This is a genomic window from Testudinibacter sp. 'clade 2' (assembly GCF_006227735.1).
In the GTDB taxonomy this organism is placed as follows: Bacteria; Pseudomonadota; Gammaproteobacteria; order Enterobacterales; family Pasteurellaceae; genus Chelonobacter.
Window position 1 is genome coordinate 1 of record NZ_VDHB01000004.1, and the last position, 48,323, is coordinate 48,323.

The window sequence follows — 48,323 nt, forward strand, 5'->3', positions numbered from 1 at the left end:
GTTTAAAATGAGCACACTCATCGTTGTAATCCTCATCAATAGTCCCACTATTGATTTCGGCTTACGCCTAGATTGTGCTCATTTTAAACGACAACTCAAAATATAAACAAAGATCAACAGACCCTAGTTGCACTCAATTTTCAACAAATGCGAGAAGTGATCGGTTTGGAAACCACGGCTTAACATAAAGCGCCAAGCCTTCTGTTTCAGTACCGACGTCCACTCTGTTGGCGTATGATCGCCATATTTTTTAGTAAACACCTGCTCGGCAAGCGCAAACCAGTCAATCTCATCCGTTGCCAGTTGTTGCGCAATCAGCGCTGTTTCAATCCCTTTTTGCTGCAACTCCTGCCGAATCCGCAACGGACCGTAACCTTTGCGGCTGCGTACCAGCACAAAGTGTTGGCAAAAGCGCTGATCGCTTTGCCAGCCTTTGTGCTGGCAGTGTTCGATCACTGTTTCAATTTCGGCTTCACTGAATGCCTTTGCACGCATTTTCTGTTGAATTTCATACACACTGTAATCACGGCGCGCCAGCAAATTAAGAAGGTAAGATAAGGCGATATTATTCATAGCACAAAGAGCGGTTGTGAGGTTCGGTAATTTGTCTATTAAAGCATATTTTTGCGCAAAGTGCAGTGGGATACCGCACTTTGTTCTTAACGAGCGCCCACATTTTTATTATCCAGCTAGTTATCCAGCGCCATCGCCAACAGGGTAATCGGGTGCAAGCATTGGCGGCTGGTGGACATATCAATTTGCCATTTGCAGGTTTCACAATCGGAAACAATATAGTCAAACCCGCCTTGATCAATCTGTTGAAACAGGCCATTGCCAATCGCTTGTGCCGTGTCATAATTTTCCGCTTTGAAACCGTAAGTACCGGCAATGCCACAGCATTGTGAATTGAGCATCACAATCTCCAATTGCGGAATTTTTCGCAATACTTCAATGGTATACGGCACCCAACCGCTCTTTTCCATATGGCAGGCGGTATGATATGCCACTCGCAGCGGCAGTGGTTTCAGCGGCAACGTTTTGCCTTGCTGCAACAGGGTGTATAAATGGCGTGTCACCAATTGGATATGCGACCGCACTTTGTGATTGTCCAAGCCTAAAATATGTTGATACTCATCACGCAGGGTCAAGGTGCAGGTGGAAGAGGTGCCGACAATATCCAATTTGCGTTCGCTAATGGCTTTCTCCAATTGCAGAAGATTAAACTCACCTTGTTTTTTCGCCCGTTCTGGAAAACCATTGACCATCAATGGCACGCCACAGCATTTCTCTTTTTCCAACAACAGTACGCCGATATTCATTGCATTAAACACCTCAATCAGCTCTTTGCCCAAGGTAGGATTGTTGTAATTGACATAGCAGCCATGATAGTAACCCACTTTTTCTGCATACTGCTGCTGCCTTTCAGCTACCTTGGCATACCACTGGCGGAAAGTACCGAATGAATATTTTGGCAGGCTGCGCTGTTTGGCCACTTTCAGGGTTTTATCCAACAAGAAACGAGTGGCTTTCAAACCGGTCAGTGCGTTGACCACCGGTGCAAACGGCGTGGAAAGCGATCCCATGATATCAGTGTTGCTTAACACCGCATCACGCAGTTTTTGAATTGCCGGTTTATCCTGTTTTTTGCTGTAACGATTTCTGGCACGCACAATAATATCGCCGATTTTGACATCGGACGGGCAGGCGACTTCGCAACGTTTGCAGTTGGTGCAATACTTCAACGCTTCATCATAAAATTCGGCACTTTTCAAACGCAAGCGCTCGCCGTCAGGACCAGACTGTTTCGGCCCCGGATAGAACGGATTATTGCGTGAAACCGGACAAACGGCAGTACAAGCAGTGCATTTGATGCAGCTTTCAAAACTGTTGTCTTGATGAATTTGGGTTTGCGTACGCTCTGCCTGTTGAATCAATTCCTGTAAATTCATACGCTTTTCTCCTGCAAAATTCGGTCTGCCACTGCCAACGCCGTCACCACCGCCACGCCGGAACCACAACCTTGGTGAATCGCATCATAACCACCAACCACCGCGCCGATCGCATACAAATTATCGATCACCGTCTGTTGTTTCATCGCTTGGCAATGGGCATTAATTTTAGCGCCAAACTGTTGATAAGGCTGAGCCGCGGCAAAACGACGATGAGTCCACTGGCTGCGCTGTTGCCGGCTAAACAGATCGAGCCCGAAAATCGGTTCGACAATCTGATCGAATTCAGCAACCAAACCGTTACTGAAAAAACTGCCGCTTGCCAGCACATAATGATCGGCACTCAGCGCCACCTCTTCGTTCAAGCGGGTATAAAGTGCGGTCACGCGGTTTTCGTGCATCTCAGCACGCAGCACACTGTCGCCTTTCATCATAATCCCACCGGCCTGTTCAAAGGCTTGTTGCAATAAACGGTGTTGGCGAATGCCCAGCAGTGAAGGTGGCAAGGTTGGCAGTTCAAACAGTTTGATGCCGCAAGCTTGTTGTAACTGTTGTAAAAAGTCATCATTATCCAAACCGAAACACGCCGGCAAAAACGCCATGGTTGCCCCTTGCGCTGCTTTTTTCAGTTCAGCCACCAACTGCTGAAAATTCAGTTTGTGCTCTAACGCCTGTGAAATATTGATGCTGCGAAATTCACGGGCATCGTTGCGCAGGTGATCCAGCTCCGGGATATGCAGATAATCAAAATGAATCTGCCACTGTTGAAAGTGCGGTAGCTGCTGCATATTGTCGCACAGCAGTTGCGGCTGAAAATCGTTAAAGCCTTCGATGCCCAATACCGCGACTTTTTGTGGCGACAAAATTTTATCAGCCCAGTCAAAGGTCGGCACACTGGCAGGCGAAAGCCAGGTCGGACGCAGCGCACCCAACGGTGTCAGGCGCAAATGATTGTGCTGTCCACCATGAATCAGGTTTAAATTCAGCGCTGCGGCAAGCTGTTCAAATTGTGCCGCTTTCGCCAGCACGGTCTCCGCCCCTAACAAACTGTAAGGATGCTGCGGCTGTTGCTGTGCCAGTTGCACTAATCCTTGCGCTGCATATTGTACGTTTTCACCATTGGGCAGTTGGTTTAACAAATCCAGTGAACCGGAAGAAAAATCCAGTGCGCTCTGTCCATTGCTGACGATGGCACAGCGCTGGCCACTTTGTTGCAGGCGGATGCCACAAATCAGCCCAGCCAAGCCGCCACCGATAATTAAGCTATCAAACTTCATTGTTGTCGGTTCCTTGTAATTGTTGTGGTGTCGGCAGCGGCACATCATTCAGCCCCAGTAAGCCGTAATAAACCCATGAGGTAAATTCCGCTTCACGCAGCGCGTCGCCCCAAGCAATTGGTTCAATCCCGCGCCAGCGCTCTTCCATAAAAGAGGCCAGTTGCTGGGTGGATTGCTGCGGATTGGCGACTTTAAAGCGTGCCATCAGCCCGGCAGCACGGCAGGCACAGAGTTCACCTTGGCAAGTTCCCATGCCGACTCGGGTGCGGCGGCGCAAGTCAACCAAATTATTGACTTTCAATTCATCAACCGCATAGCGTACTTCGCCGGCAGTCACCGCCTCACATTCACAAATCAGGCTGCGATCCAGCCGCTCTTTTTCCAACAATGCACTGGCACGAGAACCGTGACGATACACCGCTGAAACGCGCAACGGCGTCGGCAGTGAAAAGATTTTTTGGTGGGTTTCGACCGCACTTTCATTCGAACCGGGCAATGCAAGCTGTGCGGTGCTGCAAAGTGCGGTTTTGTTGAGTTTTTTACAGGCGAGATCGGTCGCCCATTCTGCCATCAAACGGTAGGTGATCAATTTTCCGCCGGTAATGGTGATAAAGCCGTCTAAACCGTCGCGTTCAGCATGATCGAGCAACACAATGCCACGGCTGACATTACGCCCCGACGGATCATCGTCGGTTGCCACCAGCGGACGCACCCCGGCATAAGCGCGCAACACCCGGGTATGCCGTAGGCTAGGCGCCAATTTCTCGCCCTCACGGATCAAAATATCCACCTCTTCCGGTGTCACCTGCATATTATCAATTTGATCGTAAGGAATACGGCTAGAAGTAGTGCCGATCACGCTGATGGTATCGCCCGGCACCAGAATATCGGCATCTGCAGGCTTGCGACAACGGTTGATCACCATGCTGTTTAAACGGTGTCCCATCACTAACAAGGCGCCTTTTGCCGGGAACATTTTGATTTTCAGATCGGCATATTCGGCAATCCCTTGTCCCCAAATCCCTGCGGCATTGATCACCACCGGTGCAAAAAATTCTCGCTCGATTTTATTTTTATGATCAAAGGCTTTCACACCGATTACCCGACTGCCTTCACGGATCAACTGTCGCACTTCGCAATAACTGAACACTTGGGCGCCACGCTCTTTGGCATCAAGCATATTGGCAGAAGTTAAACGGAAGGGGTCGATGCTGCCGTCCGGCACCACAATCGCACCGATTAAATTCGGGTTGACCGACGGCTCCAAGCGACGCGCCAATGCAGGCTCAATTTGCAAAGCATCAATCCCGGCTTGTTCACAGGCTTGCAAAAACGGCTGTTGAAAGCTTAAATCATCTTCCGGCAGGGTGATAAACAGCCCTTTGCAATCGTCAATACAGTGTCTGGCGATTCGTTTTAGAATATTATTTTCGTCAATACACTCTTTTGCCGATTCCGGATCATTCACCGCATAACGACCACCACTGTGCAGCAAACCGTGGTTACGCCCGGTCGCTCCGGTGGCAATATCACGCCGTTCCAACAGCACCGCACTCAATCCGCGCAAGCTGCAATCACGGGCAATTCCCGCACCGGTCGCGCCGCCACCGATGATGATCACATCGCTATGTGAACGACAAGTAGACGTTGCGTTCATAAAAATCCCCACTATAAAAATTCGAATACGAAATTTGTTATTGAGAATTTTAACCCAGAGTGTCACTTTTTGCTATTCAATGTTCGAAAACAAACATTAAAATTAGGCTTTGATCACAATTTATTCGTTAAACCACCACTTTTTGCGCTATTTTAGTAACGTTGTTGTAGGGTCTTTCAATCAGCAGTTTGATACAAACGAAAACAGACTTCACCGCCGATTTTTTGTTTTAACAAGCGCCACGTCACCGGAACTTTCAGCGTTGCCAACTGCTTTTCAGTTTCGACATAAACCAAAGCCCCCGCAGCCAGCCAACCGTTATTTTGCAGCCGTTCAATCGTCGGTTCAATCAATTGCTGTTGAAATGGCGGATCCAAAAACACAATATCAAACGGCAGCTGAGAATTGCCTTGCGCCAACAGCTGCAAAGTATCGCCCTGAGTAATCAAGCCACGCTGAGACTCCAAACGCTGTAAATTCTGCTGCAACTGTTTGACCGCACTTTTATCCTGCTCAAAAAACTGCACTGCACTTGCCTGACGCGAAAGTGCTTCAAACCCCAAGCTGCCACTGCCGGCAAAACAGTCCAGACAACGAGCGCCGACAATATACGGCATCAGCCAGTTAAACAGGGTTTCTTTGATCCGATCGGTAGTCGGACGCAAACCTTGATGAGACAATACCGGCAGTTTACGCCCACGCCAGCGACCTGCGATGATCCGCACTTCGCCCTTGTTTTTGCTCGGAGAGTGAGCGCTTGCTTTGTTTTGCACCGACTGTGGATAACGGTGTGGTTTTTTCATGGAACAATTCCTGTTAGCAGAATAGGGGCTGTTGATCTTAGGGATAGTGTAGGTTATTTCACAGCAAAAAGGGATATTTCCTGCTGGAATCGATAACTTTATCTGTCAAATAACTAGGGTCTGCATCAAAAAAATCGTATTTTTTGTAAAGCCATTTGCGCTTCGTAATAAATATAATAATAATTCGCAATGTGCATCTATTTTTATTCGCTCGGATCCTATCGACTATGCAACCTATATCATTACTTGAACTCAAAAAAGGGCAGTCCGCTGTCATCAACTCCATTTTACACAATCCTGAATTTGGTAGTCTGGACTCAACCGTCACTCGTCGCCTACGTGATCTGGGCTTTTGCGAAAAAACCGCCATTACGGTGATCGCACACGGCTTTTTGGGTTCCCCGTTGGCAGTGCGACTGGCAAACGGTGCCCAATTTTCGCTGCGTGCGCAAGAAGCCGCCAAAATTCAATGTTGTCGCGGTTAACCCATAAAACGGAGTATGAAGTATGGCTGTTTTACGTGTTGCGCTGGTGGGGGCGCCCAATTGCGGTAAAACCGTATTATTCAATGCCTTAACCGGCGCCAGAGCCAAAGTGGCCAACTACCCGGGCGTCACCGTTGATCGCCGCAGTGGTGTATTCACCGCCGATAAAGACATTGAAATATTGGATCTACCCGGTACTTACAGCTTGCACACCACCAGCCCAGACGAAGAGGTGACACGCCAAGTCTTGCTGGGACAACGAGATTCGACAGCACGCCCCAACGTCATTTTAGCGGTTGCCGACGCCACCAATTTACGCATGAGTTTGCGTATGCTGTTGGAGTTGAAACAACTGGGGCTACCCATGCTGACATCGCTCAATTTGAGTGACGTAGCACGGCGACGCGGTCTGCAAATTGATATTCCTCAACTTTCACGCCTGTTGGGCATGCCGGTGGTCGAAACTACCGCCATCAGCCATAAAGGCACGCAAGCGCTTAAACAGGCGTTATTGGATTTTCCAAAATCCACTCATTCCACACCGTCAACCGCTCCTGATATTGAAAATCTGGACAGCGAAGCCCTCTACCGCCAAGCGGATCAGATTATTCAAGCAGTGGTGATCAAACAAACCCGACTGCCCGTATGGCACCAACGGCTGGATCAGGTGGTGTTGCATCCGATACTGGGCCTATTGTTACTATCAACCGTTTTGCTGCTGACCTTTCAGGCAGTCTACAGTTGGTCAGCGCCATTAATGGACGGAATAGAGAGCCTGATCGGACAGTTTGCCAACTGGGTGGGAACACGACTGCCTGAAGGCATTTTGCACAGTTTACTGGTAGACGGCATTATTGCCGGGGTGGGCAGTGTCGTTGTTTTTTTACCGCAAATTACAATTTTATTCTTATTTATCTTGTTACTGGAAGATTCCGGTTATCTGCCACGGGCTGCCTTTTTGCTGGATAATCTGTTTGATAAAATCGGGCTGTCGGGCAGAACTTTTATACCACTGCTGTCCAGCTTCGCTTGTGCAGTGCCATCGATTATGTCAGCACGCACGATTTCCAATCCTCGTGAACGCTTGGTCACGATTGCAATAGCACCACTAATGACTTGTTCTGCCCGTCTGCCGGTCTATGCGCTATTGATTGGGGCATTTATTCCGCAACGCACCGTTGGCGGGGTGTTTAATCTACAAGGATTAACGCTCTTCATCCTCTATCTGATTGGCATTTTATCGGCAGTCTTGGTCGCATGGTTTATGAAACGACTGGCGAAGCGTCGCGGTGGTATGCGCCAATTTCCGCTGCTGATGGAGTTGCCAACCTACCGTATGCCGAATTTCAAGCATATTGCACTCAGCTTATGGGAACGCATCAGTGCCTTTTTGAAGAAAGCCGGTAGTATTATTTTTGCCTTAAGCGTGATTTTATGGGCGCTGGTCTCTTTTCCTGCGGCCCCGGCGGATGCCACCTTACCGTCGATTGAATACAGTTTTGCCGGAATCTTAGGACAGTGGATTGAACCGTTGTTTGCCCCTCTAAGATTCAACTGGCAAATTTGTATTGCGATGATCACCGGGCTAGCCGCAAGAGAGGTGGTGGTCGCCTCGTTAGGCACTATCTATGCTGTGGCAGCCACCTCAGACGAACTATTACAGCAAAGTTTAGTACCTATTTTGCACGACAGTTGGGATTTGCCGACAGCCTTCGCACTATTGACTTGGTATATCTATGCACCGATGTGTGCAGCTACCCTGGTGGTCATCAAGCGAGAAACGAACTCTACGGGTAAAACCCTGTTAATCATCGGCTATTTGACGGCGCTAGCTTATTTTGGCGCATGGGTCGTGTATCACCTTACCACAAGGATCTTAACATAATGCAAGTTGTTATTGTTGCACTCATCGTCATTGCCGCTGCGGCTTATTTGGGAAAAAAATGGTTCGGCAAAAAACCATCCTCCGCCTGTGAAAAGTGCTGTGGCTGCGGACGTGGCAAAAATTGTCAATAAACAGCACTTTTTTATCTAACCCGGTGCGGTCTACGCTTTCCAGACCGTACTTCTGCTTTTAGCGCTGTTCCTTAGCACTTTTTCAGTTATAATCTAGCTTTGTTCAATCGGCTGAAAAATACCATGTTACCCAATTTTTCCTCCCTGCTGCGTAAAGTGCGGTTTTATCTACGACATAAAAGCCATCAAACTTGGCGCTTGTCGCGTAAAAGCGTGGAGTTTGTCTGCCTGCTGATCGGTGCGGGCTGGGTGGCGTTGTTCTCACTCGGCTTTGCATTATTGGCAGAATCCGGACTGGAATGGAACGCCCGATGGACGGCAGAATATCCGTTATTGGTCTGGCTGGTGCTGCCGCTCGGTTTGGTTGCGCTGGCTTGGTTCACCGGCAAATACACACCCTATGTCTCCGGCAGCGGTATTCCGCAAGTGATCGCCAGCATTTCCCTGCCTCACGGCAGCAATAAAACCCGTTTAGTCGCCTTCGGACAAACCTTATGGAAAATTCCGCTTACCTTTTTTGCCATGCTGATCGGCGCTTCGGTCGGACGCGAAGGTCCGTCGGTGCAAGTGGGCGCAGCGGTGATGTTGGCATGGGGCAATTTCTGCCGTAAACGCAACATAGCATTCAAAGGCTTAAGCAGTAATGAGTTAATGGCAACCGGTGCCGCCGGTGGTTTAGCCGCTGCGTTTAACGCGCCGCTAGCCGGTGTGATCTTTGCAATCGAAGAGCTGGGGCGCGGGGTGATGTTGCGCTGGGAACGGCGTGTGCTGCTCGGTGTGCTGGCGGCAGGATTCATCCAAGTGGCGATTATGGGCAACAATCCCTATTTTCCGCATTACAACGGCGCCACCGATATACCGCACTTATCTCTCTGGGTCTTACTCTGCGCCGCTGTGTGTGGCTTTTTCGGCGGCATCTTTGCCCGCTTATTGGCAAAAGGCTTGGCTGCTTATTCCCCGGCACGTTGGCGCGGTTGGATTCGGCGCCATCCGTTATGGATCGCTGCCCTGCTCGGACTGGTTTTGGCGGCATTGGGCAGTTACTCGAAAGGCGCCACCTACGGCACCGGTTACGATGTAGTCACGCATTTGCTACATGATGCGCCGCTGCCGGCAGAAGGTTTGGGCATTGCCAAGTTATTCGCCACCGTAGCAACTTATTGGGCGGGCATCGCTGGCGGGATCTTCACCCCGGCATTGACCACCGGTGCTGCCTTGGGCGCACAAATCTGGGAAGCCACCGGCGGTGTGGTTGATCAGCGTCTGCTGGTATTGTTATCTATGGCAGCATTTTTGGCGGCAGCCACCCAATCCCCGGTCACCGCCAGTGTGGTAGTGATGGAAATGACCGGCAGCCAACCGGTGCTGTTCTGGTTACTGGCGTGCTGTTTGTTGGCATCGTTGGTTTCGCGCCAATTCTGCCCGAAACCGTTTTACCACCTAGCTGCCAGCCGTTTCCGGCAACGTATTCAAGAAGAGAGTAATAAAGCCGCAGCCGTCACGCAAAGTAATCAACCGACTTAAAAAACAAGGATACTAATTTATTTTATGCACACTCATTACCGTGGTCGTTTTTCTGTTGCACCGATGCTGGACTGGACTACGCGCCACTGCCGCTATTTTCACCGTCAGTTTAGCCGACACGCCTTGCTTTACACCGAGATGATCACCACCGGCGCGATTATCCACGCCAAATATGATCATCTACGCTACGATCAAGGTGAACATCCGCTGGCGCTGCAACTGGGCGGCAGCGATCCGGCACAGTTGCGGCTGTGTGCGCAAAAAGCCGAACAATACGGCTATGACGAGATTAACTTGAATGTCGGCTGCCCGTCAGATCGGGTGCAAAACGGCTTTTTCGGTGCTTGTTTGATGGCAAAAGCCGATTTGGTCGCAGAATGTGTCGCTAAAATGCAAAGTGCGGTTTCAATTCCGGTGACGGTGAAAACCCGAATCGGGATTGATGAGTTTGACAGTTATGAATTTCTGTATGATTTTGTGCAAACGCTGGCTAATGCCGGTTGTCAAGAGTTTATCATTCATGCGCGCAAAGCCTGGCTGTCCGGCTTAAGCCCGAAGCAAAACCGTGAGATTCCTCCGTTGGATTACCAACGGGTTTATCAATTGAAACGCGATTTTCCGCAACTCTCTATCGTGATTAACGGTGGCATTAAAACCCTTGATGAGATGCAACAACATTTGCAGTTTGTCGATGGGGTGATGGTCGGACGCGAAGCCTACCAAAACCCCAGCCTGCTTGGTTACGTTGACCAAGTGTTGTTTGATCCGCAAAGTGCGGTCGTCACGCCACGGCAAGCGGTGGAAAAAATGTTGCCTTATATCGAAAAAGAATTGCAGGCAGGCACCCATTTAAACCATATCAGTCGCCATATGGTGGGCGCATTTCAGGGCTGTAAAGGCGCAAAACAGTGGCGGCGTTATTTAAGCGAAAATGCACATAAACCAAATGCCGGGACAGAAGTGGTGCAAACCGCACTTTCATTTATCGATTGAGCCTGACCTATGCCGAGTATTTGTGATTAAGATCACAAAAAAATTTTGAAAGTTAAACGCTTGAGATGATCTCTCAGCATTTATTCTCGGATTGGTGTAAACTCATACCACTATTTTTTAGCAAATAATTATTTCTATTTTGAACAGGAGAATCACATGGCTTCACGCAAAGAATTGGCAAATGCGATCCGCTTTTTAAGTATGGATGCGGTACAAAAAGCAAAATCCGGACACCCGGGTGCCCCGATGGGCATGGCAGATATTGCCGAAGTGTTATGGCGCGATTTTTTAGTACATAACCCAACCAACCCGAGCTGGGCAAACCGCGATCGCTTCGTACTGTCTAACGGACACGGCTCAATGTTGATTTATAGCTTGCTGCATTTAAGCGGCTACGATTTGTCCATCGAAGATTTAAAACAGTTCCGCCAGCTGCATTCCAAAACCCCGGGACACCCAGAATACGGCTATGCGCCGGGCGTAGAAACCACCACCGGTCCGCTGGGACAAGGCATCACCAATGCGGTTGGGATGGCCATTGCGGAAAAAACCTTAGCCGGTCAATTTAACCGTGCAGGACATGAGATTGTTGATCACCATACCTATGTATTCTTAGGCGACGGCTGTTTGATGGAAGGAATTTCGCACGAAGCCTGCTCTTTGGCAGGAACCTTGGGCTTAGGCAAACTGATTGCGTTTTATGACGACAACAACATCTCGATTGACGGTCATGTTGACGGCTGGTTCACCGACGACACCCAAAAACGCTTCGAAGCCTACGGCTGGCAAGTAATCCCGGCAATCGACGGACACGATGCGGCACAAGTTAAAAGTGCGGTTGAACAAGCCAAAGCGGAAAGCGGAAAACCGACATTGATTATTTGCAAAACCATTATCGGTTACGGCTCTCCGAACAAATCCAACTCCCACGACAGCCACGGCGCACCGCTGGGCGACGACGAAATTGCTTTAACCCGTAAAGCGTTAAATTGGGCACATGCGGCATTCGAAATTCCGACTGATATCTACGCTGAATGGGACGCAAAAGCCAAAGGTCAAGCTGCTGAAAAAGCCTGGGATGAAAAATTTGCTGCTTACCAAGCGGCTTATCCTGAATTAGCCGCCGAATTCAAGCGCCGTGTCAACGGCGACTTGCCGGCAAACTGGGCGGCACAATCACAAGCCTTTATCGAAAAATTACAAGCTAATCCGGCGGCAATTGCCAGCCGTAAAGCCTCACAAAACGCCATCGAAGCCTATGCACCGTTACTGCCTGAATTTTTGGGTGGCTCTGCCGACTTGGCAAGCTCGAATTTAACCTTGTGGTCTGGTTCAAAACCGATTCGTGCCAATATCGTCGACGGCAACTACATCAACTACGGCGTACGCGAATTCGGTATGTCGGCGATCATGAACGGGATTGCCCTGCATGGCGGCTTTATTCCTTACGGTGCTACTTTCCTGATGTTTATGGAGTATGCCCACAATGCTATTCGCATGGCAGCATTGATGAAACAGCGTGTGCTGTTTGTTTACACCCACGACTCCATCGGTTTAGGCGAAGACGGCCCGACCCACCAACCGGTTGAACAGACTGCTGCATTGCGTTTGATTCCGAACCTGCAAACTTGGCGACCTTGTGACCAAGTGGAATCTGCCATTGCCTGGAAAGCAGCGGTTGAGCGCAAAGACGGTCCGAGTGCAATGATTTTCACCCGCCAAAATCTGACGCAAATGGATCGCAGTGCACAGCAGTTGGCAGATGTTGCCCGTGGCGGCTATGTGCTGAAAGATTGTGATGGTACGCCGGACTTAATTTTGATTGCTACCGGTTCAGAAGTGGAATTGGCAGTGAAAGCCGCTGAACAGTTGAATGCGGAAGGTAAAAAAGTACGCGTTGTCTCAATGCCGTCAACCAATGTATTTGACGCTCAAGATCAAGCTTACCATGAATCCGTATTACCAAGTGCGGTCAGCAAACGTGTGGCAATCGAAGCCGGAATCAGCGATTTCTGGTACAAATACGTCGGCTTTAACGGTCGTGTTGTCGGCATGAACAGCTTTGGCGAATCTGCCCCGGCAGATCAACTGTTCAAACTATTCGGCTTCACCGTTGAAAACGTAGTAGCAAAAGCCAAAGAAATTTTGTAATACTAAAATTTGTCTAATAGTAAAATAATCCCTTTGTTTTAGTCTTAAACAAAGGGATTTTTTCTATTTTGTGAGCTTGATCATTTAAGCTAACTGTAATTTTGCTTTATTGTGTCACTATCCGTTGCTTTTCTGAACGGTATTGCTGTTAATAATAAGGAGAAGTTATGAAGAAAACGTTATTGGTTACCGCACTTTCACTCTGCACGCTCGCTCTAAGTTCTACGGTGTCGGCACAAAACCACGCTCACCAACATGACAATAATTTGGTGATTAAGGTGCAATTGCTTGATCCGGCCAACGGCAATCAGGATATCGGCGAAGTGGTCGTTACCGAATCAGACTATGGTCTGGTGTTCACACCGGCACTCAATGGTTTAACCCCAGGTTTACATGGTTTCCATATTCATCAAAACCCAAGCTGCGAACCACAAGAGAAAGACGGTAAAATAGTTGCCGGATTAGCCGCTGGCGGTCACTGGGATCCAAAAGAGACCAAGCAACACGGTTTCCCATGGCAAGATGATGCCCATTTAGGCGATTTACCGGCTTTAACGGTCAATGCCGACGGCACTGCAACCAATCCGGTGTTAGCACCACGTTTGAAATCACTAGATGAAATTCAAAATCGTGCAATCATGATCCATGCCGGTGGTGATAACCATTCCGATCACCCGGCGCCACTGGGTGGTGGTGGTGCCAGAATGGCGTGCGGTGTCATAAAATAATCGAGCACCGCACTTTTTACTTTAATAACAACATGTTATCAGGGCGGAAAGACCGTCCTGATATGTTATCCATTTTCTATTTTCCTCCTAGATTGTCGTATTTATGCGACGATAAACGCCTTCTTTTGCACTAAAACACCTATCAATCCAGTGAACTTTTATTGACTATTTCTATCTAAGTATCAAACAGGGGGGAAGTATGAAAAAATTACTGGAACATGATGTTACCGACGAACGGGTTTTTCACCAACGACGTAAAATTCTGACCGCACTTGGCGTAGGTGGAAGCAGTTTATTGCTGCCTAATGTCGTCTATGCGGACAATACCAGCACGCAAGCAACTTTATTAAAGCCAACCCCGGAAGAAAATATTATCGGTTATAACAATTTTTATGAATTCGGCGTCAGCAAACAAGATCCACAACATTATGCCAAGTCATTCAAAACCAACCCGTGGAAGCTAACGGTAGATGGCGCAGTCAACAATCCGCTTACCTTAGATTGGGATGACCTGCACCAACGTTTTACTACAGAAGAACGAATCTATCGTTTTCGCTGCGTCGAAGCCTGGTCAATGGTGGTACCATGGCTGGGATTTGAATTGAATAAATTACTCAAATTAGCCGATCCGAGCGCTAATGCCAAATATGTGCGCTTTGAAACCCTGTATGATCCACAACAAATGCCGGGACAACGTGATCGCTATACTGGCGGTGGTATTGATTATCCCTATGTTGAAGGTTTGACGATACAAGAAGCCATGCACCCGCTGACCTTAATGGCGACCGGTTTGTACGGCAAAGATTTGCTGCCACAAAACGGCGCACCGATACGTCTGGTTGTACCTTGGAAATACGGCTTCAAAAGTATTAAATCAATTGTCAAAATCACCCTGACCGAACAACAACCGCTGAATACCTGGCAGCGCCTCGCCCCGAACGAATATGGTTTTTACGCCAATGTTAATCCCGAAGTCGATCACCCGCGCTGGTCACAAGCCAGCGAACGGATTATCGGCAGTGGCGGGCTGTTTTCCAGCAAACGCCAAGCCACATTACCGTTTAACGGCTATGCCGATGAAGTGGCTTTCCTCTATCAAGGTTTAGATTTGAAGGTTAATTTTTGATGTTCAACTTTTTACGCCTTACCATCCACTGTGCCGGTTTGTTGCCGTTATTATGGTTGGGTTATATCCTGAATTATGGCGATATAAGCCTGATATTCGGCGCAGATCCAATTAAAGAATTAATCCATTTTTTGGGGCTGACCGCACTTTATTTTTTTGCTGCTCTGTTTAGTTTACGGATTATTAATCGGTTATATGGCAAGGGACGCCTACTGGCGCTGCATAAAACGCTAGGGTTGTGGGGATTATTTTGGTTAAGCTTGCATATTTTAAGTTATTTGGCGTTAGAGCTGGCATTTGATTACCGCCTGTTTTTGAATGAAATTATAAAGCGTCCTTATCTGATTGTCGGCGTACTGGCGTTTGTCTTTTTTCTGCTGCCTGCCGCCAGTTCAATCCCGATGCTACGCCACAAACTGGCAAAAAACTGGTTTATCCTGCACCAACTCAGCAACCTGGCGATTGTGTTAGCGATTATTCACTACTATTGGTCAACCAAAGGTATTGCCTTACAGCCGCTGATTTTTCTGGTTTTTGCAATTATGGTTTTAGCTTGGAAGTTTTTCAGCAATCAGATAATTGCCTACAAAAATAAAACCCGCCAGTTTTAAAAATGACGGGTTTTGCAATCGACTAAAAAAATTAACGTTTAGCTTTAGTTAATTTTTCCGTTAATTCATAGGCTTGTAATTTAGCCAATTCACGCGATAATTTCGATGATAACAAAGAATAATCCACGTCGCCGTGTTTCGCATGCGTATTTTCTTCAGCACGACGTTTGGCAGCCAGAATCCGGTCTTTATCCAGTTCATCACCACGAATCGCGGTATCGGCTAGCACTGTCACTACATGTGGCTGCACTTCAAGAAAACCACCAGATACATAGATCACTTCTAGTCCGCTTTCCTGCTTAATTTGTAGCACGCCGGGCTTGATTTCGGTCAACAACGGAGTATGCCCCGGTAAAATACCCAGATCCCCTTCAATACCGGAAACCTGAATACTGTTGACCTCACCATGGAAAATCTGTTTCTCCGCACTAACCACAGTCAGTTCAAATGAAGATGCCATGTTATTCTCCTTCAGTTCTGTTATTACTCACATACCCGAGGGAGTGATTACATTTTCTCGGCTTTTGCCAAGACTTCGTCGATCGAACCGACCATATAGAACGCTTGTTCCGGAATATGATCGTATTCGCCGTCCAAAATCCCTTTAAAACCGGCAATCGTATCTTTCAGCGATACATATTTACCCGGAGAACCGGTAAATACTTCTGCCACGAAGAACGGCTGCGATAAGAAACGCTCGATTTTACGCGCACGGGCAACAACCAATTTATCGTCTTCGGATAACTCGTCCATACCCAAAATCGCAATAATGTCTTTCAACTCTTTATAACGCTGTAAGGTTGATTGCACGCCACGTGCCACTTCGTAGTGATCTTTACCTACTACTAACGGATCCAATTGACGCGAAGTGGAATCCAACGGATCCACCGCCGGATAGATCCCCAACGAGGCAATTTGACGGCTTAATACCACGGTCGCATCCAAGTGAGCAAAGGTCGTTGCCGGAGATGGGTCAGTCAAGTCATCCGCCGGTACATACACCGCTTGAATCGAAGTGATGGAACCGGTTTTGGTTGAGGTGATCCGCTCTTGCAATACCCCCATCTCTTCCGCCAAAGTCGGTTGATAACCTACCGCAGACGGCATCCGACCTAAAAGAGCGGATACTTCGGTTCCTGCCAAGGTATAACGATAGATATTGTCCACGAAGAATAATACATCACGACCTTCATCACGGAATTTTTCCGCCATCGTCAACCCGGTCAACGCCACACGCAAACGGTTGCCTGGCGGCTCATTCATTTGACCGTACACCAGTGATACTTTATCCAATACGTTGGAATCCTGCATTTCGTGGTAGAAGTCGTTGCCTTCACGGGTTCGTTCACCCACGCCAGCAAATACCGAATAACCGGAGTGTTCAATCGCGATATTACGGATTAACTCCATCATATTCACGGTTTTACCTACACCGGCACCACCAAACAAGCCGACTTTCCCCCCTTTGGCAAACGGGCATACCAAGTCGATAACTTTGATACCGGTTTCCAAAAGTTCGGCACTATTGGATTGATCTTCATAACTTGGCGCTTCACGATGGATTGACCAGTTCTCTTCTGCCCCAATCGGACCTAATTCATCAATCGGCTCACCCAACACATTCATAATACGACCGAGAGTTTTCACTCCGACCGGCACTGAAATCGGGTTGTTGGTGTTGCTGACGCTCAAATGACGTTTTAACCCGTCTGACGAGCCCATTGCGATACAACGCACGATTCCGCCACCCAATTGTTGTTGAACTTCAAGGGTTAACCCGGTTTCCACTTTTAACGCATCATATACTTTTGGCACTGCATCTTGTGGAAATTCAACGTCAATGACGGCACCGATGATTTGTACAATTTTTCCTGTTGCCATTACCGATCCTCTACTTTTTCGTTAAATTGCCGCCGCACCGGCAACAATTTCGTTTAATTCATTTGTAATACTGGCTTGACGAGCTTTGTTGTAAACCAACTGCAAGTCGTTAATCAAGTTACCGGCATTATCCGTTGCCGACTTCATCGCCACCATCCGTGCCGCCTGTTCTGACGCCAAATTTTCGACCACTGCTTGATAAACCTGCGCTTCCAAATAACGGGTCAGCAGTTTATCCAACAGATATTTGGAATTTGGTTCATACAGGTAGTCCCAGCTGTTTTCAGTTGTAAGTTCGTCTTCTTCCAGCTCCGGTAATGGAATCAACTGCTGCACCACCGGTTTCTGTGCCATCGTATTGATAAATTTGTTATAGACAATATAAATGGCGTCATATTCACCGCTGCTATAACTATCAAACATTGTATTGGCAATACCGACAATTTGTTCCACTGACGGGGTATCTCCCATGCCGGAGGTTTGACCACGAATTGTCAAGCCTAAGGAGTGGAAAAAGCCGATAGCTTTCGACCCTAACAGCGCAATTTCTACATTAACTTGCTTGTCTTTCCACTGTTTAAACTCACTAAGTGCGGTTTTAAACAAATTAACATTTAAACCACCGCACAAACCACGGTCTGTCGAGATAACCAAAAAACCCACTTTTTTGATTTCACGTTCCACCAAAAAAGGGTGACGATATTCAATATTACCTTTGGAAACATGGCTAATTACGTTGCGTATTGCTGTAGAATACGGACGTGAAGAAGACATGCGTTCCTGCGTTTTGCGCATTTTTGAGGCTGCAACCATTTCCATTGCCTTGGTGATTTTTTGCGTGCTTTTCACACTGGCAATTTTGGTTCTGATCTCTTTCGCACCTGCCATTTCATCTCTCCGTTAGCGTTGGCTATTACCATGCACCTTTGGCTTTGAAATTATCTAAGATAGATTTTAATTTATCTTTGATAGTATCGTTATAGTCACCGGTTGCAGAAAGCTGTTTTAAGAATTCCGCTTCGTTGTTGTTGGCAAAATCAAATAAACTGCTTTCAAAAGAGGCTATACGATCCAACTCCACATCATCCAGATAACCAAATTCAACTGCAAACAACACCAAGGCTTGTTGACCGACGCTTAACGGTGAATATTGAGTTTGTTTCAATAACTCAGTCACTTTTTGACCATGCGACAACTGTTTACGGGTCGCTTCATCCAAGTCGGAAGCAAACTGAGCAAACGCCGCTAATTCACGGTATTGAGCAAGTGCGGTACGAATTCCGCCAGCCAATTTTTTCACCACTTTAGTTTGTGCCGCACCACCAACGCGTGAAACCGAAATCCCCGGGTTAACCGCCGGACGGATCCCTGAGTTAAACAAATCAGATTCCAAGAAAATCTGGCCATCGGTAATCGAGATTACGTTGGTCGGAACAAACGCTGATACGTCACCAGCCTGAGTTTCAATGATCGGAAGTGCGGTCAAAGAACCGGTTTTGCCTTTCACGCGCCCGTTAGTAAATTTCTCCACATACTCCGCACTAACGCGAGCAGCCCGTTCCAATAAGCGGGAGTGCAGATAAAATACATCGCCGGGGAACGCTTCACGACCCGGTGGGCGACGCAATAACAATGAGATTTGACGGTAAGCAACCGCTTGCTTAGATAAATCATCGTACACGATTAACGCATCTTCACCGTTGTCACGGAAAAATTCGCCCATTGCGCACCCGGAATACGGAGCCAGATATTGCAATGCCGCCGATTCAGCCGCTGAGGCAACCACGACGATAGTATTTTCCAGCGCACCATGTTCTTCCAATTTACGCACCACGTTAGCGATGGTCGAGGCTTTCTGTCCGACTGCCACATAAATACATTTAATATCGGAATCACGTTGGTTGATGATCGCATCGATTGCCAATGCGGTTTTGCCGGTTTGGCGGTCACCGATAATCAATTCGCGTTGACCACGTCCAATCGGCACCATGGAGTCAACCGCTTTATATCCGGTTTGTACCGGCTGATCGACCGATTTACGATCGATAACGCCCGGTGCAATCACTTCAATCGGCGAATAGTCATCAGCAACAATTTCACCTTTGCCGTCAATCGGTTGCCCTAAGGTATTCACGACACGACCCAATAAGTTACGTCCTACCGGCACTTCCAAAATACGACCGGTACATTGTACTTCCATACCCTCGGCTAAATCGGAATAAGGCCCCATCACCACCGCACCGACAGAATCTCTTTCCAAGTTCAACGCAATAGCAAAGCGGTTGCCCGGCAATGCAATCATTTCCCCTTGCATTGCATCGCTCAAGCCGTGGATACGGATAATCCCATCACTTACTGAAACGATGGTGCCGGTGTTGCGAGCTTCGCTCGTTACATTAAAATCGGCAATCCGTTTTTTAATCAGTTCACTAATTTCTGTAGAATTCAGTTGCATTTTCTATTCCTCTTACAATTGCAACTCATTGGCCAGACGATTTAATTGACCACGGCTGCTGCCGTCGATAACCAAATCATCGGTACGGATAATCGCGCCGCCAATCAGATTTTTATCAATGCTGCAATTTAATTTCACTTTGCGGGCAAGTCTTTTTTCCATTGCCTGGAGAATATTTTGTTGTTGTTTCTGCGTTAATGGTTCGGCGGAAATCACTTCAACATTAGCCAGCGATTTATATTGATCGACAAGCTCCTGAAACAGTTTAAATACCTCAGGAAGTGCCATTACGCGCTTATTTTCTGCCATTAGACGGATAAAATTCTGCCCATATTGATCCAGCTGATCGCCACATATATCAATGAAAGTCTTGGCGACTTTCTGCGGTGAAAAAGACTCTTTTAAAAAATGTTTAATATCGTCATTTTCTGCCACTTCGGCAACAAAACCCAACATGGCTTGCCATGCATCAACTCTGTTTTGTTCAACCGCAAAGTCAAATGCAGCTTTAGCATAGGGGCGTGCGACTGTGATATATTCTGACATTAGCCCCACCTTCCTATAGTTCTGCAACTAATTTATCAATAATGTCGCTGTTAGCCGCTTCATCAATCGAACGACCGACAATCTTCTCTGCTCCAGCCACTGCCAAGGAAGCGACTTTAACGCGCAATTCTTCCTGTGCACGTTTACGTTCTGCTTCAATTTCACTATAGCCCTGCTCGATAATTTTAGCTTTCAACGATTCTGCTTCAGACCGCACTTCGTCCAAAATTTCATTGCGACGTTTATTGGCTAAATCGACAATCTCTTGCGCTTGTTTTTTGGCACTATTCAGCTCTTGTTCAACCAAAACTTTGGTGTCAGATTGCTCTTTTTTAGCTGCTTCGGCTGCTGCCAAAGCATTGGCAATACCGGATTGGCGCTCTTCGATCGCTTTAATAACCGGTGGCCAGACAAATTTCATGCAGAACAAGACAAAAATCAAGAATGCAATCGATTGTCCAATCAGTGTTGCGTTAATATTCACAACGTCCTCCTCAATAATGCTTATCGGTTACGCCAACAAAATGGCGTAAGGCAAAAATTAACCCAATAACGCAGTAAACGGATTAGCGAAGATGAAGTATAACGCGATACCAACCGCAATCATTGAAATTGCATCAAGTAAACCGGCAACAATAAACATTCTTGTTAACAAAGAGTTAGCTAGTTCCGGTTGACGGGCTGCTGACTCCAGGAATTTTCCGCCCAACAAGCCGAAGCCAATAGCAGTACCTAATGCCGCAATTGAAATCATAATGGCAGAAGCGATGATTGTTGCAGTAATAACAGTTTCCATGATTTTCTCCATGTTTAAGTTAAAGTGTTGGCAAAATTGCCAGGTTAAAAATAAAAATACTCGTTAAAAATTAATGATCGGCTTTGTTATAAGCAATACTGATATAGACAATCGTCAACATCATGAAGATAAACGCCTGCAAAATAACCACCAAAATATGGAAAATTGCCCAAGCCACATGCATGAAGATACCTAGACCACCGATAACATAGCCGGCAGAATAGGTCAGTGCGATCAAGATAAAAATCAATTCACCGGCATACAGATTGCCGAACAACCGTAAACCAAGTGAAACCGGTTTGGCTAATAATGTTACAGTTTCCAATAGGAAGTTGACCGGAATAAAAATAGGGTGGTTGAAAGGGTGCATTGTGTATTCTTTGACCAAACCACCGAAACCTTTGGATTTTATTGTGTAGATAATAATCAAAAAGAATACGGCAATTGACATACCGAAGGTGATATTCATATCAGCCGTTGGTACTGCACGCAGATACTCAAAACCCATTGCATGAGCAATTTGTGGTAAATAGTCGACCGGAACAATATCCAAAGTATTCATTAACAACACCCAGACAAATACGGTCAAACCCAACGGTCCGATCACATTGCGACTGCCGTGGAAATTCTCTTTGACCATTCCGTCAACCCATTCGACCAGCATTTCAACCGCACATTGCAATTTTCCCGGCACACCACTGGTCGCTTTTTTAGCGACTTTACTGAAAATAAAGATAAACAGTAATCCGGTGACGACCGAGAAAAATAAGGAATCGATATTAACCGACCAAAAACCTTCACCGTGGGTGAGAAATGAGAGATGATGTTGAATATATCCAATAGAAGTTTGGGATGAACCTTCGGCAGCCATACAATTTCCTACTTCGTAAGTGAGTTGATTTTACTTTCTGTGTGCTTTTGCAATACAAAAGGTAAAAGATTATTAAGCAATATTAAACCAAAATAGCCGGCAAAAAACGCTAGCGGCGTTAGATCAATGTTAATAAAAACCAGCAATAATAAAATAATAGTTAAAACTATTTTAATTCCTTCCCCTTGATACAGCGCTTTTAACTTATGTTCCGGTTGCAAATTTGCACGCAGATAAAATACATAAACAACCAGTACCAGCTGCGGCAGCCAACCGATCAAAGCGCCCAATAAAAACGGGAAGGAGAATGCGGGTTGTAACAATCCGATTAACGCATAAACAATCAAGATTAATGCCAGTTCGATAATAAACGCTTTATGATAAAGTTTTCTGTTTCTATCCAATACTGCTGACATCTGATTTCCTATTCACCAAAATCATCTTTTTATTGTTTAGGTGAAGTTATGCCTAGTGTTAAAAACTACCTAAAACGGGGTAATCTCCGCGCTAACAAAACAGATTAAATTATACGGTCAGATTTAATTATTGCAACGATTAAAGCCGTTAAAAATGTTATTCAGTTAACATTTATTAAAATTTTTTTACTTTTTTATCACAATAAAATATGGATTGCTATTTTTCACTCAATACTGAAACCTAATTTATTGTTTATCCGTCTTGGACAAAATCACTAAATGCCTTTCGCCGACCAGTTCCGGCACAACCAATTTTATCTTTTGCTGTAACTGAAATTGCAGATCCAATTGCTGTAATTCGTCCGAATGATAAATTCCTTTCAAAGCATAAAAATGCCCAGATTGATCAAGCAAATGCTGACACCATTCAGTCATATCCTTTAACGAAGCAAATGCACGGCTGAGTACCCCGTCAAACCGCACTTCGGGTTGATATTGCTCCACTCGGCTTTGAATTGGCGTTACGTTAGTCAACCCTAACTGACGAATCACCTGGCGGATAAAGGTAATTCGCTTGCCTAAACTGTCTAACAAAAAATAGTGCTGATCGGGGTTAATAATGGCCAACGGAATCCCTGGCAGCCCGGGACCGGTGCCGACATCAATAAAACGTTTGCCTTGTAAATAAGGACTCACCACCAGGCTATCCAGAATATGTTTAATCAACATCTCGTGCGGATCCCGCACTGAAGTCAGGTTATAAGCCTTATTCCATTTATCCAATAATTCGACAAAGGCCACCAGCTGCTGTTTTTGCTGATCGGTGAGCGAAAGTGCGGTTTGCGCCAATAATTGATCTAATCGGTTATACAATGTCATTCATCACCACGTTTTAGCATGCCTTGCTTTTTTAAGTTAACCAGCAAAATCGAGATGGCTGCCGGCGTGACGCCTGAAATCCGTGATGCCTGTCCGATGGATACCGGACGATGCTGGATCAGTTTTAACCGCACTTCATTGGATAGTCCGCTGACTTTATCGTAATCAAACTCCACTGGAATCGCCGTGCTTTCATGCCGTTTATGCCGTGCAATTTCTTCATGTTGATGTTCAATATAGCCTTGATATTTGATTGAAATTTCCACCTGTTCTGCGGCTTCGACGTCGGCACATGCCGGTGCGAAAGCCGAAAGTGCGGTCAGTTTTTTATAATCCACTTCCGGGCGGCGCAACAGATCTTCACCACTGGCTTCACGGGTTAATGGCGTATTCAAAATACTATTCACTTCCGCTAAATGCGCTGATTGCGTGTGAATCCAAATTTGGCGCAGCCGCTGTTGTTCTTGTGCAATATTTTCCAATTTTTGATTAAAACGTGTCCAACGCGCTTCATCAATTAACCCCAATTCTCTGGCAATCGGAGTTAAACGCAAATCGGCATTGTCTTCTCGCAGCAACAGACGGTATTCGGCACGGGAGGTAAATACCCGATACGGCTCTTTGGTACCCAACGTGCAAAGGTCATCAACTAATACCCCCAAATAGGCTTGATCACGGCGCGGATACCAAGCCGGTTTTTGTTGTACAAATAAGCCTGCGTTGATCCCGGCTAACAAACCTTGCGCCGCCGCCTCTTCATAACCGGTGGTACCGTTGATCTGTCCGGCAAAAAATAAACCGTTGATCGCTTTGGTTTCCAACGATGGTTTCAGATCGCGCGGATCAAAATAATCATATTCGATCGCATAACCCGGCTTCATAATCCGGGCTTTTTCCAAGCCTTTCATTGAATTGACGATCCCCATTTGCACATCAAACGGTAAACTGGTTGAGATCCCGTTCGGGTAGATCTCATTGCTGGTCAAACCTTCCGGTTCTAAATAGATCTGATGGCTGTTACGCTCGGCAAAGCGCATCACTTTATCTTCGATCGACGGGCAATAACGCGGACCGATCCCTTCGATCACGCCCGCATACATCGGGCTGCGATCTAAATTAGCCCGAATTAGATCATGGGCTTTTTCATTGGTATGGGTGATGTAGCACGGAATCTGACGGGGATGTTGATCCACTGATCCCATAAAAGAGAATACCGGCAATACTGAATCACCGTGTTGTTTTTCCAATACTGAAAAGTCAATCGTGCGTGCATCCAGTCGTGGCGGAGTGCCGGTTTTCAGCCGATCAACCCGCAAATTCAGTTCGCGCAAGCGATCAGCCAACATGATCGACGCCGGATCACCGGCTCGACCACCGACATAATTCTGCATACCAATGTGGATCTTACCGGCTAAAAAAGTACCGGCGGTCAGGATCACCGAGCGGGCATGGAACGTTAGTCCCATTTTGGTTTTTACACCGCTGACACGATCTTGATCTAAGATAATATCGATCACTTCTTGCTGAAAAATATCTAAATTTTCTTGATTTTCCAGTGCGATCCTAACGGCCTGGCGATATAAAACCCGATCTGCTTGGGCACGGGTTGCGCGCACTGCCGGACCTTTACTACTGTTTAACGTCCGAAATTGGATCCCAGCTTGATCCGCTGCGATTGCCATCAATCCACCCATCGCATCGATCTCTTTCACCAAATGTCCTTTGCCGATCCCACCGATTGCAGGATTGCAAGACATTTGTCCTAGCGTATCAACATTGTGGGTTAATAATAGTGTTTTTAATCCCATTCTAGCAGGTGCAAGCGCTGCTTCGGTACCTGCGTGACCACCGCCAACGACGATCACATCATAACTGTCAGTATAAATCATAAAAAGCCTTGTTGATTTTGAGAACGATCGATGGATTCTGATCTATCGATTGTAAAATTGCGGGTTATTCTACTGAATTTAGTCGGATCGTTAAAGGAAATTTATCGTCACGATCCGCGATCTAAAACAGCGGTGTGAGAAAAGATCGTGAGCTATTAAATAAAGATCTTTTTATATATAAAGATCTTATTATTGTTATTATTAGGAGAGCTTGATCTTGTGAATAAGATCCTTTTTTTGTTTTAAAATAAGATCTTGCGATCCTTTGGTAGCTGTAGAGAAGATCGTGTTTTGTTCAAAATTTGTTGTGGATAAAAAGTGTTTTTACCCACAGGTAAAGTTGGCATTAATTTTATTCAAGTAAATAAAACAGCTTTTAAACAGATTTGATCTAAGTTATCCACAGCTGTTTTTTTTAAAGTTTTTGATAAATTTTCAATCTAAACATGATTTGCTCAGTTGATCGTATAAATTTGGCAGCCACTCGCCAGCTTGTTGATCATGATCGAGGCTTTGTAGCACATCAATTTTCAACGAGAGGCAACGTTTTTTTGCCTGTTTGTTTTGCAGGATCCGTTCGACTTTGTCAACCGCAAAACAAAAAGTATCATAATCTGAGTTACCGAGTCCGATAACTGAAAAATGCAGTTGATTAAGTTGATCAACTTCATTTTCGATATGTTCAAACAATGGGTATAAATTATCCGGTAATTCCCCGGCGCCGTGGGTAGAGGTGATGATCAGCCATTCACGATAATCTTGTATGGCTTGCCAATCAGGACCGTGCAAAAGTGCGGTTTTGTAACCTTGTTGTTGTAATTGATCTTCACAGTATTCTGCTAAATATTCAGCGCTGCCTAAGGTACTGCCGCTGATGATACAAATCGTATTTTTCATAATATTCCTGGTTAAACTATTACATTTTCCAATATCTCGGAAACAGTAGTACCAACATTGTGGTAATTTCTAATCGTCCTAACAACATACCGATCGACATCAGCCACTTCGCTGCTTCCGGAATGGTCGCAAAATTACCGCTTGGTCCGACGGTAGGACCCAGCCCCGGCCCGACATTACCGATTGCGGTTGCAGCACTGCTGAGGGCGTCTAGTGCGTTCATTCCGCTGATGGCCAGTAATACGCTGAGCAGAAAGATACTGATGAAATAACAAAATATGAAGGTAATTATCGCAAATAAAGTGTTATTTTGTACTTTTTTACCGTTATATTGCAGCAAATGTACACTGTTCGGATGAACTAATGTTTGAATTTGAATTTTTAACAAACTGAAAATAATTTGAAAACGGAAAATTTTAATCCCACCGGCAGTCGATCCGGAACAGCCGCCGATCAAAAAAGCAAATGCAAAAATGATTGTGGTAGCGCTAGTCCAGGTATCAAAATTGACTAAGGTAAAACCACTGGTAGATAAGATATTGATTAACGAGAAAAAACTGAAACGTAAACTGTCATTAAAATTAAAAATATGCTGCTGGTAAAGGTATCCGGTTAAAAATAAACCGGTGACCACAATAAACAGCGTAAAACCGACAATTTGTTGGTTATAGGCGATAATTTTAAAATTTCGTTTTTGTGCGGCTTGTAAAAACAGTAAAAAAGGCAATGATCCTAAAAACATAAACAATGCACAAACCCACTGTGCGGCATTGGAGAAATCGGCCAGCCCGGCATCGCGGGTGGAAAAACCACCGGTGGAGAGCGCAGCAAAAGTATGATTGATGGCATCAAAAAAAGACATTCCGCTCAACATAAAAGCAACAATGGATAAAATTGTCAGCAAAATATAGATTCGAATGATATTTTTAGCGATATCCTTCGTATGCGGGGTGCTTTTTTCCGACCAATCGGAGGATTCACTGCGGAACAAGGTCATACCGCCGACGTTTAAAAAGGGTAAAATTGCCACCGCCATCACGATCATCCCCAATCCACCAATCCATTGCAATGTGGAGCGCCACATCAACAAACTTGGCGCGGTGTTATTCAAATTGCTTAAGACACTGGAACCGGTGGTGGTTAAGCCGGACATCGTTTCAAAATAAGCATCTGTCAAAGAGATATGTTTAATAAAAATAAACGGTAAGGCACTAAAAAGCCCGACAGTCACCCAAATTAAGGTGGTCATCAGCAACATATCTTTTACCCGAAGTGCCATATTACTCGGTTTTTTCCAAGTCAACAGAAACGAAAAGAACAGAATGATGACAAATGATTGGCTGAATTCAGCTAATCCGTCACCGTTGGTGACAAGTGCGGTAATGATTGGTAACAGCAATAAATAGGCAATTTTATTCAGTACTGAACCTAGTGTGTAAAGGATAAAGGCTGAATTAAACATAATGAGGTTTATCGATTGGCTGAGATTTGTCATAGATTACGCCAACGAATCAGAAAAGCAAATTTATTGGTTTAAGTGATATGACAAATCAATTTTTATAGAAGTGTAGTGATCCACTAATTTCAAAATGCGGTAACGAATGTGAAAGATTATGTAATATAATTACACCCGTCCGCGCCGCTACAATAATGGCTTACCGCCCGTTTTTACAAAAATAACTTATTCGGGGCTGTTGAATTAGTGGATCACTACAATCCGCACCTAGCCGCACTCAATTAGATTAAATGTTAATTGCTTAAAATTGCAATATATCGTTCTAACTCTGCTATCTCATAACCCGCCACCAACGATAGAAATTCCGTTGGTTGTTGCTGGTGGTGGTAGTCATCGAAACATTGATAGTATTTTGCTCTGTCGCTGAATTTGATATCAATCGGTAAATAACCGCACTTCATCAATTCAAAATTCAACAATAGCCGTCCTGTGCGTCCGTTGCCGTCGATAAACGGGTGAATGCTTTCAAAGGCTAAATGCAGCCATGCTATCGCTTCTATCGGGTGCCGGTGCTGTAGTTTGTCGGCATAATCGGCAAGTAATGCGCCCATTTGTTCGGCGATTAAGTGCGGTTGTGTCGGTTCATTGTCTGCGCCCATGATTCGCACCGGAACACGCCTATACGCGCCTTTATTTTCTGCGTCGTTCATCAGCACCAGCGAATGAATCTCTTTAATGGTGCGCTCGGTCAATGGTTCACGGATTGCCACCAGCTCAAACAGATAATTAAAAGCGTCTTTGTAGCCGATAACTTCTAAATGCTCTCTGATAGGTTTTTCAGCAATGGTGATACCGTCACGCAAAATTAAAGCGGTTTCCCGTAGTGTCAGCGTGTTGCCCTCAATAGCATTTGAGTTGTAGGAAGATTCGATAATAAATTCTTCTTGCAGCCGTTTTAATTCTGCTGCACTCAAGGGGCGCAATGTAGATAATTGATTTTTTAACTCGTCAATGCGTTGTAGTTGATCTGCCATTTTATTAGCCTAGCCATGCTCAATTATTAAGGTTTATATACTCAATTATATTCCTCTTGTATAACTATACATTGTGAATATATTTTTAACTAAGTTTCGTCATATTTAACCATAATTGATCATACTGTACAAGCATACAGTTAACTTGTTGATTCGGTGACTATTGGCGCTGGTGCTTGGCTCTCTACATAGTCCGCCCACTGCTGCAACATTTCCGCTCTCTGTTTCAGTAAAACAGCACTTTTTGGGAGTAGATTTAGGGAATTGGGCAAATAGTATAGATCAGGGAACTAAAAAGGGAACTAAAAAAGTGACAAAGAATGATTAATCATGACGAACTATAACGAATGGATTTATTAAGAAAGCTTGATTTTACTGGGTTTTATCGGGTGAGATGAGGAGTTGCGAGGAACTATGATTAGTGGGTTGGCGGAAGATCATGGGAGTTGAACCCACCCGAGACTGCTGGCAGCCTCAACAGGATTTGAAGTCCTGCCGCTTCACCGGAAACGACGATCTTCCTTTGATTTTTGCGTTCGGTAGCAATATTGTACTGAATTTTAATTAAAATAGCATTAAAATCAAATCATTCTACCATGATAATTTTAACCGGTGCTGCTATGAATCCTCTTTATCGCTTATTGCCTTCCGTTGACAAAATATTGAGTACGCCGCAAGGAGAGCTGCTGATTGACCGTTTCGGGCATTCGGCGGTGGTGAATCAGTTGCGCAGTCTGCTGCAACAAGCACGTTTACATATTCAGCAGCAACAGCAATTACCGCGCTATTTCACTGATTTTTCAGTGTTGTATAAAAAACTGAGTCATGATTTGCAATTGCAGCGGCAGGTTGCGATTAAAAAGGTTCATAATCTGACCGGCACCGTTTTGCACACCAATTTGGGGCGAGCGTTGTGGGGCGAAGCAGCACAGCAGGCAGCGTTGGCGGCGATGTGCGAAAATGTGGCGTTGGAGTTTGATTTACAGCAGGGCAAACGCAGCCACCGCGATCACGCTATCAGTGAATTGCTAGCGCAGCTGTGCGGGGCACAAGCGGCTTGTATCGTCAATAATAATGCAGCAGCCGTGTTGTTGTTATTGGCGACATTTGCTTCGGGTAAAGAGGTTATTATTTCCCGTGGCGAGTTGATCGAAATCGGTGGTGCATTTCGTATTCCGGATATTATGCAGCAAGCCGGTTGCAAACTGGTGGAGGTCGGCACCACCAATCGCACCTGTTTAGCCGATTATAGCCACAATATTACCGAAAATACCGCACTTTTAATGAAAGTTCATTGCAGTAACTACCAAATTTGCGGTTTCACCGCAAGTGTTGCCGAAGCGGAACTGGCACAATTGGCACGGCAACACGGCTTGCCGTTGATCAGTGATTTGGGCAGCGGTGCGTTGCTTGATTTAAGCCGCTACGGGCTGCCTGCGGAGCCTACGCCACAAAAAATGTTGGCTGACGGGGTTGATTTGGTGTCGTTTTCCGGTGATAAGTTGCTTGGTGGACCACAAGCCGGGATTATTGTCGGCAACAAAGCATTAATCGACCGTTTGCAACAGCATCCGTTGAAACGGGTTTTGCGCTGTGACAAAGTGATCTTAGCCGGCTTGGAAGCCACATTACGCGACTATCTTTTTGCGGATACCTTAACCACAACCAATCCAACCTTGCGTTTGCTAACTCAGAATCTAGATGAATTACAGCAAATTGCTGAGCTACTGTTACAAAAACTACAGGAAAAACTGAGTGCTGACTATCAGTTGCAAATCGAATCCAGTTCGGCACAGCTCGGTAGTGGATCGCAACCGCTGCACCGTATTCCGTCACTTGCGGTGACGCTGCAACCGCACTCGGGCAAAAATGAGGAGTTAATGCAGTTGATCCGCTCGTTGAAACAGCTCAGCCAGCCGATTATCGGACGAATCGAACAGCAAAAATTGTGGCTTGATCTACGCAGCGTTGCCAATCCGCAACAACTTTTAACCATTTTGGACGAACTATGATTATTGTCAGCGCCGGGCATGTTGATCACGGCAAAACCGCACTTATTCATGCTTTGACGGGTACCGACACCACCCATTTGCCGGAAGAAAAAAAACGCGGCATGACGATTGATTTAGGCTATGCCTATCTGCCGTTGGCGAACGGTAACGTTTTGGGATTTATTGATGTGCCCGGGCATGAACGCTTTTTATCCAATATGCTTGCCGGACTGGGCGGCGTGGATTATGCCATGTTGGTTGTCGCTGCCGATGAAGGCATCAAACCGCAAACCGACGAACACTTAACCTTGCTCAAGTTATTGGATTTTAAACAAATTCTCTTAGTGATCACCAAAGCGGACAAGGTTACAGAAGCACAAGCTGTTCAACTGCAACAAACGCTGTTCCAGCGCTATCCGTTTTTGGCGCAAAGCAGGGGTAAAAGTGCGGTTTTTGTTACTTCTACGCTGTCTGGGCGGGGGATTACTGAACTGCGAGATTATCTTGCCACCCTGGTGGACAGCCAGCAAAGCGAGCAGCCGTTCCGTTATGCGATTGACCGGGTTTTTCACATTAAAGGTGCCGGAAAAGTCGTGACAGGTACTGCGTTTGCTGGGCAAGTGGCGTTGGATGATACGCTGTTTTTATCCACCAATTTGAAACAAGCGCTGCGGGTGAAAAATATCCATGCGCAAAATCAAGCGGCACAGCAGGGTCAGGCGGGACAACGTTTAGCCATTAATCTTGGTGCTGCAGAGCAACACAAAATTGAACGAGGCGACTGGTTGTTTTCGCATCATCAAGCCTATCGCAGTGATCGGATCACCTTGTTACTGGATCCGATTCAAACCTTGAAAGCCAGCCAGCCGATTCATCTTTACCACGCAGCTGCCCACACAGTCGGCAAATTGACCTTGTTGCAACAAAATGTGGCGGCAAGTGGTGAAAAAGTGTTGGCTGAAGTGGTGTTGCAAGTGCCGTTGTTTTTGCTGTTTGGTGATAAGTTGATTCTCCGCAGCGGCGACAACAAACAGACGCTTGCCGGGGCGAAAGTGTTGGAAATCAATTCACCGGCACGTTATAAACGCAGCGAAATGCGCTTGGCGTATTTGTGGCAGTTGGCAAACAGTCAAAACAGCCAGCAACGTTTGGCGCTATATTTGCAGCAGGGTTGTGTGGACAAAAGTGCGGTTTGCTGGTTGGAACAGCTAACTGATTCACAATTTTCACAACTGCAACAACAACTTGGTTTTGAAAGAGTGCGTCAATATCTGTTTGATCAAGATTATCGGCAGCAACAGCAGCAACGGTTGTTGCAAGCCGTACAGCTTTATCACCAGCAACACACCGATCAATTGGGGATTTCCAAAGCCCGCTTGCAGCGCATGGCGTGTTTGAAGCAGCCGATTGAATTGATTTACCATTTGATTGAGGCGTTGCTCGACGCTGGACAGCTGGCACAAACCCGTGGTTGGATACATCTGCCCGATCATAAAATTGAATTCACCAGTGACGAACAGCAGTTGTGGCAGCGGGTTAAACCGATTTTCAGCGCCGATAAACAAGCGCTGTGGGTGCGCGATTTGGCCAAAATGTTGGCGGTGGACGAGCAACAAATGCGCAATTTTTTATATAAAGCCGGTAAGCTCGGCTATTTGACCGCCATCATCAAAGACCGTTTTTTCCTGAGTGAAACCGTTGTGGCGTATGCTAGCCAAATTAAACAGCATATTCAGCAGCACGGCGCAATTTCAGTGAATGAATTGCGTGATCAACTGCAATTCGGGCGTAAAATGACAGTGCAATTGATCGAGTATTTTGATAAGTGCGGTTTTTTGCGACGCAAAGGGGATGTGCATTTGTTGCGTGACGGCGATATTTTTGAAGCTTAACCGCACTTTTATTCCTTTATGCTTAAAAAGTGGCTAAAATAAACGATTAACAGTTTTTATCCGGAAAAGTAAGAGAGATTTATGAGTATTTTAACCGTATTAAAATACCCCGATGAACGCCTGCGCAATAAAGCGGCGTTGGTGGACAACGTTGACGATGCAGTGCGTGCGATCATCGACGATATGTTCGACACCATGTATCACGACGAAGGCATCGGCTTGGCAGCCACCCAAGTGGATATTCACCGTCAAATTATCGTGATTGATATTGAAGGTGATAAACAGCAGCAAATCGTGTTGATTAATCCTGAAATTTTGGCTTCCTCGGGTGAAATCGGGATTGAAGAGGGCTGTTTGTCGATTCCCGGCTGCCGTGGTTTAGTGCCGCGCAAAGAAAAAGTGACGGTGAAAGCGTTAGATCGCCACGGTAATCCCTTTACTTTAGAGGCCGATGAGCTGTTGGCAATCTGTATTCAGCATGAAATCGACCACTTAAACGGCGTGTTGTTTGTTGATTATTTATCCCCGTTGAAAAGACAGCGGATCAAGCAAAAAATGGAAAAACAAAACCGTTTAAATGCAAAATAAAGCCGGTCAATAGCCTCTCGATTGAGAGGTTATTTGTTTTATCTCAATATTCTGACAATTTTTAGATGGCGTAGCACATTATGCAAAAACCCTTGAATATTATCTTCGCCGGTACGCCGGATTTTGCCGCACAACATTTGCAGGCGTTATTCAACAGCCAACACAAGGTGGTTGCGGTTTATACCCAACCGGATAAACCCGCCGGTCGTGGCAAAAAATTACAGCAAAGTGCGGTCAAACAGTTGGCAGAACAGCACAATTTGCCGGTTTATCAGCCAAAATCATTGCGTAATAGCGAAGCACAACAGCAATTAGCAGCACTGAATGCCGATGTAATGGTGGTGGTGGCATACGGTTTGCTGTTGCCGCAAGCGGTGCTGGATGCCCCGCGTTTTGGTTGCTTAAATGTACACGGTTCGTTACTGCCCCGTTGGCGTGGCGCAGCACCGATTCAAAGAGCGGTTTGGGCTGGCGATGCAGAAAGTGGCGTGACGATTATGCAGATGGATATTGGTTTGGATACGGGCGATATGCTGCACAAAGTTCGCTGTCCGTTAGCAGCCGATGAAACTTCAACGTCACTGTATCAAAAACTGGCGCAAATCGCACCGAATGCGTTGCTTGAGGTGTTGAACGGCTTGCAAAGCAGCAAATTTAAGCCGGAAAAACAGGACGAGGCGCATAGCAATTATGCGCAGAAATTAAGCAAAGAAGAAGCCAAGCTGGATTGGCAATTGTCGGCGGCACAATTGGAACGCTGTATTCGCGCGTTTAATCCGTGGCCGATCAGCTATTTAGTCACGCAAGACGGCAATCAACAAACGCAAAGTGTCAAAGTTTATCAGGCGCAAGTGCTGCCGTCGGTTGAAAAACAGCCCGGTACGATTTTGGCAGCGGATAAACAGGGGATTCAGATCGCCACTGCTGATGGGGTGTTGAATTTAACGTTGTTGCAACCGGCAGGGAAAAAACCGATGACCGCGCAGGAGCTGTTGAATTCGCGCCGTGATTGGTTCCCGATCGGCACTGTTTTGGCCTAAATGTTGTTTGGAATCGATTAGATGAAGCAGATTAAAAAAAACTTATCAGTCAGAGCGGTTGCCGCCCAAATTTTATTGCAGGTATTGGATCAAGGCAAATCGTTGTCAGCTTTGCTGCCTGACATGGCGCACCAAGTTAAACCCCAAGATCAACCACTATTACAAGAGATCTGTTTTGGCATTTGTCGAGTGTTGCCACGCTTAGAGCGGATTATCGGCTTATTGGTGCAAAAACCGCTGAAGGGCAAAACCCGGATTGTGCATTGTTTGCTGTTGGTGGGGCTGTACCAATTGTTGTATATGCGTATTCCGCCACATGCGGCAGTTGATGAAGTGGTGAATGCGGCAAGTGCCTTAAAAAACGACAGTTTTCGTTCGTTGCTCAATGGCGTGTTGCGGCGTTTTTTGCGTGAGCAGGCGGACATTTTAGCCATCGTGGATAAACATTGGCAAACGTTGCATCCGGAATGGCTGGTTAACCGTTTGAAGCAAGATTACCCGCAAGATTGGCGTGAAATCGTTGAAGCCAATAATCAAAAACCGCCGATGTGGCTGCGGGTGAATTTGCAACATTGCTCAACCCAAGACTATTTGGATCGGCTAATTCAGCAAGGCATTCAAGCCGAAATCTGCCCTGAGCAGCCCGCTTGTGCGATTCGCTTGCAAAGTGCGGTCAGCGTTAATCAGCTACCGCACTTTGAGCAAGGTTGGGTTACGGTGCAAGACAGCCATGCTCAATGGGCAGGATTGCTGCTACAACCGCAAGATCATGAATTGATTTTAGATGCCTGTGCCGCACCGGGCGGCAAAACTACGCATATTTTGGAGTTGGCACCACAGGCGCAAGTGATCGCCTTAGATGTGGAAGTGCATCGTTTGCAACGGGTTGAGCAAAACTTGCAACGGCTAAATCAACAGGCTGAAGTGATCTGTGGTGATGCCAGTCAGCCGCAACAGTGGCTGGCTGAGGGGGTGATGTTTGATCGAATTTTGCTCGACGCGCCTTGCTCTGCAACCGGGGTGATTCGTCGTCATCCAGATATTAAATGGCTGCGCCGTGAACAAGATATTGAGGCGTTGAGTGCGCTGCAACAACAAATTTTGACCGCACTTTGGGCACGTTTAAAGGTTGGCGGCACGTTGTTATATGCTACTTGTTCGGTGTTGAAACAGGAAAATCAACAGCAAATCGACCATTTTTTAGCACAGCATTGCGATGCGAAACGAGAAGCTATTTTTGGACAATCCTCTGCTATGCAATTTTTCCCGCAACAACAGGGCGGTGACGGCTTCTTTTATGCTAAATTAATCAAAAGGGCTTAATTTAGGGATAGGTTATGAAAATCATTATTCTTGGTGCGGGTCAAGTTGGTGGAACCTTGGCAGAAAATCTGGTCAGTGAAGATAACGATATTACTGTTATCGACAACAACCCAGAGCGCTTGAACCACTTGCAAGACAAATTCGATTTGCGCGTGATTCTGGGCAATGCATCTTCGCCCAGAGTGCTGCGTGAAGCCGGCGCTGCCGATGCCGATATGCTGGTGGCGGTCACCAGTTCCGATGAAACGAATATGGTTGCCAGCCAAATTGCCTATACGTTGTTCGGAACACCAAGTAAAATTGCCCGAATCCGTGAAAATGAATATCTGCGCGAGAAAGAGCGCTTGTTCCAGCCGGATGTGATTCCTATCGATCATATTATTGCCCCGGAAAAACTGGTGATTGACGATATTGCCCGTTTAATCGATTATCCCGGCGCCTTGCAAATCGCCCATTTTGCCGATGGACGCATCAGTCTGGTGGCGGTTAAAGCCTATTATGGTGGCCCATTGGTCGGTTATGCAATTTCGGCGTTGAAAGAGCATCTACCTCATTTGGATGCAAGGATTGTGTCGATAACCCGTCAAGAACGGGCTATTCGTCCACAAGCTTCGACTATTATTGAAGCGGGCGATGAAGTGGTGTTTATCTGTGCCACGCCTCATATTCGCGCCGTGATGAGTGAATTGCAGCGTTTGGAGCGTCCTTATCGGCGTGTGATGATTATCGGCGGCGGCAATATTGGTGCCGGTTTAGCAAAATATCTGGAAGACCGCTGTCGGGTTAAACTGATTGAGCGCAATCCGCAGCGGGCAGAGCAGTTGGCAGAAAAATTGTCTAAAACCTTAGTCTTTGCCGGTGACGCTTCTGACCAAGCGTTGTTGTTTGAAGAGCATATCGAGAATATTGATGTGTTCATTGCGCTGACCAGTGATGATGAAGCCAATATCATGGCGGCGTTGTTGGCAAAACGGCTGGGGGCAGCCAAAGCGATGGTGTTGATTCAACGGATTGCTTATTTAAATCTGATTCAGGGTGGTACCATCGATATCGGTTTTTCACCGCAGCAGGCTACTATTTCAGCATTATTGGGGCATGTACGCAAAGGTGATGTACGCAATGTAGTGGCGTTGCGTAAAGGCAATGCCGAAGCGATAGAGCTGGTGGCGCACGGTGATGTCGACACTTCGAATATCGTCGGGCGAAAAATTGCGGCACTGAAACTGCCGGCAGGTTGTATTATTGGGGCGATCTTGCGTGGCGAAGAGGTGATTATTGCCCATAACCATGTGGTGATTGAAGACAATGATCATGTGGTGCTGTTTTTAAGTGATAAAAAACAAGTTCCTGATATTGAAAAACTCTTTTTGCCTACGCCATTTTTTATTTGATTTGGCAATATGAGTGGAATAAATAAGCAATATAACCTATTTTATATTGCTTATTTACCAATATTATCATTAACGATAAAAAACGATTTTATCGAAATATAACTTTACATTTAAAACGTTATAACTATAATACCGCCCATCAATTGATTTGATGTTATTTTATACAAACACAAGGATTATTTTATGAGTATGATTAAAGAGTTTCGCGAATTTGCCATGCGTGGCAATGTGGTTGATATGGCTGTCGGTGTGATCATCGGTGGCGCTTTCGGCAAAATTGTCAGTTCATTGGTTGGCGATATTGTGATGCCGGTACTGGGCATTTTCACCGGCGGTGTTGATTTCAAAGACTTAAATATTGTGTTACAACAAGCGGTTGGTGAAACCCCGGCAGTGACGTTAAACTACGGTGCATTTATTCAAAACGTATTTGATTTCATCATCATTGCCTTTGCAATCTTTATGATGATTAAAGCGTTGAATAAATTAAAACGTGAAAAACCGGCCGAAGAAGAAGCACCGGCAGAACCATCAAATGAAGAAAAATTATTGACAGAAATTCGTGATTTATTGAAAAAATAATTAAACGATACGTTTTTAATAACCCTTTCGGTTGATACCGAAAGGGTTTTTTTGTTGTTTTTGACCAAAAGTTACAACAAACCGCACTTTAACTTGTCTAACTTTTATCATCGATGTGCTGATGACAAAGTTATATTTAAATTATTATTTAAAAATAAGGAGTTTGATAATGCAATTATCAACAGTAATCAAAAAAGTATTCTTGGCGGTGTTTACTGCGACCACACTTTTATCAACAGTTCCGGCACTAGCAGCTAATGATAAACCAACGGTTGCTAAAACCGTACAATTCAAAAAAGGTGAAAGCTCAGCAACTTATAAAGGAAGCGTAAAAGGTTATAACTATGACAGCTATTATTTTAGCGCTAAGAAAGGGCAAGTGCTGAACGCAGTGCTCGACAGCAACGCTCATGCCGAAATGGTGCTGTTTGATCGTGACGATTATGTGGTGGGGGACAGCTATGTGCTGCCGGAAAGCGGTAAATATGAAGTGCGGGTGTTGCAAATGCGCACTTTTGCTCGCCGCGGCACGGAATCGCCTTATACCTTAAAAATTGAGATTACGAATCAAGCTAACCAGCCTGTAGCCGCTGGGGATAGCCCACAGGAAGTCAACAAAGTGCTGTATGCCTGTCGTGATAACAAAGTGTTGGAAGTTGTCTACCTCAACACGCCAAACAACAGCTATGCGGTGATCAACCAAATGGGTGAAATGGTGCCGATGCAAAGCATCTCAATGGCATCAGGCGCAAACTATCAAGCCATCAATCCGGATTATGCTTATAAACTCTATACCAAAGGCAACACTGCAGATTTGGTCGGCGCCAATGACAGCCCGATTTTGAGTGATTGTCGCGCAGATTAATCTGGCAAAATGATGTTATCTACTATGCCACTCAAACAACAGCTAACAATATTACGGCAATGGTGTGGTGACATTTATTGGCGGGAAGCGATATTATGTGTTCCCGCCATTATTGTTGTTTTGGCATTCAGTTCATTGCTAAATCCAATTATGGCGGTGGTGATGATCAGCACCGCTTTTTCCGTTGGATTGGGGGCGTCTCACACCTTGTGTTCAATGCGTTGGGGGGCGATGATCGTTGCAGTTGCCGGCATGGCATTGGCGGCATTTGCTGGCTCATTGCTCGGTTTTTATCCATCTGTAGTGATGGTGATAACCGCACTTTTAGCCGCAGCTTGTGCAGCTATTGCCAGTTATGACAACAATTGGTGGTGGGTCATGTTGCAGATCATCATTGCTTTTCTGGTCGCTTCATATTTCCCGAACCATTTAGAACATGCCGTTTTGCGTACCGTGTTTGTGTTATTGGGCGGCGCCTTGCAAATTGGTTGTACCGCACTTTTAGCTCGGCTCATTCCTAACATTGCCGCTCCATTACCAACCACTAATCCGCTTGCCAGCAATCTCTCACTGCGTTTTGTCTGTGCAGGTGCAATTGCGGTTGCTTTGGCACTGTATACGGCACAAAGTATCAGTTTAAAAAATGATTACTGGGCACCTATGTCGGCTTTGCTGATTTTAAGACCTACTTCTCAAGATTCCCTGAAACGTGGTATCAACCGTTTAACCGGAACTGTCATTGGTTGCTGCATCGCTACCTTGATTATTTATCTGTTTCACGACAATTTCATAATTTTGTTGATCAGTTTGGTCATCACCGTTGGTCTGGCATTTGCAATGCAAAGAGCCCACTACGGGCTTTACAGCGGAACTGTTGCCGCCACTATCGTATTTTTAATCGCCATTGGTCACGGCGACCCCATAGCCACCACCGAACACCGCTTAATCGCCACCCTGATCGGCGGTGCCATCGCAATTATTGTTGGACGGGTTTTGCGGGTTTGATCATTCATTTTTACGATCCCGCTTCCAAAAATAATTCTAAAGTCGTTTAAAGTGCGGTAGTTGTTGCGATGATAAAGCTCTTTAATCTTGTAGCTGATCATTATGTCGTTAAACATACCGTTAGAATTGTTACTTCGTCTTAATCAAATTCCAAATTTTGGTTCAAGTGCGGTATTGCGCTTGCTTAAACAGGTTTCGGTGCAACAGTTGTTGGAATACGGGGCGGTAGAATGGGCGCATTTGGGGTTGGATTCGCGTCAGATTCAACGCTGGTTGCAGCCGAAAAAAGAGTATATCGAGCCGGTGTTGGCGTGGCAGGCGCAAAGTGCGGTCAATCAGGTGATCACAATTTTTGACGCTGACTATCCTTTTTTGCTGAAACAAATCGCCTCGGCACCGTTGATTCTTTACCTGCAAGGCGATCGCAACTTATTGCACCAGCGACAAATCGCGATGGTCGGCAGCCGTGATTGTTCGGATTATGGCGAATATTGGAGCCGCTATTTTGCTGCGCAATTGAGTCTGCAAGGTTATGTGATTACCAGCGGCATGGCGTTAGGGATAGATAGCTACAGCCACCGTGCAGCGCTGGAAAGCGGCGGTAAAACGATTGCGGTGTTGGGTAGTGGCTTGAATCGGATCTACCCAAAATGTAACCAGTCATTGGCACAGCAGATTATCGAACAAGGCGCGCTGGTTTCGGAATTTATTCCCAATCAAGCGCCGTTGGCAGAAAATTTCCCACGCCGTAATCGGATTATCAGTGGCTTGAGTTTGGGCACGTTGGTGGTTGAAGCCGATGTAAAGAGCGGTTCGCTGATCACCGCGCGTTATGCTTTGGAGCAAAATCGTGAGGTGTTTGCCCTGCCGGGGGCGGTTCAGAACCGATTTAGCCGTGGCTGCCACAGCCTGATTAAACAGGGCGCTTTGCTGGTGGAAAGTTATCAGGATATTTTGGAAAATTTATCCGCTTATCCATCACAATCCGAAATGTTAACACCTATTCACCCAGTTGTGCCTGACACAGCAAAAATTAAACCATCACCAATACAGCCAGTGCAACAACTTACAGAAAATGAGAAAAGTGCGGTGGCCTATCCCGAACTGTACCGCCATATTGGCTATCAAGCAATTAGCGCCGATGATTTGGCAACTGCACTTAATTTGCCGATTTCGGAGGTTCTTTCACAGTTGTTGGAATTGGAGCTGGAGGGGGCAATTTGTACGGTCAGCGGTGGTTATTGTCGGTGTTAGAAATACGTTGTTTTGTGTGTGTTAGTGTGTAGAATTAAAGGCTGAATTAGGTAGGATTATGCGATCAAGTGATCTAATTAAGGAACTTAAGGCAAACGGTTGTGAGTTTATTCGACATGGAAAAGGCGATCACCAAATTTGGTATTCTGCGAAAACCAATAAACGATTTTCTGTACCTCATCCCAAAATGAATTTACCGATCGGTACATTAAAATCGATTAAAAGATCAGCAGGCATTTAATCCCATATTTTAGGAGAAGAAGAGATGTTGTTTACCGTTGGAGTTGAATACCCTAAAAATGACAATGAGGCTTATGGAATGATAGTTCCTGCACTGTTTAATGAGCAGTATAGTTGCTTTAGTGCGGCTGATAGCGTTGAACAGATACCTGAAATGGTGAAAGATGCGATTACAATGATTTTGGCGGACATGCTTGAAAATGGCTTTGATGTGATGTCTATTCAAGATAACGGATTTATTGAATATCAAAAAGTAGGGGATTTTGATCATATTGATACTTGGTTGCTGATTGATGTTGATGTCAGTGAATATATGGGGAAAAAGCAGCGAATTAATATCAGCCTTCCGTCGTATTTGATTAATCGGATCGACACTAAAGTTGGTGCTAGTGGTGGTCGCTATCGTGATCGCAGCCATTTTTTAGCGGTGGCATCACAACATGAATTAAGTGCGTCGTCTTAAAATAGTTATCTTTTGCCGAGCAATCCGATTCGGGTTAAGATAGTGCTATTCATCACTATTATGGGTTAAACCATGACTAAATCCCCGCTTTTTGAAGCCCCGCACCATACCGAGTTTTGTCCAAAGTGCGGTGCGCCGTTGCAATTGAAACAAGGAAAAAAGGGGCTGTTTTTAGGTTGTTCGGCGTATCCTGCTTGTGATTATTTAAAACCGCTGCAAACAAGCGAAGCCAAAATTTTGAAGATTTTACCGCAGGCTTGTCCGCAGTGTGGGCATTCATTGGTATTGCGGCAAGGGCATTACGGCATGTTTATCGGTTGTAGCCATTTTCCGGAGTGTCATTATATTGCACACGAGCAAACTGAAACCAACGAGGCTCAACAGCAGTCGATTCCTTGTCCGGTTTGTGGTAAAGGATATTTACTGGCTCGGCGCGGGCGGCAAGGAAAAACGTTTTATGGTTGTGATCAATTTCCGCGCTGTCGTTTTAATCTGCCGCATAAACCGGAAACACAGCCTTGTCCAAAGTGCGGTTACAGCCTATCATTCCAACAGCAAGATGGTGGTTACCAATGTTGCAATAAAGCGTGTCGCCACCACTTTCAATGTGACTAGATTATGAATTACACCATTCCTCAATTAGCCAATTATATTAAACAACAACAGGTTATCGCATATCCGACGGAAGCGGTTTTTGGTTTGGGGTGCGATCCGCGCAGTGAAAGTGCGGTGTTGAAATTACTGGCATTAAAACAACGCCCGCTTGAAAAAGGGTTGATTTTGGTCGCACCGCACTTGGATTTGCTGCTGCCGTTTATCGATCAACGCCGATTAAGCCACGAACACTGGCAACGCTTGCAGGCGGAATATGATCGCCCGATGACTTGGCTGGTGCCTAAAAGTGCGCTTGCTCCCGTTTTTTTAACGGGTGAATTTGACAGCATTGCGATTCGTTTGTGTCGTCATCCGGCGGTGACCGCACTTTGTGAAGCGACGCAAACGGCACTGACCTCAACCAGCGCAAACCTAAGCGGCATGCCGCCTTGCCGCACGGCTCAAGAGGTGCGAGCGCAATTTGGTACCGATTTTCCAGTATTGCAAAGTGCGGTTGGCGGTGCGGAAAAGCCATCAGAAATTCGAGATATTTTGACCAACCAACAGATTCGAGCATAAATATGAGACAACAATTAACTGTCAGCCATGAGATTGAGCTGCAAGCCATTCAGGAAATCGATGCTGAGTTAATTTTTGATGCTATCGACCATAACCGCACTTATTTAGGGCGATGGTTGCCATTTGTGGCATTGACTCGCGAAGTGGCTGATTCTTTAGCGTTTATTCGCTCGTTGCAACATAAAAAAGCCGAGCAAGTATTCAAAATAAGCTATCGAGGTAAATTCGGCGGCTTGATTGGATTTAATATGGCGGATAGTCATAATTTAAAACTGGAAATCGGTTATTGGCTGATCGAATCGTTGCAAAAAAACGGGATTATCACGCGTTCGGTTGCGGCGCTGGTGGATTACGCATTCAGCGAATTAGCAATCAATCGAGTGCAGATCAATTGTGCCGTGGAGAATGTCGCCAGCCAAAAAATACCACAACGGTTGGGATTTATTTTAGAAGGTGTCCAACGTGATGGAATTTTATTAACGGATGGTCATTTCGTTGATTGTGAAATTTACAGTATGTTAAAACGAGAATGGAAAAGACTATAAATGAACAAATATGCCGTGTGGGGCAACCCGATAGCACAGAGTAAATCGCCTGAAATTCAGCAGCATTTTGCCCAACAGCAAAATATTACGCTGGATTATCAACGAATGTTAGGTGATGAAGTGCGGTTTGAACAGCAACTGGCGCAATTTTTTGCCTCCGGCGGACAGGGGTGTAATATTACGGCGCCATTTAAAGAGCGAGCATTCCGTTTGGCGGATTTGCACAGTGAACGTTGTTTAGTGGCGGAGGCTTGTAATACGCTGAAAAAATTGCCTGACGGACGCTTATATGCCGACAATACCGACGGAGCCGGGTTGGTGACGGATTTGCAGCGCTTAGGTTGGCTGCAACCACAACAGCGGATTTTGATTCTGGGTGCAGGCGGCGCAACCAAAGGCGTGTTGTTGCCGTTATTGCAAGCACAGCAGCAGATCACGCTGGCAAACCGCACTTTAGCCAAGGCACAACAACTGGCGGATAAATTTCAGTCTTACGGTAGCATTCGAGCAGTCGAATTGGATCAGATTCCCGTGAAGCCGTTTGATGTGATTATCAATGCCACTTCATTAGGGTTACAAGGAAAAGTGGTTGAAATTAAATCTAAAATTATGCAAAAGTGCGGTCTGGCATATGATATGCAATATGCCAAAGGTTCGGACACGCCCTTTATCGCTTGGGCGAAACAGTGCGGCACAACTCAAACCAGCGATGGCATTGGCATGCTGATCGGACAAGCAGCACACGCCTTTGAAGTGTGGTTTGGGGTGATGCCGGAGGTTTCAACGCTATTAAAAAATCTAAATTTGTGATCCAGATAGATTTTTGGTTATATTAATGTTACATAATGACGGTTATGTAAATATTTTCATAGTACAATCCCAGTGTATTAGATGGTTGTTATCTTTAATTTAAAACATAGGGAGCATATCATTATGAAAGAGATAAACAGCGGTGGCAGCAAGTTTTTACGCACAGTCGAATGGCTTGGAAATGCCTTACCACATCCCGTCATTCTATTCTTCTATTTTATTGTAATCCTACTTATATCTTCTGCACTGGGTGAATATTTTGGTGTATCAGTGTCCGATCCGCGTCCAGAGGGAGCTGCCGGACGCAGTGCGGATGGCATGATTTATGTAGTTAGTTTATTAAATCAAGATGGCATTATTAAAATTTTGACCAATTTAGTAAAAAATTTCACTAGTTTTGCGCCACTCGGTACGGTTTTAGTCGCCCTACTTGGGGTTGGAATTGCAGAAAAAGCCGGATTACTTTCTGCTGGAATGCGTCTAGTTGTGATGAAAGCACCCAAAAAATTGACAACTTTAGCGATTGTTTTTGCAGGAATTATGTCGAATACTGCGGCAGAATTAGGATATGTGGTATTAATTCCGTTGTCGGCTATTATTTTTCACTCGTTAGGGCGGCATCCGTTAGCCGGTTTAGCGGCAGCTTTTGCCGGAGTATCGGGTGGATATTCTGCCAATTTATTACTTGGCACCATTGATCCACTATTAGCCGGGATAACTCAACAGGCAGCACAAATTATTGATCCGAACTATACTGTTGGTGTTGAGGCTAATTGGTATTTTATGTTTGTCAGCACTTTTGTGATTTCAATTATCGGTTACTGGATCACCGAAAAGGTGGTCGAGCCGCAATTAGGACCTTATAATGTAACTTTAGGCAGTGATGAAATCGCAGCAAAGCAATCCTCTCAATTAACCTCGATAGAAAAGAAAGCCTTATATTATGCAACAGTCACTTTTCTGTTTTTATGCGTTTTATTGGCATTAAGTGTGATACCGGAAAATGGTATGTTGCGGGATCCACAAACAAAATTAGTTAGCGGTTCGCCATTTTTAAAATCAATAGTCGTATTTATTTTTATATTGTTTGCTATTCCTGGTATTGTTTATGGTTGGATAGCAAAAACAATACGCACAAATAAAGATGTGGTTGATGCTATGGCGGAATCCATGAGTACACTAGGTTTATATTTGGTGATTATTTTCTTTGCGTCTCAATTTGTCGCGTTTTTCAATTGGACTAATATTGGTCAAGTTATTGCGGTAAAAGGTGCTAATTTCTTAAATGAAATAGGATTACATGGTGGTTTGCTGTTCATTGGGTTTATTTTAATTTGCGCTCTTATTAATTTAATGATTGGCTCTGCTTCTGCACAGTGGGCAGTTACAGCCCCGATTTTTGTGCCAATGCTAATGTTGGCAGGTTATTCACCGGAAATTATTCAAGCGGCTTATCGTATTGGTGATTCTGTAACCAATATTATTACGCCGATGATGAGTTATTTCGGTTTAATTATGGCAACAGTAATCAAATATCGTAAGGATGCTGGAGTAGGAACCTTGGTTTCTATGATGTTGCCGTATTCGATAGCATTTTTAGCAGCGTGGTCAACATTGTTTTTCTTATGGGTATTTATCTTTGGTTTACCTGTTGGTCCTGGATCACCAATTCATTACCCTAGTTGAATATAAAATAAAGGCTCAAAATTAAATCAAAATTTTGAGCCTTTTGCTTCAGATATGAGTTTTAAAATTTACCCAAAAACTTTAAACCGCTGTTCATCATCCATATAGGTTTTTTCACCGGCGGTGGCTTCGATGCTGCCGAATGGCATTTGGGCTCGTAGTTTCCAGCTTGCCGGAATGCCCCAAGTTTTGGCAACAGTTTCGTCGATAATTGGGTTGTAATGTTGTAAGGTTGCACCTACTCCGGCTTCTGCTAAGGCTAACCAAACTGCATACTGTGCGATGCCGCTGGCTTGTTCTGACCAAATGGGGAAGTTGTCGGCATAAGCAGCGAATTGCTGTTGCAAGCCGGTTACCACGTCTTGATCTTCAAAATATAATACAGTACCGAAACCGGCTTTAAAGCAGTTGTTTACTTTGGTCTCTGTGGCGGCAAAAGCTTCTGCCGGGATCATGCTGCGTAATGTATCTAATACAATGTTCCATAGCCTTTCATGTTCTGCACCGAACAAAATAACTGCGCGGGAAGATTGTGAGTTGAAAGAGGACGGCGCTTCGCGCACAGCGTCTTTAATTAAAGCAGTAAGTTGATCTTGTGATAATGTAACATTTTTACCGATACTATAAATTGAGCGGCGATTTTTTTGTAATGCGTTAAATTTAGACATGGTATTTTCTCCTGATTAAATGGCTGTTTTTAGCATCTTATTTTGAATAATTGCAGTTGTAAATGGCGAAAATGTTGATGCATCATTTTATCACAGGAAATAATCAGGTATAAAAGTGCGGTTTGTAAGATAATTAAATAGCAATTAAAGCAATTTAATGGTGATTTTTTAAAGCAAGGTACTTTTTTTAAATGAAAATTTACTATATAGTTCTCACCGTTAGATATTATCTATTCTTATTCTTTAAATAATGACAATAACTTTAGGAGGTTGAGGTATGTCTCAACATAATGCAGGTATGCCGTCTTCACGTGAGACATTTTCCGGGCGCCGTGCTTTTATTTTTGCGGCGATTGGTTCCGCTGTTGGGCTGGGAAACATTTGGCGTTTCCCTTATGTAGCTTATGAGAACGGGGGTGGTGCATTTATTTTACCTTATGTTGTCGCATTGTTAACGGCAGGGATTCCACTCCTGTTTTTGGATTATGCGATCGGGCACAAATATCGTGGTTCTCCGCCACTGGCATTTCGTCGTTTATTTGGCGGCATGGAAACTATCGGTTGGTGGCAGGTGATGATTTGCGTGATCATCGGCTTATATTATGCCGTGATTATCGGTTGGGCCACATCTTATACTTTCTTTTCGATTAATCATAGTTGGGGTGCGGATCCAAGCAGCTTCTTCTTTAATGATTACTTGAAGATGTCGAGTGAGCCGGGTGTTAGTTTTGACTTTGTGGCATCGGTAACCTGGCCTTTGTTGGCGGTTTGGTTGGTTTCTATCGGCATTTTGGCATTAGGGGTACAAAAGGGTATCGCAAAATCGTCATCAATTTTTATTCCATTATTGTTGTTGATGTTCCTTATTTTGGTGGTACGTTCGCTATTTTTACCGGGCGCGGTGCAAGGGTTGGATACGTTGTTTACACCGGATTGGTCAAAATTAAGTGATGCTTCGGTTTGGGTGGCTGCATACGGGCAGATCTTCTTCTCATTGTCAGTAGGTTTCGGCATTATGTTGACTTATTCGTCTTATCTGAAGAAAAAAGAAGACTTGACGGGTTCTGGCTTGGTGGTGGGTTTTGCTAACAGCAGCTTTGAAGTATTGGCGGGTATTGGGGTGTTTGCAGCACTTGGTTTTATGGCAGCAGCGGCAGGTAAGCCGGTTTCTGAGGTGGCAGCCTCCGGTATTGGGCTGGCATTTATTGCCTTTCCAACAATTATTTCTCAAGCACCATTTGGCGAATTAATTGGAATTTTATTCTTCGGTTCGTTAGTATTTGCCGGCTTGACTTCGCTTATTTCAATTTTAGAAGTTATCATTGCATCAGTGCAAGACAAATTGGGAATGGGACGAGTGAAAGCAACACTGATTGTTAGTGTGCCAATGATGTTGGTTTCAGTTTTATTATTTCCAACGACAACCGGATTGTCGCTGCTCGATGTGGTCGATTCCTATGTTAATAACTTTGGTATTGTGGCGGTTGCGTTGATTTCTGTCGTGTTCTTGGTTGCTGGTATCAGCGCATTGCCAAGTTTACGCAATCATTTAAATGCCACTTCTTCATTTCGCTTAGGGCGTAAATGGCAACTCTTTGTAGGTGGTGTAACCCCGGTTATGCTGGGCTATATTTTAATTACCGAGATTGTAAAACGTCTGTCAGAAGGCTATGGCGGTTATCCGACTTGGTTTGTGAATACCTTTGGTTGGGGCATGGCAATCGGGATCGTGGTGGTTTCATTTTTGCTATCGCGTTTGAATTGGTCAAAACGCTCCGGATTATATCAGCATGATATTGATGGTGCGCCAGTGGCACCACCGATTTTGGATCGTCAATTGGATTATAAAGTGATTAAATTACGTGAATCCGCTGGTTTGAGTGTAGCAACGCAAGATGGACCGGTTAATCAAATGACGGATAAAGAGTAATAGGAGAAGAAAAATGAGTACTTCAGCAATTATTATGATGGTTATTGCGTTAGTGATTATCTGGGGTGGATTGATTGTGGCAGTGAAGCGCTTGCCGGAAGAGAAATCCGAAGATTAAATATTAAGCAATAAAAATCGGCGATAACCTGCAATTGAGCAAGTTATCGCCTTTTTTATACCCAAAGAGCTGTGTTTCGGATAAAAAACCACCGCTTGATAAAAAACAGAAAAAAAGTGAGAAAAAGGGGTTGCAAAGAATTTCTGAATGTCTATAATGCGCACCTCACAACGACGCAGCGTTCTGAATGGAAGTTGGTTGGTTGTGACTGTTCTTTAACAATATATCAGACAATCTGTGTGGGCACTTGTGCAAGACATTGGTGAAGTCTTACTGAGTTTCAGTAGGACGTAAAAAATAAACTAAAGTCTTAATGAGT

Annotated in this window: 47 protein-coding genes, 1 tRNA gene and 1 pseudogene; 28 read left to right on the forward strand and 21 right to left on the reverse strand. The window is 45.3% G+C overall.

Annotated features, from left to right (window positions below):
• Nucleotides 1-123: 123 nt before the first annotated feature.
• The 5 genes from recX to rsmD all read right to left on the reverse strand — a co-directional run bounded on the left by recX (nucleotide 124) and on the right by rsmD (nucleotide 5,686).
• Entirely contained in the window at nucleotides 124-573 is a 450-nt protein-coding gene (gene recX, locus FHQ30_RS00390) for a recombination regulator RecX (RefSeq protein ID WP_139610649.1), read from the reverse strand.
• Nucleotides 574-689: 116 nt separating this feature from the next.
• A complete protein-coding gene (gene glpC / locus FHQ30_RS00395; protein ID WP_139610650.1) occupies nucleotides 690-1,949 on the reverse strand; it encodes an anaerobic glycerol-3-phosphate dehydrogenase subunit GlpC in 1,260 nt (419 codons plus the stop codon).
• Complete coding sequence (gene glpB / locus FHQ30_RS00400) at nucleotides 1,946-3,226, reverse strand: glycerol-3-phosphate dehydrogenase subunit GlpB (RefSeq protein WP_139610651.1); 1,281 nt, start codon at nucleotides 3,224-3,226, stop codon at nucleotides 1,946-1,948. Before glpB ends, glpC begins: the two co-directional genes overlap by 4 nt.
• Nucleotides 3,216-4,883, reverse strand: a complete 1,668-nt coding sequence (gene glpA, locus FHQ30_RS00405; RefSeq protein WP_132965343.1) for an anaerobic glycerol-3-phosphate dehydrogenase subunit A — start codon at nucleotides 4,881-4,883, stop codon at nucleotides 3,216-3,218. The genes glpB and glpA overlap by 11 nt, the downstream gene beginning before the upstream one ends.
• 176 nt (nucleotides 4,884-5,059) lie before the next feature.
• A complete protein-coding gene (rsmD, locus tag FHQ30_RS00410; protein ID WP_139610652.1) occupies nucleotides 5,060-5,686 on the reverse strand; it encodes a 16S rRNA (guanine(966)-N(2))-methyltransferase RsmD in 627 nt (208 codons plus the stop codon).
• Between the two features lie 227 nt (nucleotides 5,687-5,913).
• Between rsmD and FHQ30_RS00415 the strand changes: the two genes are divergently transcribed.
• From FHQ30_RS00415 to msrQ, 9 genes are all read left to right on the forward strand, one after another.
• Nucleotides 5,914-6,171, forward strand: coding sequence for a FeoA family protein (locus tag FHQ30_RS00415; protein WP_139610653.1), 258 nt, complete (start codon nucleotides 5,914-5,916; stop codon nucleotides 6,169-6,171).
• Nucleotides 6,172-6,193: 22 nt separating this feature from the next.
• Nucleotides 6,194-8,056 (forward strand): ferrous iron transporter B, encoded by a 1,863-nt coding sequence (feoB, locus tag FHQ30_RS00420; RefSeq protein WP_139610654.1) that lies wholly within the window; start codon nucleotides 6,194-6,196, stop codon nucleotides 8,054-8,056.
• A complete protein-coding gene (locus FHQ30_RS00425; RefSeq protein ID WP_176552602.1) occupies nucleotides 8,056-8,187 on the forward strand; it encodes a FeoB-associated Cys-rich membrane protein in 132 nt (43 codons plus the stop codon). The genes feoB and FHQ30_RS00425 overlap by 1 nt, the downstream gene beginning before the upstream one ends.
• Before the next feature lie 123 nt (nucleotides 8,188-8,310).
• On the forward strand, nucleotides 8,311-9,711 hold the full coding sequence (locus FHQ30_RS00430; RefSeq protein WP_139610656.1) for a chloride channel protein: 1,401 nt from the start codon (nucleotides 8,311-8,313) through the stop codon (nucleotides 9,709-9,711).
• A 24-nt stretch (nucleotides 9,712-9,735) separates the two neighbouring features.
• On the forward strand, nucleotides 9,736-10,704 hold the full coding sequence (gene dusA / locus FHQ30_RS00435) for a tRNA dihydrouridine(20/20a) synthase DusA (RefSeq protein ID WP_139610657.1): 969 nt from the start codon (nucleotides 9,736-9,738) through the stop codon (nucleotides 10,702-10,704).
• Nucleotides 10,705-10,860: 156 nt separating this feature from the next.
• Nucleotides 10,861-12,855: a transketolase gene (tkt, locus tag FHQ30_RS00440; protein WP_139610658.1), complete on the forward strand. Its 1,995-nt coding sequence runs from the start codon at nucleotides 10,861-10,863 to the stop codon at nucleotides 12,853-12,855.
• Between the two features lie 167 nt (nucleotides 12,856-13,022).
• The gene (gene sodC / locus FHQ30_RS00445; protein ID WP_139610659.1) at nucleotides 13,023-13,583 is read left to right on the forward strand and encodes a superoxide dismutase family protein; all 561 of its coding nucleotides are present in this window, start codon (nucleotides 13,023-13,025) and stop codon (nucleotides 13,581-13,583) included.
• A gap of 199 nt (nucleotides 13,584-13,782) precedes the next feature.
• A complete protein-coding gene (msrP, locus tag FHQ30_RS00450; protein WP_139610660.1) occupies nucleotides 13,783-14,709 on the forward strand; it encodes a protein-methionine-sulfoxide reductase catalytic subunit MsrP in 927 nt (308 codons plus the stop codon).
• Nucleotides 14,709-15,320: a protein-methionine-sulfoxide reductase heme-binding subunit MsrQ gene (gene msrQ / locus FHQ30_RS00455; protein WP_139610661.1), complete on the forward strand. Its 612-nt coding sequence runs from the start codon at nucleotides 14,709-14,711 to the stop codon at nucleotides 15,318-15,320. The genes msrP and msrQ overlap by 1 nt, the downstream gene beginning before the upstream one ends.
• A gap of 31 nt (nucleotides 15,321-15,351) precedes the next feature.
• Here msrQ and FHQ30_RS00460 read toward each other — a convergent pair whose 3' ends face one another.
• The 15 genes from FHQ30_RS00460 to FHQ30_RS13190 all read right to left on the reverse strand — a co-directional run bounded on the left by FHQ30_RS00460 (nucleotide 15,352) and on the right by FHQ30_RS13190 (nucleotide 28,962).
• The gene (locus FHQ30_RS00460; RefSeq protein ID WP_132965357.1) at nucleotides 15,352-15,780 is read right to left on the reverse strand and encodes a F0F1 ATP synthase subunit epsilon; all 429 of its coding nucleotides are present in this window, start codon (nucleotides 15,778-15,780) and stop codon (nucleotides 15,352-15,354) included.
• Nucleotides 15,781-15,827: 47 nt separating this feature from the next.
• On the reverse strand, nucleotides 15,828-17,201 hold the full coding sequence (gene atpD / locus FHQ30_RS00465) for a F0F1 ATP synthase subunit beta (RefSeq protein ID WP_132965359.1): 1,374 nt from the start codon (nucleotides 17,199-17,201) through the stop codon (nucleotides 15,828-15,830).
• Between the two features lie 21 nt (nucleotides 17,202-17,222).
• Nucleotides 17,223-18,089, reverse strand: a complete 867-nt coding sequence (atpG, locus tag FHQ30_RS00470) for a F0F1 ATP synthase subunit gamma (RefSeq protein WP_132965361.1) — start codon at nucleotides 18,087-18,089, stop codon at nucleotides 17,223-17,225.
• 25 nt (nucleotides 18,090-18,114) lie between these two features.
• Nucleotides 18,115-19,656: a F0F1 ATP synthase subunit alpha gene (atpA, locus tag FHQ30_RS00475; RefSeq protein ID WP_139610662.1), complete on the reverse strand. Its 1,542-nt coding sequence runs from the start codon at nucleotides 19,654-19,656 to the stop codon at nucleotides 18,115-18,117.
• Nucleotides 19,657-19,668: 12 nt separating this feature from the next.
• Nucleotides 19,669-20,202: a F0F1 ATP synthase subunit delta gene (gene atpH, locus FHQ30_RS00480; RefSeq protein WP_132965365.1), complete on the reverse strand. Its 534-nt coding sequence runs from the start codon at nucleotides 20,200-20,202 to the stop codon at nucleotides 19,669-19,671.
• Nucleotides 20,203-20,215: 13 nt separating this feature from the next.
• The gene (atpF, locus tag FHQ30_RS00485) at nucleotides 20,216-20,686 is read right to left on the reverse strand and encodes a F0F1 ATP synthase subunit B (RefSeq protein ID WP_132965366.1); all 471 of its coding nucleotides are present in this window, start codon (nucleotides 20,684-20,686) and stop codon (nucleotides 20,216-20,218) included.
• Nucleotides 20,687-20,743: 57 nt separating this feature from the next.
• Complete coding sequence (gene atpE / locus FHQ30_RS00490; protein ID WP_132965367.1) at nucleotides 20,744-20,998, reverse strand: F0F1 ATP synthase subunit C; 255 nt, start codon at nucleotides 20,996-20,998, stop codon at nucleotides 20,744-20,746.
• Nucleotides 20,999-21,068: 70 nt separating this feature from the next.
• A complete protein-coding gene (gene atpB / locus FHQ30_RS00495) occupies nucleotides 21,069-21,869 on the reverse strand; it encodes a F0F1 ATP synthase subunit A (RefSeq protein ID WP_139609483.1) in 801 nt (266 codons plus the stop codon).
• Nucleotides 21,870-21,877: 8 nt separating this feature from the next.
• Entirely contained in the window at nucleotides 21,878-22,285 is a 408-nt protein-coding gene (locus tag FHQ30_RS00500; RefSeq protein ID WP_139610663.1) for an ATP synthase subunit I, read from the reverse strand.
• A gap of 246 nt (nucleotides 22,286-22,531) precedes the next feature.
• A complete protein-coding gene (gene rsmG / locus FHQ30_RS00505) occupies nucleotides 22,532-23,164 on the reverse strand; it encodes a 16S rRNA (guanine(527)-N(7))-methyltransferase RsmG (RefSeq protein WP_139610664.1) in 633 nt (210 codons plus the stop codon).
• Nucleotides 23,161-25,053: a tRNA uridine-5-carboxymethylaminomethyl(34) synthesis enzyme MnmG gene (gene mnmG, locus FHQ30_RS00510; RefSeq protein WP_139610665.1), complete on the reverse strand. Its 1,893-nt coding sequence runs from the start codon at nucleotides 25,051-25,053 to the stop codon at nucleotides 23,161-23,163. Before mnmG ends, rsmG begins: the two co-directional genes overlap by 4 nt.
• Before the next feature lie 435 nt (nucleotides 25,054-25,488).
• Nucleotides 25,489-25,950, reverse strand: a complete 462-nt coding sequence (gene mioC, locus FHQ30_RS00515) for an FMN-binding protein MioC (protein WP_139610666.1) — start codon at nucleotides 25,948-25,950, stop codon at nucleotides 25,489-25,491.
• A gap of 19 nt (nucleotides 25,951-25,969) precedes the next feature.
• Nucleotides 25,970-27,445, reverse strand: coding sequence for a TrkH family potassium uptake protein (locus tag FHQ30_RS00520; RefSeq protein WP_267963768.1), 1,476 nt, complete (start codon nucleotides 27,443-27,445; stop codon nucleotides 25,970-25,972).
• Between the two features lie 254 nt (nucleotides 27,446-27,699).
• Nucleotides 27,700-28,440 (reverse strand): Fic family protein, encoded by a 741-nt coding sequence (locus tag FHQ30_RS00525; RefSeq protein ID WP_139610667.1) that lies wholly within the window; start codon nucleotides 28,438-28,440, stop codon nucleotides 27,700-27,702.
• 427 nt (nucleotides 28,441-28,867) lie between these two features.
• A tRNA-Sec gene (locus FHQ30_RS13190) sits at nucleotides 28,868-28,962 on the reverse strand.
• Between the two features lie 98 nt (nucleotides 28,963-29,060).
• On the opposite strand from FHQ30_RS13190, the gene selA reads away from it, so the two are divergent.
• The 17 genes from selA to FHQ30_RS00610 all read left to right on the forward strand — a co-directional run bounded on the left by selA (nucleotide 29,061) and on the right by FHQ30_RS00610 (nucleotide 45,288).
• Entirely contained in the window at nucleotides 29,061-30,452 is a 1,392-nt protein-coding gene (gene selA / locus FHQ30_RS00530; RefSeq protein ID WP_139610668.1) for an L-seryl-tRNA(Sec) selenium transferase, read from the forward strand.
• Nucleotides 30,449-32,323, forward strand: a complete 1,875-nt coding sequence (gene selB / locus FHQ30_RS00535) for a selenocysteine-specific translation elongation factor (RefSeq protein ID WP_139610669.1) — start codon at nucleotides 30,449-30,451, stop codon at nucleotides 32,321-32,323. The genes selA and selB overlap by 4 nt, the downstream gene beginning before the upstream one ends.
• A gap of 81 nt (nucleotides 32,324-32,404) precedes the next feature.
• Nucleotides 32,405-32,911, forward strand: coding sequence for a peptide deformylase (gene def / locus FHQ30_RS00540; RefSeq protein ID WP_139610670.1), 507 nt, complete (start codon nucleotides 32,405-32,407; stop codon nucleotides 32,909-32,911).
• Nucleotides 32,912-32,991: 80 nt separating this feature from the next.
• Nucleotides 32,992-33,951 (forward strand): methionyl-tRNA formyltransferase, encoded by a 960-nt coding sequence (gene fmt, locus FHQ30_RS00545; RefSeq protein WP_139610671.1) that lies wholly within the window; start codon nucleotides 32,992-32,994, stop codon nucleotides 33,949-33,951.
• Nucleotides 33,952-33,972: 21 nt separating this feature from the next.
• Nucleotides 33,973-35,274, forward strand: coding sequence for a 16S rRNA (cytosine(967)-C(5))-methyltransferase RsmB (gene rsmB / locus FHQ30_RS00550; protein WP_139610672.1), 1,302 nt, complete (start codon nucleotides 33,973-33,975; stop codon nucleotides 35,272-35,274).
• A 14-nt stretch (nucleotides 35,275-35,288) separates the two neighbouring features.
• Complete coding sequence (gene trkA, locus FHQ30_RS00555; RefSeq protein ID WP_139610673.1) at nucleotides 35,289-36,665, forward strand: Trk system potassium transporter TrkA; 1,377 nt, start codon at nucleotides 35,289-35,291, stop codon at nucleotides 36,663-36,665.
• A 183-nt stretch (nucleotides 36,666-36,848) separates the two neighbouring features.
• Nucleotides 36,849-37,247: a large-conductance mechanosensitive channel protein MscL gene (gene mscL / locus FHQ30_RS00560; protein ID WP_139610674.1), complete on the forward strand. Its 399-nt coding sequence runs from the start codon at nucleotides 36,849-36,851 to the stop codon at nucleotides 37,245-37,247.
• A gap of 169 nt (nucleotides 37,248-37,416) precedes the next feature.
• Nucleotides 37,417-38,112, forward strand: a complete 696-nt coding sequence (locus FHQ30_RS13395; RefSeq protein ID WP_267963769.1) for a c-type lysozyme inhibitor — start codon at nucleotides 37,417-37,419, stop codon at nucleotides 38,110-38,112.
• Between the two features lie 9 nt (nucleotides 38,113-38,121).
• Complete coding sequence (locus FHQ30_RS00570; protein ID WP_139610675.1) at nucleotides 38,122-39,117, forward strand: FUSC family protein; 996 nt, start codon at nucleotides 38,122-38,124, stop codon at nucleotides 39,115-39,117.
• A 102-nt stretch (nucleotides 39,118-39,219) separates the two neighbouring features.
• Nucleotides 39,220-40,371, forward strand: a complete 1,152-nt coding sequence (gene dprA, locus FHQ30_RS00575) for a DNA-processing protein DprA (RefSeq protein ID WP_139610676.1) — start codon at nucleotides 39,220-39,222, stop codon at nucleotides 40,369-40,371.
• A gap of 58 nt (nucleotides 40,372-40,429) precedes the next feature.
• Nucleotides 40,430-40,612, forward strand: coding sequence for a type II toxin-antitoxin system HicA family toxin (locus tag FHQ30_RS00580; protein ID WP_139610677.1), 183 nt, complete (start codon nucleotides 40,430-40,432; stop codon nucleotides 40,610-40,612).
• Nucleotides 40,613-40,636: 24 nt separating this feature from the next.
• Entirely contained in the window at nucleotides 40,637-41,074 is a 438-nt protein-coding gene (locus FHQ30_RS00585; RefSeq protein WP_139610678.1) for a type II toxin-antitoxin system HicB family antitoxin, read from the forward strand.
• 72 nt (nucleotides 41,075-41,146) lie between these two features.
• Nucleotides 41,147-41,689, forward strand: a complete 543-nt coding sequence (locus FHQ30_RS00590; RefSeq protein WP_139610679.1) for a DNA topoisomerase family protein — start codon at nucleotides 41,147-41,149, stop codon at nucleotides 41,687-41,689.
• Between the two features lie 3 nt (nucleotides 41,690-41,692).
• Nucleotides 41,693-42,247, forward strand: a complete 555-nt coding sequence (tsaC, locus tag FHQ30_RS00595) for an L-threonylcarbamoyladenylate synthase type 1 TsaC (RefSeq protein ID WP_139610680.1) — start codon at nucleotides 41,693-41,695, stop codon at nucleotides 42,245-42,247.
• A 2-nt stretch (nucleotides 42,248-42,249) separates the two neighbouring features.
• The gene (locus tag FHQ30_RS00600) at nucleotides 42,250-42,792 is read left to right on the forward strand and encodes a GNAT family N-acetyltransferase (protein WP_139610681.1); all 543 of its coding nucleotides are present in this window, start codon (nucleotides 42,250-42,252) and stop codon (nucleotides 42,790-42,792) included.
• Complete coding sequence (aroE, locus tag FHQ30_RS00605) at nucleotides 42,793-43,602, forward strand: shikimate dehydrogenase (RefSeq protein WP_139610682.1); 810 nt, start codon at nucleotides 42,793-42,795, stop codon at nucleotides 43,600-43,602.
• 123 nt (nucleotides 43,603-43,725) lie between these two features.
• Nucleotides 43,726-45,288, forward strand: a complete 1,563-nt coding sequence (locus tag FHQ30_RS00610; RefSeq protein WP_139610683.1) for an AbgT family transporter — start codon at nucleotides 43,726-43,728, stop codon at nucleotides 45,286-45,288.
• A 68-nt stretch (nucleotides 45,289-45,356) separates the two neighbouring features.
• Here the strand turns inward: FHQ30_RS00610 and FHQ30_RS00615 are convergent, their stop codons facing one another.
• Complete coding sequence (locus tag FHQ30_RS00615; RefSeq protein ID WP_139610684.1) at nucleotides 45,357-45,956, reverse strand: nitroreductase family protein; 600 nt, start codon at nucleotides 45,954-45,956, stop codon at nucleotides 45,357-45,359.
• Between the two features lie 277 nt (nucleotides 45,957-46,233).
• Here FHQ30_RS00615 and FHQ30_RS00620 point away from each other — a divergent pair.
• Nucleotides 46,234-47,721, forward strand: a pseudogene (locus FHQ30_RS00620) (sodium-dependent transporter); the annotation flags it as partial.
• 178 nt (nucleotides 47,722-47,899) lie between these two features.
• Entirely contained in the window at nucleotides 47,900-48,004 is a 105-nt protein-coding gene (locus tag FHQ30_RS00625; RefSeq protein ID WP_139610686.1) for a methionine/alanine import family NSS transporter small subunit, read from the forward strand.
• Nucleotides 48,005-48,323 lie beyond the last annotated feature (319 nt).

Coding starts and splice junctions, on each gene's coding strand:
- recX (WP_139610649.1), bottom strand. CDS start 573: ATGAATAATATCGCCTTATCTTACCTTCTTAATTTGCTGGCGCGCCGT.
- glpC (WP_139610650.1), bottom strand. CDS start 1,949: ATGAATTTACAGGAATTGATTCAACAGGCAGAGCGTACGCAAACCCAA.
- glpB (WP_139610651.1), bottom strand. CDS start 3,226: ATGAAGTTTGATAGCTTAATTATCGGTGGCGGCTTGGCTGGGCTGATT.
- glpA (WP_132965343.1), bottom strand. CDS start 4,883: ATGAACGCAACGTCTACTTGTCGTTCACATAGCGATGTGATCATCATC.
- rsmD (WP_139610652.1), bottom strand. CDS start 5,686: ATGAAAAAACCACACCGTTATCCACAGTCGGTGCAAAACAAAGCAAGC.
- FHQ30_RS00415 (WP_139610653.1), top strand. CDS start 5,914: ATGCAACCTATATCATTACTTGAACTCAAAAAAGGGCAGTCCGCTGTC.
- feoB (WP_139610654.1), top strand. CDS start 6,194: ATGGCTGTTTTACGTGTTGCGCTGGTGGGGGCGCCCAATTGCGGTAAA.
- FHQ30_RS00425 (WP_176552602.1), top strand. CDS start 8,056: ATGCAAGTTGTTATTGTTGCACTCATCGTCATTGCCGCTGCGGCTTAT.
- FHQ30_RS00430 (WP_139610656.1), top strand. CDS start 8,311: ATGTTACCCAATTTTTCCTCCCTGCTGCGTAAAGTGCGGTTTTATCTA.
- dusA (WP_139610657.1), top strand. CDS start 9,736: ATGCACACTCATTACCGTGGTCGTTTTTCTGTTGCACCGATGCTGGAC.
- tkt (WP_139610658.1), top strand. CDS start 10,861: ATGGCTTCACGCAAAGAATTGGCAAATGCGATCCGCTTTTTAAGTATG.
- sodC (WP_139610659.1), top strand. CDS start 13,023: ATGAAGAAAACGTTATTGGTTACCGCACTTTCACTCTGCACGCTCGCT.
- msrP (WP_139610660.1), top strand. CDS start 13,783: ATGAAAAAATTACTGGAACATGATGTTACCGACGAACGGGTTTTTCAC.
- msrQ (WP_139610661.1), top strand. CDS start 14,709: ATGTTCAACTTTTTACGCCTTACCATCCACTGTGCCGGTTTGTTGCCG.
- FHQ30_RS00460 (WP_132965357.1), bottom strand. CDS start 15,780: ATGGCATCTTCATTTGAACTGACTGTGGTTAGTGCGGAGAAACAGATT.
- atpD (WP_132965359.1), bottom strand. CDS start 17,201: ATGGCAACAGGAAAAATTGTACAAATCATCGGTGCCGTCATTGACGTT.
- atpG (WP_132965361.1), bottom strand. CDS start 18,089: ATGGCAGGTGCGAAAGAGATCAGAACCAAAATTGCCAGTGTGAAAAGC.
- atpA (WP_139610662.1), bottom strand. CDS start 19,656: ATGCAACTGAATTCTACAGAAATTAGTGAACTGATTAAAAAACGGATT.
- atpH (WP_132965365.1), bottom strand. CDS start 20,202: ATGTCAGAATATATCACAGTCGCACGCCCCTATGCTAAAGCTGCATTT.
- atpE (WP_132965367.1), bottom strand. CDS start 20,998: ATGGAAACTGTTATTACTGCAACAATCATCGCTTCTGCCATTATGATT.
- atpB (WP_139609483.1), bottom strand. CDS start 21,869: ATGGCTGCCGAAGGTTCATCCCAAACTTCTATTGGATATATTCAACAT.
- FHQ30_RS00500 (WP_139610663.1), bottom strand. CDS start 22,285: ATGTCAGCAGTATTGGATAGAAACAGAAAACTTTATCATAAAGCGTTT.
- rsmG (WP_139610664.1), bottom strand. CDS start 23,164: ATGACATTGTATAACCGATTAGATCAATTATTGGCGCAAACCGCACTT.
- mnmG (WP_139610665.1), bottom strand. CDS start 25,053: ATGATTTATACTGACAGTTATGATGTGATCGTCGTTGGCGGTGGTCAC.
- mioC (WP_139610666.1), bottom strand. CDS start 25,950: ATGAAAAATACGATTTGTATCATCAGCGGCAGTACCTTAGGCAGCGCT.
- FHQ30_RS00520 (WP_267963768.1), bottom strand. CDS start 27,445: ATGACAAATCTCAGCCAATCGATAAACCTCATTATGTTTAATTCAGCC.
- FHQ30_RS00525 (WP_139610667.1), bottom strand. CDS start 28,440: ATGGCAGATCAACTACAACGCATTGACGAGTTAAAAAATCAATTATCT.
- selA (WP_139610668.1), top strand. CDS start 29,061: ATGAATCCTCTTTATCGCTTATTGCCTTCCGTTGACAAAATATTGAGT.
- selB (WP_139610669.1), top strand. CDS start 30,449: ATGATTATTGTCAGCGCCGGGCATGTTGATCACGGCAAAACCGCACTT.
- def (WP_139610670.1), top strand. CDS start 32,405: ATGAGTATTTTAACCGTATTAAAATACCCCGATGAACGCCTGCGCAAT.
- fmt (WP_139610671.1), top strand. CDS start 32,992: ATGCAAAAACCCTTGAATATTATCTTCGCCGGTACGCCGGATTTTGCC.
- rsmB (WP_139610672.1), top strand. CDS start 33,973: ATGAAGCAGATTAAAAAAAACTTATCAGTCAGAGCGGTTGCCGCCCAA.
- trkA (WP_139610673.1), top strand. CDS start 35,289: ATGAAAATCATTATTCTTGGTGCGGGTCAAGTTGGTGGAACCTTGGCA.
- mscL (WP_139610674.1), top strand. CDS start 36,849: ATGAGTATGATTAAAGAGTTTCGCGAATTTGCCATGCGTGGCAATGTG.
- FHQ30_RS13395 (WP_267963769.1), top strand. CDS start 37,417: ATGCAATTATCAACAGTAATCAAAAAAGTATTCTTGGCGGTGTTTACT.
- FHQ30_RS00570 (WP_139610675.1), top strand. CDS start 38,122: ATGATGTTATCTACTATGCCACTCAAACAACAGCTAACAATATTACGG.
- dprA (WP_139610676.1), top strand. CDS start 39,220: ATGTCGTTAAACATACCGTTAGAATTGTTACTTCGTCTTAATCAAATT.
- FHQ30_RS00580 (WP_139610677.1), top strand. CDS start 40,430: ATGCGATCAAGTGATCTAATTAAGGAACTTAAGGCAAACGGTTGTGAG.
- FHQ30_RS00585 (WP_139610678.1), top strand. CDS start 40,637: ATGTTGTTTACCGTTGGAGTTGAATACCCTAAAAATGACAATGAGGCT.
- FHQ30_RS00590 (WP_139610679.1), top strand. CDS start 41,147: ATGACTAAATCCCCGCTTTTTGAAGCCCCGCACCATACCGAGTTTTGT.
- tsaC (WP_139610680.1), top strand. CDS start 41,693: ATGAATTACACCATTCCTCAATTAGCCAATTATATTAAACAACAACAG.
- FHQ30_RS00600 (WP_139610681.1), top strand. CDS start 42,250: ATGAGACAACAATTAACTGTCAGCCATGAGATTGAGCTGCAAGCCATT.
- aroE (WP_139610682.1), top strand. CDS start 42,793: ATGAACAAATATGCCGTGTGGGGCAACCCGATAGCACAGAGTAAATCG.
- FHQ30_RS00610 (WP_139610683.1), top strand. CDS start 43,726: ATGAAAGAGATAAACAGCGGTGGCAGCAAGTTTTTACGCACAGTCGAA.
- FHQ30_RS00615 (WP_139610684.1), bottom strand. CDS start 45,956: ATGTCTAAATTTAACGCATTACAAAAAAATCGCCGCTCAATTTATAGT.
- FHQ30_RS00625 (WP_139610686.1), top strand. CDS start 47,900: ATGAGTACTTCAGCAATTATTATGATGGTTATTGCGTTAGTGATTATC.